Origin of the sequence: Rhodococcus sp. 14-2496-1d, from assembly GCF_002259365.1 — a bacterium.
Taxonomy (GTDB): domain Bacteria; phylum Actinomycetota; class Actinomycetes; order Mycobacteriales; family Mycobacteriaceae; genus Rhodococcoides.
Genome location: NZ_NPFV01000020.1, coordinates 1 through 52551, shown reverse-complemented (window position 1 = coordinate 52551; position 52551 = coordinate 1). Strand labels below are relative to the sequence as shown.

45 protein-coding genes are annotated in these 52551 nt (G+C 65.5%); 25 read left to right on the top strand and 20 right to left on the bottom strand.

Features of this window, described 5'->3' with window-relative positions; all coding sequences use genetic code 11:
• On the top strand, positions 1–226 hold a 226-nt coding region (locus tag CH296_RS16945), incomplete at its 5' end, for an HNH endonuclease signature motif containing protein (RefSeq protein WP_143546372.1).
• Positions 227–397: 171 nt separating this feature from the next.
• Here the strand turns inward: CH296_RS16945 and CH296_RS16940 are convergent.
• Complete coding sequence (locus CH296_RS16940) at positions 398–1447, bottom strand: iron-siderophore ABC transporter substrate-binding protein (RefSeq protein ID WP_094685283.1); 1050 nt, start codon at positions 1445–1447, stop codon at positions 398–400.
• Positions 1448–1550: 103 nt separating this feature from the next.
• Here CH296_RS16940 and CH296_RS16935 point away from each other — a divergent pair, with 103 nt between their 5' ends.
• Both CH296_RS16935 and CH296_RS16930 read left to right on the top strand, forming a co-directional pair.
• Positions 1551–2375 carry an SDR family oxidoreductase gene (locus CH296_RS16935; RefSeq protein ID WP_094647023.1) on the top strand — a complete coding sequence of 275 codons (825 nt, stop codon included), beginning with the start codon at positions 1551–1553 and terminating at the stop codon, positions 2373–2375.
• Positions 2372–2866 (top strand): SRPBCC family protein, encoded by a 495-nt coding sequence (locus CH296_RS16930; RefSeq protein ID WP_094631606.1) that lies wholly within the window; start codon positions 2372–2374, stop codon positions 2864–2866. The genes CH296_RS16935 and CH296_RS16930 overlap by 4 nt, the downstream gene beginning before the upstream one ends.
• Positions 2867–2869: 3 nt before the next feature.
• On the opposite strand, the gene CH296_RS16925 is transcribed toward CH296_RS16930, so the two are convergent.
• Complete coding sequence (locus CH296_RS16925; protein WP_094631622.1) at positions 2870–3379, bottom strand: DinB family protein; 510 nt, start codon at positions 3377–3379, stop codon at positions 2870–2872.
• Positions 3380–3478: 99 nt separating this feature from the next.
• Here CH296_RS16925 and CH296_RS16920 point away from each other — a divergent pair, with 99 nt between their 5' ends.
• Positions 3479–4513 carry an NADPH:quinone reductase gene (locus tag CH296_RS16920; RefSeq protein ID WP_179277750.1) on the top strand — a complete coding sequence of 345 codons (1035 nt, stop codon included), beginning with the start codon at positions 3479–3481 and terminating at the stop codon, positions 4511–4513.
• A 1-nt stretch (position 4514) separates the two neighbouring features.
• Here CH296_RS16920 and CH296_RS16915 read toward each other — a convergent pair whose 3' ends face one another.
• The gene (locus CH296_RS16915) at positions 4515–4988 is read right to left on the bottom strand and encodes a phosphoribosyltransferase (RefSeq protein ID WP_094685282.1); all 474 of its coding nucleotides are present in this window, start codon (positions 4986–4988) and stop codon (positions 4515–4517) included.
• A gap of 83 nt (positions 4989–5071) precedes the next feature.
• Here CH296_RS16915 and CH296_RS16910 point away from each other — a divergent pair, with 83 nt between their 5' ends.
• The 3 genes from CH296_RS16910 (at position 5072) to CH296_RS16900 (ending at position 7764) form a co-directional block, all read left to right on the top strand.
• Positions 5072–5740, top strand: coding sequence for a bifunctional 2-polyprenyl-6-hydroxyphenol methylase/3-demethylubiquinol 3-O-methyltransferase UbiG (locus CH296_RS16910; RefSeq protein WP_094685281.1), 669 nt, complete (start codon positions 5072–5074; stop codon positions 5738–5740).
• A 9-nt stretch (positions 5741–5749) separates the two neighbouring features.
• Positions 5750–6112 carry a VanZ family protein gene (locus CH296_RS16905; RefSeq protein WP_032396514.1) on the top strand — a complete coding sequence of 121 codons (363 nt, stop codon included), beginning with the start codon at positions 5750–5752 and terminating at the stop codon, positions 6110–6112.
• A 152-nt stretch (positions 6113–6264) separates the two neighbouring features.
• The gene (locus tag CH296_RS16900) at positions 6265–7764 is read left to right on the top strand and encodes a stealth family protein (RefSeq protein ID WP_179273070.1); all 1500 of its coding nucleotides are present in this window, start codon (positions 6265–6267) and stop codon (positions 7762–7764) included.
• On the opposite strand, the gene CH296_RS16895 is transcribed toward CH296_RS16900, so the two are convergent.
• A complete protein-coding gene (locus CH296_RS16895) occupies positions 7761–8672 on the bottom strand; it encodes a phosphodiesterase (protein WP_032396538.1) in 912 nt (303 codons plus the stop codon). The two genes, CH296_RS16900 and CH296_RS16895, sit on opposite strands and share 4 nt — an antisense overlap.
• A gap of 160 nt (positions 8673–8832) precedes the next feature.
• Between CH296_RS16895 and CH296_RS16890 the strand changes: the two genes are divergently transcribed.
• Positions 8833–9642 carry an alpha/beta hydrolase gene (locus tag CH296_RS16890; RefSeq protein WP_094682119.1) on the top strand — a complete coding sequence of 270 codons (810 nt, stop codon included), beginning with the start codon at positions 8833–8835 and terminating at the stop codon, positions 9640–9642.
• Positions 9643–9714: 72 nt separating this feature from the next.
• Here CH296_RS16890 and CH296_RS16885 read toward each other — a convergent pair whose 3' ends face one another.
• Positions 9715–10842, bottom strand: coding sequence for an acyl-CoA dehydrogenase family protein (locus tag CH296_RS16885; RefSeq protein WP_094659279.1), 1128 nt, complete (start codon positions 10840–10842; stop codon positions 9715–9717).
• 17 nt (positions 10843–10859) lie between these two features.
• Positions 10860–12035: an acyl-CoA dehydrogenase family protein gene (locus CH296_RS16880; RefSeq protein WP_032396511.1), complete on the bottom strand. Its 1176-nt coding sequence runs from the start codon at positions 12033–12035 to the stop codon at positions 10860–10862.
• 78 nt (positions 12036–12113) lie between these two features.
• Between CH296_RS16880 and CH296_RS16875 the strand changes: the two genes are divergently transcribed.
• The 4 genes from CH296_RS16875 to CH296_RS16860 are packed head-to-tail and all read left to right on the top strand — an operon-like array spanning position 12114 to position 15437.
• Positions 12114–12668 (top strand): histidine phosphatase family protein, encoded by a 555-nt coding sequence (locus CH296_RS16875; protein WP_032396510.1) that lies wholly within the window; start codon positions 12114–12116, stop codon positions 12666–12668.
• Between the two features lie 14 nt (positions 12669–12682).
• Positions 12683–13165: a RidA family protein gene (locus CH296_RS16870; protein ID WP_032396509.1), complete on the top strand. Its 483-nt coding sequence runs from the start codon at positions 12683–12685 to the stop codon at positions 13163–13165.
• A 38-nt stretch (positions 13166–13203) separates the two neighbouring features.
• On the top strand, positions 13204–14694 hold the full coding sequence (locus CH296_RS16865) for an ABC transporter permease subunit (RefSeq protein WP_094685287.1): 1491 nt from the start codon (positions 13204–13206) through the stop codon (positions 14692–14694).
• Positions 14691–15437, top strand: a complete 747-nt coding sequence (locus tag CH296_RS16860; protein WP_094629627.1) for an amino acid ABC transporter ATP-binding protein — start codon at positions 14691–14693, stop codon at positions 15435–15437. The genes CH296_RS16865 and CH296_RS16860 overlap by 4 nt, the downstream gene beginning before the upstream one ends.
• Here the strand turns inward: CH296_RS16860 and CH296_RS16855 are convergent.
• From CH296_RS16855 to CH296_RS16840, 4 genes are read right to left on the bottom strand one after another with little or no spacing between them, the layout of a single operon-like run.
• Positions 15434–17542 (bottom strand): xanthine dehydrogenase family protein molybdopterin-binding subunit, encoded by a 2109-nt coding sequence (locus CH296_RS16855; RefSeq protein WP_094685280.1) that lies wholly within the window; start codon positions 17540–17542, stop codon positions 15434–15436. The genes CH296_RS16860 and CH296_RS16855 overlap by 4 nt on opposite strands.
• On the bottom strand, positions 17539–18534 hold the full coding sequence (locus CH296_RS16850) for a xanthine dehydrogenase family protein subunit M (protein WP_094685279.1): 996 nt from the start codon (positions 18532–18534) through the stop codon (positions 17539–17541). Before CH296_RS16850 ends, CH296_RS16855 begins: the two co-directional genes overlap by 4 nt.
• Positions 18531–19031, bottom strand: a complete 501-nt coding sequence (locus CH296_RS16845) for a 2Fe-2S iron-sulfur cluster-binding protein (RefSeq protein ID WP_094685286.1) — start codon at positions 19029–19031, stop codon at positions 18531–18533. Before CH296_RS16845 ends, CH296_RS16850 begins: the two co-directional genes overlap by 4 nt.
• A 58-nt stretch (positions 19032–19089) precedes the next feature.
• A complete protein-coding gene (locus CH296_RS16840; protein WP_373557289.1) occupies positions 19090–20910 on the bottom strand; it encodes a DEAD/DEAH box helicase in 1821 nt (606 codons plus the stop codon).
• Between the two features lie 277 nt (positions 20911–21187).
• On the opposite strand from CH296_RS16840, the gene CH296_RS16835 reads away from it, so the two are divergent.
• Entirely contained in the window at positions 21188–22975 is a 1788-nt protein-coding gene (locus CH296_RS16835; RefSeq protein WP_032396505.1) for a long-chain fatty acid--CoA ligase, read from the top strand.
• Positions 22976–23032: 57 nt separating this feature from the next.
• On the opposite strand, the gene CH296_RS16830 is transcribed toward CH296_RS16835, so the two are convergent.
• Positions 23033–23650, bottom strand: a complete 618-nt coding sequence (locus tag CH296_RS16830; RefSeq protein ID WP_045199264.1) for an alpha/beta hydrolase — start codon at positions 23648–23650, stop codon at positions 23033–23035.
• 79 nt (positions 23651–23729) lie between these two features.
• Here CH296_RS16830 and CH296_RS16825 point away from each other — a divergent pair, with 79 nt between their 5' ends.
• Positions 23730–27179: a bifunctional RecB family nuclease/DEAD/DEAH box helicase gene (locus CH296_RS16825; protein ID WP_094685278.1), complete on the top strand. Its 3450-nt coding sequence runs from the start codon at positions 23730–23732 to the stop codon at positions 27177–27179.
• Here the strand turns inward: CH296_RS16825 and CH296_RS16820 are convergent.
• Positions 27149–28363 carry an alanine racemase gene (locus CH296_RS16820; RefSeq protein ID WP_094685277.1) on the bottom strand — a complete coding sequence of 405 codons (1215 nt, stop codon included), beginning with the start codon at positions 28361–28363 and terminating at the stop codon, positions 27149–27151. The genes CH296_RS16825 and CH296_RS16820 overlap by 31 nt on opposite strands.
• A 90-nt stretch (positions 28364–28453) precedes the next feature.
• Complete coding sequence (locus CH296_RS16815; protein ID WP_032396501.1) at positions 28454–29095, bottom strand: TetR/AcrR family transcriptional regulator; 642 nt, start codon at positions 29093–29095, stop codon at positions 28454–28456.
• 88 nt (positions 29096–29183) lie between these two features.
• Here CH296_RS16815 and CH296_RS16810 point away from each other — a divergent pair, with 88 nt between their 5' ends.
• Entirely contained in the window at positions 29184–30497 is a 1314-nt protein-coding gene (locus CH296_RS16810) for a D-arabinono-1,4-lactone oxidase (protein WP_094685276.1), read from the top strand.
• Positions 30498–30558: 61 nt separating this feature from the next.
• Positions 30559–32046, top strand: coding sequence for a molybdopterin-dependent oxidoreductase (locus CH296_RS16805; RefSeq protein ID WP_094682125.1), 1488 nt, complete (start codon positions 30559–30561; stop codon positions 32044–32046).
• A gap of 19 nt (positions 32047–32065) precedes the next feature.
• Here the strand turns inward: CH296_RS16805 and CH296_RS16800 are convergent, their stop codons facing one another.
• Together CH296_RS16800 and CH296_RS16795 are read right to left on the bottom strand one after the other, a co-directional pair.
• Positions 32066–33007, bottom strand: a complete 942-nt coding sequence (locus CH296_RS16800) for an adenosine deaminase (protein WP_094685275.1) — start codon at positions 33005–33007, stop codon at positions 32066–32068.
• Positions 33008–33017: 10 nt separating this feature from the next.
• Positions 33018–33809 (bottom strand): enoyl-CoA hydratase/isomerase family protein, encoded by a 792-nt coding sequence (locus CH296_RS16795; protein ID WP_045201077.1) that lies wholly within the window; start codon positions 33807–33809, stop codon positions 33018–33020.
• An 89-nt stretch (positions 33810–33898) separates the two neighbouring features.
• On the opposite strand from CH296_RS16795, the gene CH296_RS16790 reads away from it, so the two are divergent.
• Positions 33899–35044: an acyl-CoA dehydrogenase family protein gene (locus CH296_RS16790; RefSeq protein ID WP_032396497.1), complete on the top strand. Its 1146-nt coding sequence runs from the start codon at positions 33899–33901 to the stop codon at positions 35042–35044.
• A gap of 67 nt (positions 35045–35111) precedes the next feature.
• On the opposite strand, the gene CH296_RS16785 is transcribed toward CH296_RS16790, so the two are convergent.
• The 3 genes from CH296_RS16785 to CH296_RS16775 form a co-directional block, all read right to left on the bottom strand.
• A complete protein-coding gene (locus tag CH296_RS16785) occupies positions 35112–36566 on the bottom strand; it encodes a DHA2 family efflux MFS transporter permease subunit (protein ID WP_094629618.1) in 1455 nt (484 codons plus the stop codon).
• A gap of 9 nt (positions 36567–36575) precedes the next feature.
• On the bottom strand, positions 36576–37166 hold the full coding sequence (locus CH296_RS16780) for a PadR family transcriptional regulator (RefSeq protein ID WP_256980483.1): 591 nt from the start codon (positions 37164–37166) through the stop codon (positions 36576–36578).
• Between the two features lie 303 nt (positions 37167–37469).
• Positions 37470–37673 (bottom strand): cold-shock protein, encoded by a 204-nt coding sequence (locus CH296_RS16775; protein WP_008714360.1) that lies wholly within the window; start codon positions 37671–37673, stop codon positions 37470–37472.
• A 174-nt stretch (positions 37674–37847) separates the two neighbouring features.
• Here CH296_RS16775 and CH296_RS16770 point away from each other — a divergent pair, with 174 nt between their 5' ends.
• Positions 37848–38600: a GNAT family N-acetyltransferase gene (locus tag CH296_RS16770; RefSeq protein ID WP_179277749.1), complete on the top strand. Its 753-nt coding sequence runs from the start codon at positions 37848–37850 to the stop codon at positions 38598–38600.
• Between the two features lie 57 nt (positions 38601–38657).
• Positions 38658–39677: a glutathione S-transferase family protein gene (locus tag CH296_RS16765; protein WP_094685272.1), complete on the top strand. Its 1020-nt coding sequence runs from the start codon at positions 38658–38660 to the stop codon at positions 39675–39677.
• Here CH296_RS16765 and CH296_RS16760 read toward each other — a convergent pair.
• Positions 39659–40060, bottom strand: coding sequence for a VOC family protein (locus tag CH296_RS16760; RefSeq protein WP_176459377.1), 402 nt, complete (start codon positions 40058–40060; stop codon positions 39659–39661). The two genes, CH296_RS16765 and CH296_RS16760, sit on opposite strands and share 19 nt — an antisense overlap.
• Positions 40044–40892, bottom strand: coding sequence for an AraC family transcriptional regulator (locus CH296_RS16755; protein WP_179277748.1), 849 nt, complete (start codon positions 40890–40892; stop codon positions 40044–40046). The genes CH296_RS16760 and CH296_RS16755 overlap by 17 nt, the downstream gene beginning before the upstream one ends.
• A gap of 97 nt (positions 40893–40989) precedes the next feature.
• On the opposite strand from CH296_RS16755, the gene CH296_RS16750 reads away from it, so the two are divergent.
• From CH296_RS16750 to CH296_RS16725, 6 genes are all read left to right on the top strand, one after another.
• A complete protein-coding gene (locus CH296_RS16750; RefSeq protein ID WP_094629613.1) occupies positions 40990–41709 on the top strand; it encodes a hypothetical protein in 720 nt (239 codons plus the stop codon).
• A gap of 43 nt (positions 41710–41752) precedes the next feature.
• Positions 41753–42592, top strand: coding sequence for an LLM class F420-dependent oxidoreductase (locus CH296_RS16745; RefSeq protein WP_094685270.1), 840 nt, complete (start codon positions 41753–41755; stop codon positions 42590–42592).
• 122 nt (positions 42593–42714) lie between these two features.
• A complete protein-coding gene (locus CH296_RS16740) occupies positions 42715–43758 on the top strand; it encodes an ABC transporter ATP-binding protein (RefSeq protein WP_094685269.1) in 1044 nt (347 codons plus the stop codon).
• On the top strand, positions 43755–44525 hold the full coding sequence (locus CH296_RS16735; protein ID WP_045199247.1) for an ABC transporter permease: 771 nt from the start codon (positions 43755–43757) through the stop codon (positions 44523–44525). The genes CH296_RS16740 and CH296_RS16735 overlap by 4 nt, the downstream gene beginning before the upstream one ends.
• Before the next feature lie 182 nt (positions 44526–44707).
• Positions 44708–48442, top strand: a complete 3735-nt coding sequence (locus CH296_RS16730) for an ABC transporter ATP-binding protein (RefSeq protein WP_094685284.1) — start codon at positions 44708–44710, stop codon at positions 48440–48442.
• A gap of 110 nt (positions 48443–48552) precedes the next feature.
• Complete coding sequence (locus CH296_RS16725; RefSeq protein ID WP_094685268.1) at positions 48553–52356, top strand: multifunctional oxoglutarate decarboxylase/oxoglutarate dehydrogenase thiamine pyrophosphate-binding subunit/dihydrolipoyllysine-residue succinyltransferase subunit; 3804 nt, start codon at positions 48553–48555, stop codon at positions 52354–52356.
• Positions 52357–52551: the final 195 nt, after the last annotated feature.

Sequence of the window (52551 nt, the reverse complement as noted above, 5' to 3'; positions counted from 1 at the left end):
CGCCTGGACAGAGGCGCATCACATCCGGCACTGGGCCGATGGTGGCCCCACCGACATGAACAACCTCGTCCTCCTGTGCGGATTCCACCACCGACTCCTTCACCACTCCGACTGGGAAGTGTTCATCGGCACCGACAACCACCCGTGGTTCGTGCCACCGGCAACCGTCGACCCCTACCGACAACCCAGACCATCCCACGCCCGAGCAGGCCCCCACATCGCCTGACCCTGCCCACACCCCTCCACATACCAATCCAGCCCCGCACCGAGAACACGGCGCGGGGCTGGAAGAGACTGCTCGACAGGCTGATTCGGTCGAACCATGGATCAGACACCGCGGTCGTGTCACATCACCTCGAGCAGGTGTTGGGACAGGAACGACAGCGCGGTCTACTGGCTAGTTCGCGTCGAGCTTCGCGACAGCCTCGTCGATCATCGGCACGTATCGCTCGAGTGCCCACGGCACCGTCAACGGATTGATGATGGACGACCCGGTGACGAAGGACTGATCCGTCGGCGCAACGACCGACCCGCGGGAAACAGCCGGAATCTGCTTGTACGCAGGCTGATTCTCGGTGTCGGTACGGTTCTGCGGATCCGAGTAGAACGTGAAGATCAGGTCGGAATCGTTCAGCAGATTCGCATTCTCCAAGCCGATGACCGACGAGTCGGTGCCCTCGGTCTCGTCGAGCGTGTTCACCACCGGGTCCACCTGCAACCCGAGACCGCGCACCATCGCGACGCGCTGCTCGTCGGCGAGGAACACTCCGAGCGTCCCGGGGCCGGTGTTGTAGATGTACGAAAAGCTCACGTCCGAATACTCGGGGTGCTGGGCGGCGGCGTCGGCGAAGCGCGCCTTGATCTTGTCGACCTCCTCCGCTGCCTTCTGTTCCTCACCCATCGCCTTGCCGATCACGGTGATCTGATCTTCCCAGGTGATCGTCCACGGCTGCTCCTCGTAGGCGACCACCGGAGCGAAGGCACTGAGCTTGTCGAACTGATCCTGGGTGATGCCGGACCACGGAGCCAGAACGAGATCCGGCTCCAGGGCGGCAATGGCCTCGATGTTCAGTTCGGTTCCGCCGGTGAATTGTTCGGGAAGCTCGGCCCCCAATTCGGTGACCGCGTCGTGTACCCACGGCAGGTAACCGGTGTCGTCGGCACCCCACGAATACTCCTCGACGCCGACCGGGACGGTACCCAGCGCGATCGCCGTCTCCGCCGAACCCTGACCGAGAGTCACGATGCGCTCCGGCTTCTCGGTGATGACCGCCTGCCCCAGTGCCGAATCGATGGTGACGGCCGCGAAATCACCGCCTCCCGACTGCTCGGGCCCGGCAGTGTCGGAGGACGAGCACGCACCGACCACCAGGGCCGACACAGCGAGTGCAGACAGCAGGGACACACGGCGGGCAGTCCGACGACCGGCCGACGAAGCAGAGAACATGGTTACCCTTTCGACAAGCAAAGAAGCATTGAAGTAAGAGTAGGCTAACCTTCAATGAGGATTCAAATGCGCTGCGCAGCGCATATTCGCTACGGTGGGAGCCATGAGCCTTCCTCGTCCCGCCCCTGATCGGACAGCCGTCGTGACCGGAGCGTCCTCGGGAATCGGAGCCGCGATCGCCCGCGTGCTCGCATCCCGTGGCCATGGCGTCACCCTCGTCGCCCGGCGCGCCGACAAGCTCGAAGAGTTGGCACAGGAGATTCGGGCACGGGGAGTCCGAGCCGAAGTGCTCGCAGCGGACCTCTCCGACCGCACGGCGCGAGCCGAATTGATCGGCCGCATCACCGAACTCGGCCTGATCCCCGACATCTTGATCAACAACGCCGGCCTTTCCACACTCGGACCGGTCGCAGAATCCGATCCCGACGCCGAGATGCACATGATCGAGGTGGATGTCGTCGCTGTCGCAGACCTGTGCACCCGGTTCCTCCCCGGCATGATCGAACGAGGACGCGGCGCGCTGCTCAACGTGGCCTCGACCGCTGCGTTCCAGCCTCTGCCCGGACAGGCCGGATACGGTGCGTGCAAGGCGTTCGTACTCTCCTACACCCAGTCTCTGACCGGCGAACTGCGCGGAACCGGCGTGACCGCAACCGCACTGTGCCCCGGACCGGTCCAGACCGGGTTCGGCGAAGCCGCAGGCTTCGCCAAAGACGATGCAGAGAAGGCACTTCCGTCGATCATGTGGGTCTCTGCCGAGACAGTGGCCAGGACTGCCGTCGACGACATGACCAAGGGACGCATGGTGTCGATCCCCGGGCCCGCCAACCGCATCGGATCGATATTCGCGCAGATCACCCCGCGAACACTGTTGGTCCCGATGCTCACTCGTGTCCATCCCGGCCTGAAGAAGGGTGCATCGTCGTGAAGCGCGAACTCACCGTTTCCGACAGCATCGTCGTTAATGCCGACGCCGCTACGCTCTACGCCGCGATCAGCGACCCCACCGAGATGGGTCGGTGGAGCCCCGAGAACACCGGTGCCACCGTCCACGAACCCCGCGAGAGTGCCTACGTAGGAATGGTGTTCGACGGAACCAACAAGCGCGGCCGAGCGAAATGGGTCACTCGCTGCACCGTCACGGCGGCCGACCCGGGGAAGACCTTCGAGTTCCGCGTCCATGCCATCGGCAAGAGCGCTCCGAAGATCAAGGGCGCGAACGCAACCTGGCGTTACGACTTCGAGCCGGTCGAGGGCGGCACGAAAGTCACCGAGACCTGGACCGACGACCGGACGAAGTGGCCCGACGCGCTGGCCCTCGTGTTCGACAAGATCGTCACCAGCGGCAAGACGTTCCCGCAGTTCCAGCGTCGCAACATCCGTAAGACGCTGGAGAACCTGCAGAAGCTCTACGCCTGATTGCTATGCCTGCCGGGTGTAGAGGCCGAGAACGTACGAGGCCTGCCCGGCATGCTGCAGGTCGTCGGAGACCACCGACACCAGCCGCGCACCCAGGGTGACCGGCGGATCCCAGTTCTCGTCGACGATCCGATCGAGATCGTCGGTCGAAACGCTGCTTACGTAGGCAACGGTTTTCGAGTGCACGGCATCGTGGTATTCACGCAGCAACTCGGCGCTCGAGGTGACCTGAGCGACGTCGGCGGACGACTGGCCGTACCCGATGTCGGACTTGTCGAACGGCAGCCCGAAACGCTCGAACCACGAGTCCGACGTCCAGACCTGTTCGCTCCCGGCCACGTCCGCAATGTGGTCGTCCTGCACCCGCGTCAGGTGCCACAACAACCAGGCGATGCTGTTGGCATCGGCGTCCGGACGATACGTCAACGCAGCCGCGGGGATGTCGTCCAGGACGGAGTGGACGAGCTCCTTGATTCGACCGAACGCGTCGGTGAGCACTTCGTTGTGATTCATGAAAATTCGTTTCTCCTCTGACGGGACTGCTGACCACTCGTGCATACCCCGATGTGCTCGCAGGGAACATCGGTGCGGTCCGAGCGCGTTGGACCGAATATGACTGCTCCAGCAATTGTGTACACCCGCACCGGCGATTCGTCCGTCCTCGAGCTGAAGGATCGCGAGGTGTCCGAGCCCGCCGCAGGCGAAGTGCGTGTCCGCATCGTGGTCTCGGGCGTCAACCCGACGGACTGGAAGAACCGAACCGGCTCCGGACCGGGCGAGGAACTCGCGTTCGACGAGGTGGTACCCAACCAGGACGGTGCCGGAGTGATCGACGCCGTCGGACCCGAGGTCGACGGCGTGGCCGTCGGCGATCGCGTCTGGGTCTACCTCGCCCAGCATCAGCGTCCGACCGGAACAGCGCAGTCTTTCGCAGTCCTACCCGCCTCCCGGGCGGTTCCTCTACCCGACGGCGTCGGATTCGACGTGGGCGCGAGCCTCGGGGTGCCTGCGATGACGGCACACCGCGCACTGACCGTCTCCGAGGACGGACCCACCCGGCTGCACCCGGGCGCACTGGACGGTAAGTCGGTACTCGTTGCCGGTGGTGCCGGTGCCGTCGGCCATGCCGCTATCCAATTGGCCCGCTGGGCGGGCGCGACCGTGGTGACGACGGTCAGCGGACCGGAGAAGGGCGCACTGGCGACCGCCGCGGGCGCGCACCACGTGGTGAACTACAAGACCGGCGACGCCGCCGCCGAGATCCGCGAATTGATCCCCGCCGGAATCGATCTCGTCGTCGAGGTGGCTCCCGCCCAGAATGCCGCGCTCAACGCTGCCGTGGGAGCCAACCGCGCATCGGTTGCCGTCTACGCCAACAACGGCGGCGACACCGTGACCCTCGACGTCCGGCCGAACATGGTGCTCAACACCCGCTACCAGTTCGTACTCCTCTACACCGTGGGCGACGAGGCTTTGCGGAACGCCGAGGCGGACGTCAGCGCGGCGGCGGCAGCCGGTGTTCTCGAGGTGGGCGAAGCCACCGGCCTACCACTGCACCGCTTCCCGCTGAGCGAAACCGCTGCGGCTCACGACGCCGTCGAGAACGGAACCGTCGGCAAGGTGCTGATCGACGTCTCCAGCGACTGATTCAGGTGATGACCGGCAACGTTGACCATGGAAAATTGATCCGCTTGTCGGTTTCACGCCACGAATAGTCCGGCTGCACAATGGTTCTCGGCTTGGTGTAGATCACGGCCGACCGCACCTCGGGCGTGTGCGCCTTCAACAGGTCGATCACCAGCGCCAGCGTGCGGCCGGAATCGGCGACGTCGTCGACGACGAGCAACTTCTTACCGACGATCGCGTCGGTGTCCAGAAGGGGCTCGAGGACAACCGGATCGGGCAGGGTCTCCTCGATGTCGGAGTAGAACTCGACGTTGAGGGTGCCCGCTGCCTTGACGCCCATGGCGTAGGCAATCGCACCCGCAGGAATGAGACCGCCGCGAGCGATCGCGATGACGATGTCCGGGACGAACCCGTCGTCGACGATCTGCACGGTGAGTTCACGCGAGGCGTCCCCGAACGTCGCCCACGTCAGTACTTCACGTTCCTGTTCGGTCATGAACGATCACTCTACCCAGGCGGCGTTTTGCCAATCGAGCAAATTTGTTTGCGCCCACGTTCGTGAGCGGGCATTCTCGAACCATGGCCGACCACACGCACGCTCACACTCATGCCGCCGACCGGACCCCCGCAGAGCCGGACTTCGAGAACGGTGCCTTCGACGAAGCATTCTGGGACGACCTCTACAACCAGCGCACCACCATCTGGAGCGGACATCCCAATGCCGTGTTGGTACAGGAAGCGTCCGAGCTGACTCCGGGCCGCGCCCTGGACATCGGCTGCGGGGAAGGTGCCGACTCCCTGTGGTTGGCCGTTCAAGGCTGGCACGTGACCGGCGTCGACATCTCCGATGTCGCCCTCGGCCGCGCCCGCGCGGCACAACAGGCCCTCGAGCCGCACACACTCGCGGTGAACTGGCAGCAGCACGACGTTCTGGACTGGACTCCTCCGACAGAGGCATTCGATCTCGTGTCGGTGCACTTCCTCCAGGTGCCACCGGACGAGCTCGAATTGACCACCCGCAGGTTCGCCGCAGCGGTCTCGCCGAAGGGACGTCTGCTGATCGTCGGCCACAGTCCCAGCGACAGCCACGCCTCGCAGCATCCGGCCAAGCACAGACTCTTCGCACCGGAACCGGTCGTCGCTGCGGCAGGCGACGGGTTCGAGGTGATCCACGCCGAACACCGCACCCGCACGACGCCGGACGGCGACGAGCGAATCGACACGGTCGTGATGCTGCAACGTCGGTAGGCTCGGGCGGTGTTCACGCAGTCGACGTTACGAATTCCCCTGGTCGTCACCTTCGTCGTCGCGCTGATCGTGCTCTTCACCCCCGCATCCGGGGTTCCCTCGGGATTTCAGCACAGCGACAAGATCATCCACTTCGTACTGTTCGCTGCGCTGGCGTACACCTCACGCCTGGCCGGAATCGACTGGATCCGAACCGCACTGTGGGTACTGACGTTCGCGGCGATCTCGGAGGTCCTGCAGGCGATCCTGCCTCTGGGACGCTCCGGATCGCTCGCCGACGCCCTCGCCGACGCCGCCGGAGTTGCTGTGGGCCTGCTCGCAGCGAGTCGGGTTCTACCGCAGCGCGTCGAACGCGCCCCGGACCTGCACTAGACTGACCCTGCACCGGGGTCCCTCGGCCAGCGCGCGACTCCGGAAGGAACGTCATCACCTCGTCTTCTGCCCCGCACGATATCTACCTCGTTCCACCGGAGCACGAGACCAACGATGCCGTCACCCGAGAATCTGCCGCATCCGCAGCGCGACTGAGCGAACGATCCGACGTCGTCAGCCACGACGGCCGCTACGCATTGACCATCACCTCCACCACCCCGCACCAGGCGATGGTCGAGGATCTGCTGTTCGTGCGCGCCGTACTCGACGCCGCACACATCAAGTACCTGCTCGTTCGCGGCAACGACGAACGGCCCGTCATCGCCATCGAACTGGCCGCACGCGAAGCGTTGACCACGGCACTGGTGCACGCCTGCCGCGCCGAGCCGTTCTACTCCAAGACCGTCGACGCCCGCGGAAAAGCAGTGCTGGTGGCCGACGGGTCGCTGTCACCGTCCGCGAACGCACGCATCGTCCGCCTGTACCGGCCGCGCGTCGAGCCGTTCAGTGGGTTGTACTACGGCGCGTCGACGGCCGTGCAGATCGAACTGTGGTCGTTCTCCCCGTCCGAGATCGTGCTGCCGATCGAGAATTCGCTGACCAGGCGCAACATCCGGCCCGACGAGGCCGTCCGCGGTACCGTCGAACGCTTCGGCAGAACCTGGCCGACCATCGAGAACATGTTCGCCGACCATGCGTCGGACATCAATTTCGAGATCGACATCGTCTTCTCCTGGGTCGACGGCTCCTCGGCCGAATTCCAGGCCCAGCGGGCGCGGCGGATGGCGAATTACGTCGTCGGTGAGGGCGACGACTCGGCGGCCCGTTACCGGCAGATCGACGAATTGAAGTACGCCCTGCGGTCGGTGCACATGTACGCGCCGTGGATCAGGCGGATCTTCGTGGCCACCGACTCCCCGAGGCCGGCGTGGCTCGCCGATCATCCCAAGGTGACGTTCGTGCCGAGCGAGGCGTTCTTCGTCGACACCTCCGTGCTGCCGACCCACAATTCGCAGGCCGTCGAAAGCCAGCTGCACCACATACCCGGCTTGTCCGAGCACTTCCTGTACTCGAACGACGACATGTTCTTCGGCCGACCGGTCAGCCCGTCGATGTTCTTCTCCCCCGGCGGGATCAGCATGTTCATCGAGGCGACGACGCGAATCGGGTTGGGTTACAGCGACGCCGACCGCAGCGGGTTCGAGAATGCGGCACGGGTGAACCGTCGAATCCTGCAGGACAGATTCGGTATGACCACTACCCGGCATCTCGAACACGCGGCAACACCGTTGCGGCGCAGTGTGATGCAGGAAATGGAGAACGAGTTTCCGGACGAGTTCGCGTCCACCGCCGCGAGCGCGTTCCGCGCCAGCACCAACATCTCGGTGACGAACTCGCTGTACCACTACTACGCGCTGATGAGTGGACGCGCCGTGGTCCAGAAGGACGCCAAGGTTCGGTACATCGATACCACGACGGTCGCGGGCCTCGACGCCATGGAGAAGTTGCTCCCCAAACGGTCGGTGGACTTCTTCTGCCTCAACGACGGCAGCTTCCCGGAGGTCGACCTCGACCTGCGCACCCGGACGGTGACGCAGTTCCTGGACAAGTACTTCCCCATCGTCGCGCCGTGGGAACGAGAGCAGCGCTAGGCGTCGCTGAACGTCTTCCGCCTCGCACTGTCCGCGATGGTGACTCCCGCTGCGCTCAGCCTGCGTGCGGTCTCCTGAGCCGAGACCGGTTCTCCCACAGTGTCGTACGAGCCCGTCGGCACCACCGAATGCACAACGGTGTCCTCGTAGACGTGGACCAGGTTGTAGCCCTGGGCACCGTCGCGACCGCGCAATCCACCGGCGGGCACGTTCAGATCCTGGGTGTAACACGTGGCCGACGCCACCGAGACGGGAATACCCGCGAACGTGGCCGTCGTCGAATAGTGCAGGTGCCCAGCGAGAATGGATCGCACGTCGGTTCCGCGCAACACATCGGCCAGGCGCGGCTGATCGATCAGCTCGACCAGAACCGCGAGATCGAGCACGGTCGGCACCGGCGGATGATGCATCGCCAGGATCGTGCCGAACTCGGCGGGCGTGGCGAGAGTATCTGTCAGCCAAGCCAATTGCTCGTCGCCGAGCTCGCCGTGATGGCGACCGGGAACCGTCGTGTCGAGCGTGACGACACGCAGACCGTCGACGTCGTGGACGCGATCGATGGACTGCACGGTCGGTTCGGCGTCGAGAAGCTTCTGGCGGAACATCGCACGGTCGTCGTGATTGCCCATCGCCCAGACGATCTGCGCACCGAGTTCCTCGGCCACGGGCTCGACCAACGCCCGCAGCTTCTCGTAGGCACCGGCCTCGCCCTTGTCCGTCAGGTCTCCGGTGAACACCAACGCGTCGGGGCGCACACCCGAGTTGCGTACGTCGGCCATCACCTGTTCGAGCCGCAACTCACTGTCCACGCCGCCGTACAACCGACCGCCACCGTCGACGAGATGCGTGTCGCTGATGTGCAACAAGCAGTGATGGGGACGTGGGTACTCGGCCATCCGAGACTTCATCGAACTCTCGCTCACGATCATCACCTACGGTTTTGCGATCGCCCGGGTCGGACGAACGCCACTGCTGCAAGCCAAGCATACGAGCGTTCGCTGAGAGGAAGCTGGTCGGATCTCGGCGGTGAACACCGCACGAACTTCCGGCGTGTGACAGGTTGTGGGCATGACGAAACCGACGCTGACGACTCTTCTGGCAACTGCAGGACTGACGGTGGGAGCGATGGTCGGCATCGGCGTCGCTCCCGCTGCCGCGCAGGAGCTGCCGACCGTGGTGCTGGTGCACGGAGCCTTCGCAGACAACACCAGCTGGGACGGCGTCGCCGAGGATCTACGCGGCCGCGGCTACCCCGTGGTGACGGCGGACAACTCGCTGCGCGGGCCCGCGATCGACGCGGCCTCGGTCACCGACGTGGTCGAGAGCATCGACGGGCCGGTGATCCTGGTGGGCCATTCGTACGGCGGCACGGTGATCAGCAACGTGCACGCCGACAACGTGGAGGCTCTGGTCTACGTCGCCGCGTTCATGCCCGTCGAAGGCGAACCCGTCGCCCTCGAACTCGATCCCATCCGATTTCCGGTGACCGCGCTGGTACCGCCGGTGATCGGGCTGACGGTCGTCGACGACGCGTCGAACATCATCGGCCGCAACGTCGACTCGTACATCACTCCCGCCCTGTTCCGTCCGTTCTTCGCCCCGGATGTCAGCGAGGAGCAGGCCGCTCGCATGGCCGCACACCAGAAGACGATCGCCGCAGGCGCCCTGCTCGAGCCGAGCGGCCCACCGTCCTGGGCGCACACGCCGTCGTGGGCTCTGATCCCCCAGCAGGATCAGATCATCCCGACCTCCGCCGAGCGGTTCATGGCGCAGCGGGCGGGCGCTCAGGTGACCGAGGTACCGGGTTCGCACGCGATCCTGGTCTCGAACCCCACGGCCGTGGCCGACCTCGTCGCCGCGGCGGATGCGGGCAGCTGACACCTCCCGAAACGACCTCGGGCCCGGCCACCTTCGAAAGGTGGCCGGGCCCGAGGCGTCTTACGACGAGAGTCAGATCCCGATGAGATCGTGATCGGCGACCTTCGACGCCAGGATGCGCAGGTGCTCGTCGGCACCACCGAGAGTGTGCTCGATGGCCACCAGCCGACTGGTGTAGTGCCCGACCGGGTATTCGGCGGTGACGCCGATTCCGCCGTGCAACTGAATGGCCTCCTGGCCGATCTTGCGACCGGAGCGGGAGATCTGCAGCTTGGCGCGCGAGGCGATGGTCGGGTCGACGTTGCCGTCCGCCAACGACATCGTGGCGTACAGACTCATGCTGCGGGCCAGTTCGAGCAGCACGTACATGTCCGCCGCACGGAAGGTGAGTGCCTGGAACTTGGCCAGCGGAACCCCGAACTGCTTGCGCGCCTTCAGGTAATCGGTGGTCAGTCGCAGCGCCTCCTCCATGGCACCGATAGCCTCGGCGCACAGCGCAGCCTGAGCCCGCACCTCGGCGCCGGTGATGGCCGCTGCCGCGTTCTCGGCGGTACCGAGCGGTTCTGCTGCGACATCGACGAATTCGATCTGCGCGGCGCGCTGACCGTCGTGGGTCGCGTAGGACTTGCGCGTGAGGCCGGTCGCATCGGCATCGACGACGAACAGTCCCGTGCCACCGGTGGGCAGCGTTGCACTGACAACGATGACGTCTGCGCTACCACCGTGCGGAACCGGATTCTTGACGCCGTTGATCGCCCACGATCCACCGTCCTCGGTGGCGGTGGTGGCGACCTCGATGTTCGGCCAGCGGCTGCCGGACTCGTTGTGCGCGAACGCCAACATCGACGAACCCTCGGCCACCGGCGGCAGGAGCCGCGCGCGCTGCTCGGCGCTGCCGAGCTCGGAGATCAACCCGCCGGGGACGAGGACGGCGTCGAGAATCGGCTCGGGTGCGAGGCGTCGACCGACCTCGGTCATCACGGCCATGATCTCCACGGGACCGGCGTCCATCCCGCCGTCTTCCTCGCCGAACGTAAGACCCAGCAGCCCGACCTCGGCCAACTGCTTCCACACGTCGGTGCTCCAGCCCAGTTCACCGGCAACGATCTTGTTGCGCTTCTCGGTGTCGTAGGCCCGCGTGAGCACCTCACGAGTGGTGTCGCGCAGCAGCTTCTGCTCTTCGTTGAGTTCGAAATCCATGTCTTTCAGATGCTCCCTTACAGTCCGAGAATCGCAGAGGCGATGATGGTGCGCTGAACCTCGTTCGAGCCGCCGTAGATGGACACCTTGCGGTAGTTGAGGTACCCCGGTACCGAGCGCTGCGCCCAGCCCTCGCTCTCGATGTCCTCGCCCGCCTCGTAGGGCAGTGAGTCCGGCCCGGCGACGTCCATCAGCAGCTCGGTCGTCGCTTGCTGCAATTCCGATCCCCGCAGCTTGAGGATGGACGACGCCGGATTCGGCTTACCGTCGTCCGAGCTCGACACCAGGCGCAGCTGAGTCAGCTCCAGCGCGAGCAGTTCGTTCTCGACCTCGGCCATCTTGGCCGCGAACAGGGGGTCGTCGAGCAATGTGCCGCTGCCGACCTTCGTCTGCGCTGCGTGCTTCTTCGCCTGTCCCAGATGCACTTTGGTGTGTCCGGCCCGGGCGACGCCGGTGCGCTCGTTGCCGAGCAGGAACTTGGCGTAGCTCCAGCCCTGGTTCTCCTCGCCGACGAGGTTCTCCGCCGGAACGCGGACGTTGTCGAAGAAGACCTCGTTGACCTCGACACTGCCGTCGATCAGCTTGATGGGGCGCATCTCGATGCCGGGAGTGTTCAGATCGATGAGCAGGAACGAGATTCCTGCCTGCTTCTTCGGCGCGTCCGGGTTGGTGCGCACGAGCGCGAAGATCCAGTCGGCGTACTGGCCGAGCGTGGTCCACGTCTTCTGTCCGTTGACGATGTAGTCGTCACCGTCGCGGATCGCGGTGGTGCGCAACGACGCCAGGTCCGATCCGGCCTCGGGCTCGGAGAAGCCCTGGCACCACCAGATGTCGAGGTTCGCCGTCTTGGGCAGGAACTTCTCCTTGAGCTCCTGAGAGCCGAACGTCGCGATGACCGGGCCGACCATCGAGGCGTTGAACGCCAGCGGCTCGGGCACCGACGCCAACTGCATCTCGTCGAGCCAGATGTGGCGCTGCACAGCAGTCCAGTCGCGGCCACCGAACTCGGCCGGCCAATGCGGCACGGCCAAGCCGTTCTCGTTGAGGATTCGCATGGTCGTGACCACCTCGTCCTTGCTCAACTCCTGACCCGTCGCGCTCTTCTCGCGAATCTCGGCCGGGACCTTCGTGGTGAAGAACGTCCGCATCTCGTCACGGAACGCGGCCTCTTCTTCTGTGAGGGCAAGATTCATCGACAATCCTCCAAGCTCGTTCGCGTATCTTCGTATCGACCGTACTCCCTGGTAACTCTGGGATATTCTCCGCTCACTATGACTCTTCTGGCACTGGTTCGGCACGGTGAAACGAACTGGAATCTGCACGGGCGTCTGCAGGGCTCATCGGACATTCCTCTCAACGACACCGGCCGTGCCCAGGCCCGCGAGGCCGGCCACGAACTCGAGTACCGAACGTGGGACCACCTGGTCAGCTCCCCGCTGATCAGAGCAGCGGAAACCGCGGACATCATCGGCGCGCACCTGGGCCTGACCCGCACCGCTGAGTTCCCCGACCTGGCCGAACGGCATTTCGGTGACGCCGAAGGATTCACCGACTGGGACGCGTACTCGCACTGGCCGGACGGCCGATATCCGGGCCTGGAGCCACGCTCGAACCTGATCGTGCGTGGCGTGCGCGGCGTGGACGAGATCGCCTCGCGCTATCCGGACTCCGCGGTGATCGCCGTGGCGCACGGCGGCGTCATCCGGGCGATCTTCGACGCGATCCGGCGACGCCACTCCCCACGCATCCTCAACGCGGGCGTCTCGACCCTCGAACACGACGGTTCTCGCTGGACCGTTCGCACCATCAACGGCATCCCGGTCTGACAGAGTTTTCCTTCATGGAGATCGAACGTCGCATCACCGAACTGGGCTTCACCCTGCCCGGCGAACCGACCGCCCCACCCGGTTTCGAGTACTCGTTCGAGTGGGTTCGCGTGCGCGGCAACCGAGTCTTCGCCTCGGGCCATTCGCCGCTCGAGCAGGACGGTGCCCTGGCAGGCCCGTTCGGCGCGGTGCCATCGCAGGTGAGTCTCGACGCCGCCACCGATGCCGCGCGCGATGCGGCTCTCGCCGTGCTGGGCAGCCTCGCCCGTGCGATCGGCGACCTCGATCGAATCAGCGCGTGGCTGACCGTCACCGGATCGGTCAACGCCGACCACGGTTTCACTCAGACCACCACGGTCGTCAACGGCTTCTCCGATCTGGTTCTCGCCATCTTCGGTCCCGAGATCGGTGCCCATGCCCGAACCGCACTCGGGGTGGCCGCTTTGCCGATGAACAACACCGTCGTGGTGTCAGCGGAACTGGAGATCGACGGGTAGGTTTGCTCCACTCGTACATACGGCGAAAGCGGGCGCAGATGGTGCGCAGATCGATTCTTGCTCTGGTCGCGATTCTGATCGCCATCCTGGGGTTGTCCGGCTGCAGCTCGTCCTCGCAGTCGCTACTGGACCGGGTGAAGGACGAGGGCGTACTGGTCGTCGGTACCGAGGGCACCTACAGTCCGTTCAGCTATCAGGGCGACGACGGACAACTCACCGGTTACGACATCGACGTCATCAACGCGGTCGGTGCCGAACTGGGCGTACGCGTCGACTTCGTGCAGACCCCGTTCGACTCGATCTTCGCCGGCCTGCAGTCCCAACGGTTCGACCTCATCGCCAACCAGGTCTCGATCACTCCTGCGCGCCAGTCGGCCTACGACCTGTCCACGCCCTACACGGTGTCGGAAGGCCAGATCCTCACCGCCGCAGACGACTCCACCATCACCTCTCTCGCCGACCTGGCCGGCAAGACCACCGCCCAATCCTCGACGAGCAACTGGGCGGAGGTCGCGGCGAACGCAGGCGCGAACGTCGAAGCCGTCGAGGGATTCGTCCAGGCGGTAACACTCGTCAAGGACGGCCGCGTCGACGCCACCGTCAACGACTCCCTCGCCATCGCCGAGTACCTGCAGCAGACCGGCGACACCGGCGTGAAGATCGCAGGCGAGACCGGAGACACGACCCTGCAATCCTTCGTGGCCCGCAAGGACAGTGGGCTGATGGACGAGGTCGACACGGCCATCGACACACTGCGCGAGAACGGCACCATCGCCGAGATCTCGAACAAGTACTTCGGCAGCGACGTCGCCGCACCGACCGCGGACACCGTGGTTCCGGAGAGCGAGGACGCGGGAACCACGCCACCGTCGAAAATGCAGTTGGTGTTCGACAACCTGTGGCCGATGCTCAAAGCCACGGTGACCATGACGATTCCGCTGACCGCCATCAGCTTCGTCGTCGGACTCGTCATCGCCCTTGCCGTGGCGCTGGCACGCATCTCGTCGAACAAGCCGCTCGCCGCCGTCGCCCGGTTCTACGTCTCGATCATCCGCGGCACTCCCCTGCTGCTGCAGCTGTTCATCATCTTCTACGGGCTGCCGCAGTTCGGCATCGTGATCTCGCCGTTCCCGGCCGCGGTGGTCGCATTCTCGTTGAATGTCGGTGGCTACGCGGCCGAGGTCATCCGTGCCGCGATACTGAGCGTGCCCAAGGGCCAGTGGGAGGCGGCGCAGACCATCGGGATGGGCTACCGAACCACGTTGCAGCGCATCGTGCTTCCGCAGGCACTGCGCACCGCGGTGCCACCGTTGTCGAACACGCTGATCTCGCTCGTCAAGGACACCTCGCTCGCCTCGACCATCCTGGTGACGGAGCTGCTGCGCGTCGCGCAGCTCGCGGCGGCACCGACCTTCGACTTCTTCACCCTGTACTCCGTTGCGGCGCTGTACTACTGGGCGATCTGCATCGTTCTCTCGTTCTTCCAAGGCAAACTCGAAGTCCGACTCGACAGGTACGTGGCCAAATGACAGACCTGCTGGAAGTATCCGCACTGAAGAAATCGTTCGGGCCACTCGAGGTGTTGAAGGACATCTCGTTCGGCGTGCCGTCCGGCACCGTCACCGTCATCATCGGACCGTCCGGATCCGGCAAGACCACGGTGCTGCGCACACTGAACGCACTCGATCAGGCCGACGCAGGCATCATTCGTATCGGGGACGTGTCGGTGGATTTCTCCGAGCCCGTCGGAGCGCCGCAGCTCCGACATTTCCGCGCCCAGAGCGGCATGGTGTTCCAGAGCCACAACCTGTTTCCGCACAAGACGGTGCTGCAGAACATCATCGAGGGACCGGTGATCGTGCAGAAGCGCGCCAAGGACGACGCCATCCGCGACGCGCACGCCATCCTCGATCAGATCGGTCTCGACGCCAAGTCCGACCAGTACCCGTTCCAGCTCTCCGGAGGCCAGCAACAACGCGTCGGAATTGCGCGAGCTCTCGCCCTTCGACCCAAGCTGATGCTGTTCGACGAGCCCACCTCGGCCCTCGATCCCGAGCTCGTCGGCGAGGTTCTGGCCGTCATCAAAGGCCTTGCCGCGCAGGGCTGGACCATGGTGATCGTCACCCACGAGATTCGCTTCGCGCAGCAAGTCGCCGATCAGGTGCTGTTCATCGAGAACGGCGTCGTCCTCGAACGCGGCACCCCGGAGCAGGTGCTGGTGAACCCCACCGAGCCCCGCACCCGCCAGTTCCTGCAGCGGATATTGGCCTAGCGGCCAGTGGAGTGGTCAAGTGCCGCCTGGGGCACTTGACCACTCCACTGCGTCAGCACCTTGTCCAGGGTGATCGGCAGGTCGCGGACGCGAACGCCGGTGGCGTTGTAGACCGCGTTGCCGATGGCCGCCGAGGATCCGACTGCGCCGATCTCGCCGATTCCCTTGCCGCCCATCGGCGCGAGTTCGGTATCGACCTCCTCGATCCACACCGCCTCGAGGTCGGTGACGTCCGCACACGCCGGGATGTGATACTCGGCGAGATCGTGATTGGCGAACCCGCCGAACTCGTGATCGGTGATGCCGTTCTCCATCAGTGCCATTCCGAGTCCGAACGTCATGCCGCCGATGAGCTGAGACCTGGCCAGCCGCGGATTCATCACCGCGCCGATGCCGAACACCCCGAGCATCCGTCGCACCCGCACCTCGCCGGTGTCGATGTCGACCGCGACCTCCGCGAACTGAGCGCCGAACGCCATGCGCGCCAACTCCTTCTGGCCCTCGACGTCGTCGGTGGTGTCGGCATCGGCAGAGTTGCCCGGCTCGTACGAACCCTGTGCCTTCAGCGAGTGGCAGACCTTGGTGACGGCCCACCCCCAGGACGAGGTACCCGAGGACCCACCGGCTCCGGGAGCTTTCGGCAGAGCGCTGTCGCCGAGTTCGAGTACGACGGCATCTGCGTCCACCTCGAGGGCATCGGCGGCGATCTGGCGCAGCACGGTGCGCGCTCCGGTCCCGATGTCCGACGCAGCGACGGACACCGTGATCGTGCCGTCCTGCTCCACGCGCGCCGACGCGGTACTCGGTGAGATCAACACCGGGTAGCTGGCCGTCGCGACCCCCATGCCCACCAGGACGTTGCCTTCTCTGCGCTGTCCCGGCGTCGAGACGCGACGGTCCCAGCCGAACTTCTCGGCACCCTCGTGTAGGCATTGCACCACGCTGCGTGAGCTGAACGGGTTCCCACTCGCGGGGTCGACGTCGGGCTCGTTGCGAATGCGCAACTCGATCGGGTCGATTCCGGTGGCCTCGGCCAGTTCGTCGATGGCCGTTTCGACGGCGAACATGCCGGGCGCTTCGCCGGGAGCCCGCATCCACCGCGGCGTTCCGACGTCCAGCTGCGCGAGTCGGTGAGTGGTGCGACGGTTCGGGGACGCGTAGATGTGGCGAGTGGATTCCGACGTCTGCTCGCAGAACTCGAAGATCGTGCTGGTCTGCTGAAACGAGTCGTGCGTGATGGCCTGCAGGGTTCCTGTCGAATCAGCGCCCAGCCGGACGCGATTGAGCGTCGGGGTGCGATAGCCGACGACGTCGAAAAGAGCTTGCCTCGGCAACACCAACTTGACGGTGCGGCCGGTGGCTCGCGCGGCCATCGCCGCGAGGATCACGTTGGGCCGCGTACTGCCCTTGGCTCCGAAACCACCGCCGACGTTCTCCGCGATCACTCGAACGTTCTCAGGCTCGAGGTCGAAGGCCGTGGCGAGGTCGCCCTGAACACCCGACGGTGCCTGCGTCGAATCCCAGACCGTCAGCACGCCGTCGGACCACTGCGACGTGGTGGCGTGCGGCTCCATCGGACTGTTGTGCATCGGCGCGGTGGAGTACCAGTTGTCGATCAGCTGCTCGGCCGATGCGAGCGCCGCATCGGGATCGCCGACGGTGACGTCGGTGGGAAACCCCGCGTTGACCGATTCCGGCGCATACAGCGAACCGTGGTCTGCGGTCAGAGTGTTGTCGGGAGAACGCACGTCGGCGTAGCGCACGTGCACTCGGGCTGCGGCGGCGCGGGCATCCTGGAGGGTGTCTGCCACGACGACGGCCACGATCTGACCTCGATAGGCGACGGTGTTCGACTGCAGCACATGCAGTTCGGCGTCCTCGACATCACCCAGTTGCTCGGCGTTGTCGTGCCACAGGACTGCGTGAACCGTAGCGTCGGCGTCCAGTTCGACACGTTCGACCGTGCCGGCAGGAACGGTCGCGGGCACGTACCAGGCGTACAGCTGCCCGACGGCCGGCGGCTGCTCGGCGGCGTAACGGGCTCGACCTGTGACCTTCGCGATCGATTCGGTGCGCTGGATCGGTTGTCCGATCGATACGGTCATGACCGATCTCCCGACTCCATGAGTTCGACCAACGTGCGAGCGACCAGGTTGGTCACGAGCGGGACCTTGAATACGTTGTCACGCAACGGCTCTGCCGCATCGAGTTCCAGCGCGATCGCGCGCCGGAACGACGCCTCGTCGGCGGCCGCGCCGAGCAGCGCGTGCTCGGCCGTGCGGGCCCGCCACGGTTTGTGCGCGACACCGCCCAGCGCGATCGACACCCCGCGCACGATCCCGTCCTCGACGTCGAGAGTGGCGGCGACCGAGGCGATCGCGAAGGCATAGGACTGCCGGTCGCGCACCTTGCGGTAGGTCGAGACGGTGCCGGCCGCCGGTGCCGGAATCTCGACGACCGTGACGATTTCGTCTCGGGCGACGGTGTTGTCGCGCTCGGGCGCGTCACCGGGCAACCGGTAGAAGTCGTCGATGTCGACCACACGCTCACCGTCGACCCCCTGGACGACGATGCGTGCGTCGAGGGCGGTCAGCGCGACCGCCATGTCGGAGGGATGCGTCGCCACGCAGGCCTGCGAAGCTCCGAGAATGGCCAGGTTTCGGTGTTCACCCGTCCGGGCCGGGCAGCCCGAACCGGGTTCGCGTTTGTTGCACGGCTTCGATGCATCCATGAAGTACACACACCGGGTGCGCTGGAACAGGTTTCCGCCCGTGGTCGCCATGTTGCGCAACTGGCCCGACGCACCGGAGAGCACGGCCCGTGAGAGCACCGGATAACGCTGACGCACCACCGGATGCACCGCGAGATCACTGTTGGTCACACCCGAACCGACACGAAGCGATCCGTCGTCGGATACGTCTATGTCGTGCAACGGAAGTCGCGTGACGTCGATCAGCGTCGTCGGACCCACGACACCGAGCTTCATCAGGTCGACGAGGTTGGTTCCCCCGCCGAGCACCATCGCGTTCTCGTTCTCGGCGAGGCGAGCCACAGCGTCGTCGACCGCGGTGGCTGCGTCGTACTCGAAGGTCTTCACGATGCGTCCCGTACGGCCGAGACGATATTGCAGTAGGCACCACAACGACAGAGGTTGCCGCTCATACGTTCTCGCACTTCATCGGAGTCGAGTTCGATGTCGGCGGCCTCGATGTCCTCGGTGACCGCGCTGGGCCAACCCTGCTTCGCCTCTTCGATCACCGCGACCGCCGAGCAGATCTGCCCGGACGTGCAGTACCCGCACTGGAACGCGTCACGATCGACGAAGGCCTGTTGCACCGGGTGCAGCGTGTCGCCGTCGGACAACCCCTCGACCGTGGTGATCTCGCGATCCTGCTGCGCGACAGCGAACGTCAGGCAGCTGTTGATCCGGCGACCCTCGACCAGAACGGTGCAGGCACCGCACTGCCCGTGATCGCACCCCTTCTTGGCCCCGATGAGATCGAGGTTCTCTCGTAGTGCGTCGAGCAGGGTGGTTCGGGTGTCGCAGTCGATCTCGCGATCGGTGCCGTTGACACGGAGAGTGACGTGGGTCATGCGCGGCTGGATACCCGCGGCCTCGGCCACCAAACGCTCGACCTCGAGGTCGTGCGCGCTAGCGCCTGCCCTTGAACTTTCCTCCGCCGCGGGGCCCGCCGCTGCGTCCGGGAGGGCCGGAATCGGGTTGCAGCTGAATCAGCACGCCACTGATACGGGTGCGGCGCAACGCCTCGACCGTCTCGTCGGCGAGGTCGGCCGGAAGCTCCACCAACGAGTGGTCGGGCCGAATACTGATGTGCCCGAAGTCGCTTCGACGCAGCCCGCCCTCGTTGGCGATGGCACCGACGATGGCACCGGGAGCGACATGATGACGCTTGCCGACGCTGATGCGGTACGTCGCCATCTCCTGGCCCGTCTTGCGGTGATGCGAGCTGGCGGCATCCTCGTCGAACGTGCGCGGCGGCCGCGGCTCACGCGGCTCACGGGGTGCCCGCGGCGGGGCAGGCGGCTCCGGCTTCAACAGGAACGCTTCGCCGTCGCGCGACTGGATCGCCAGCGCGGCGGCGATGTCGACCAACGGCACATCGTGCTCGCGCTCGTAGTCCTCGATGAGCCGGCGGAACAAGGCCAGATTCTCGTTGCCGAGGCTGTCGGTGATGGAGTCCTTGAACTTCGTCACGCGCTGCGCATTGACGTCGTCGACGCTGGGGAGCTGCATCTCGGTGATCGGCTGACGCGTCGCGCGCTCGATGGCCTTGAGCAGATGCCGCTCGCGTGGGGCGACGAACAGCAGAGCCTGACCGGCCCGGCCCGCGCGACCGGTGCGACCGATGCGGTGCACGTAGGACTCGGTGTCGTGCGGGATGTCGTAGTTGATGACGTGCGAGATGCGGTCGACGTCGAGACCGCGGGCCGCGACATCGGTGGCCACCAGGATGTCGACCTGGCCGTTCTTGAGTTGGCCGATGGTGCGCTCACGCTGGGCCTGCACGATGTCGCCGTTGATCGCCGCGGCCGAGAAGCCCCGTGCGCGCAGCTTCTCGGCGAGCTCCTCGGTGGCCTGCTTGGTGCGGACGAACATGATCATGGCCTCGAACTCTTCGACCTCGAAGATTCGAGTGAGCGCTTCGAGCTTGCGCTGGTGCGCCACCTGGACGTAGCGCTGGGTGATGTTCGGTGCCGTCGACGTCTTGGTCTTGACGGTGATCTCCACCGGGTCGTGCAGATACTGCTTGGAGATCTTGCGAATCGCGGCAGGCATGGTGGCCGAGAACAACGCGACCTGCTTGTACTCCGGGGTATCGGAGAGGATGCGCTCGACGTCCTCCTGGAAGCCCATCTTGAGCATCTCGTCGGCCTCGTCGAGTACCAGGTACTCAAGGCCGGACAGGTCGAGGGTGCCCTTCTCGAGGTGGTCGATGACGCGACCGGGGGTACCGACGATGATCTGCGCGCCCTTACGCAGGCCGGAGAGCTGGATGCCGTACGCCTGACCGCCGTAGATCGGCAGGATGTGCAGACCCGGAATGTGCGTGGCGTACTTGCCGAACGCCTCGGCGACCTGGAGAGCGAGCTCCCGGGTCGGGGCCAGCACCAGGGCCTGCGGTACTCGACGCGAGACGTCGAGCCGCGACAGGATCGGCACTGCGAACGCGGCGGTCTTGCCGGTTCCGGTCTGCGCGAGGCCGACGACATCGTTGCCGGCCATCAGCGGCGGAATGGTGGCCGCCTGGATGGGCGACGGCGTCTCGTACCCCACGTCACGCAAGGCCTTCAGGACCCGCTCGTCGATGCCGAGATCGGCAAAAGTGATGTCGTCACCCGTCGCCGAGGACGACTCGCTCGCGCTGACCGGAGCGGAGGCGGACTCCTGAGGGGGCGAATTCGTCTCGTCCGACGTCACGGCGGCATCCTGTTCAGTTTCTGAAGTGCTCATATGTTGCACGAGTTTAGTACCTGCTCGGGCACCGCGACCCCTTCTACGCTGATCAGGTGACGAAACCGGTCACGACGGCATGCGGTGCGAGCGGCCTCACACTGGCAACCCGACGCCCGAACCCGACTGCAGGCAGTTAAGTTGTACCCCGAGTCACACTCAACTCCCTCGGACTCGCGGCAAAGTCGACAAACCGGACACCCCGGATGGTGCGCCACGGCCTCGAATGTGATGAAATGCACAACTACCACGCTATTTTTCCGTAAGGGGTCCAGCAGTGCGCGAATATTCTGTGCCGGCGTCGTTCACCATTCCTGACGACGCATCCATGGCCGACACCGTCTACAGGTACGAGAAGGAATCGCCGAACTTCGTACCCTTCCAGCGACTGGAGAACGGCAACTGGACCGACGTCACCGCAGCTCGGTTCGCGAAAGAGGTCGCCGCAGCGGCCAAGGGACTGATCGCGTCCGGAATCGAACTCGGCGACCGAGTCGCCATCCTCAGCGCGACGCGTTACGAGTGGGTCGTCCTCGACTACGCCATCTGGTCGGCAGGCGGCTGCACCGTCGCGATCTACGAGACATCCTCCGCCGATCAGGCGCAATGGATCCTCGAGGACTCCGCCACCAAGCTGCTCGTCGTCGAGACCGCAGCGCACGCCTCGAACCTCAAAGAGGTCACCGAGGGTGCCAAGGATCTGCGTGAGGTTCTCCAGATCGACGCCGGAGCCATCGAAGAACTGACCACCCGTGGTGCCGGGGTCAGCGACGAGGATCTGCACGCGCGACGCCATCAGGTCAGCGCAGCATCGCCCGCCACCCTGATCTACACCTCGGGCACCACCGGTCGCCCCAAGGGCGTCCAGCTCACACACGCCAACTTCTACGCCGAGGTTCAGGCCACCCAGATCGCGCTGCACGACTCGATGAAGGAGGGCAATCGCACACTGATGTTCCTCCCGATGGCGCACGTGTTCGCCCGCGCCGTGTCGTTCGGCTCGTTCGAGTCCAAGGTGACCGTCGGGCACACCTCGGACGTGACGACGCTGGTGGATCAGTTCGCGGTGTTCAAGCCGGACTTCATCCTGTCGGTGCCGCGCGTGTTCGAGAAGGTCTACAACTCCGCCAAGCAGAAGGCGCACGACGGCGGCAAGGGTTCCATCTTCGACAAGGCCGCCGCGACGGCCATCGAGTGGAGCGAGGCCCAGGAGAAGGGCGGAGCCGGGCTCGTCCTGAATCTCAAGCACACGGTGTTCGACAAGCTCGTGTACTCCAAGCTGCGCGCCGCACTCGGCGGCAACTGCACCCGCGCGGTGTCCGGCGGCGGACCTCTCGGTGCCCGCCTCGGCCACTTCTTCCGCGGTGCAGGAGTTCCGGTCTACGAGGGCTACGGACTGACCGAGACAAGCGCGGCGATCACCGTCAACACCACCAAGGATCAGCGCGTCGGCACCGTCGGCAAGCCCATCGACGGCCACTCGGTGAAGGTCGCCGAGGACGGCGAACTGCTGCTCAAGGGACCGGTCGTGTTCAGCGGCTACTGGCACAACGAGAAGGCGACGGCAGAGGCCATCGTCGACGGCTGGTTCCACACCGGCGACCTCGGCACCATCGACCAGGAAGGCTACGTCTCGATCACCGGCCGCAAGAAGGAGATCATCGTGACCGCGGGCGGCAAGAACGTCGCCCCCGCAGTGCTCGAGGACGCCCTCCGCGCGAACGCGATCATCAGCCAGTGCCTCGTCGTCGGCGACGCGAAGCCGTTCATCGGTGCGCTCATCACCCTCGACCCCGAGGCATTGCCGGGCTGGCTCGAGCGACACGGCCTCTCGGCCGACATCCCGTTCTCGGAGCTGTCGAAGAACGCCGACCTCGTCGCCGAGATCGACAAGGCCGTCGCCGAGGCCAACAAGAAGGTCTCCAACCCCGAGCAGATCAAGAAGTACACGATCCTCGAGAACGATTTCACCGTCGAAACCGGTGAGCTCACCCCCACGATGAAGCTCAAGCGCAACATCATCCACGCCGAGCGCGGCAGCGACATCGAGGCGATCTACTCGTAGATCGACCATCCGACGACGAGGGCCCGGTGCGATGCGCACCGGGCCCTCGTCGTCGGATCAGGACATGTGATCGTCGAGGAACTCCGCCACCACCGAGGTCACCTGCAGATGGATCTTCTCGTGCAGCAGGTCGTGGCCCCCGTCCTCGAATTCACGCAGTGACGAGTCGGGAACACTGCCGATCCACTCGCGCACCGCATCGATCGGAGCCAGGCGATCGTCGACTCCGTGTACCGCGAGGATCGGAATCACGTTGTCGGCGAGATCGTTGGCCGAGCCGGTCACGGACTTGGGGGTGCCGCACAGCACCGCGCACCGAACCGCCTCGGGATGCGCTCCGAGGGCCGCGATGGCCGTGGCCGCGCCGAGGGAATGACCCATCAGGGCGAACGACAACTCGGGGTGCTCGGCTTCGGCGATGTCGAGCAACTGCAGCGCATTCTGCGCGAGGCCGGGAATCTGAGCGGCGTCGGTCAACTCACCTTCGGTGAGGCCGTGGCCCACGTGATCGACCGCCCACACGTCGACCCCGCGTCCGTTGAGGACCCGAGCGAAGCGGTGATAGTGGCCGCTGTTCTGGCCGAGACCGTGCAGAAAAACGAGACCGAAACGAGCATCGGGAACAGTCCAGTTTCGGTAATGGACAGCACCGGTGGCTCCGTCGAAAAAAGGCATTCGATCATTTTGCCTCCTTGCGACGGCATCCGCGCGCAACGTGACCGGTGCCGCTCCCGGCGGTGACTAGGGTGGGCGCGTGTTCCTCATCGGCGATCGCGTCATCTACAGCGCCAGCGACCTCGCCGCGGCAGCGTCGTGCGAATTCGGACTGCTGCGCCGACTCGACGGGTTGAGCGGACTGATCCCGCGGGCAACGGCCACCCCCGATCCGATGCTCGACCGCACCTCCGCACTGGGATTCGAGCACGAGCGCCGACAGCTCGAGACATTCCAGCGGCGGTTCCCCGGCGGTGTCCTGACGATGGATCGACCGGGGCGTACCGACCAGGAACTTGCCGACGCCGCGTGGGCAACCTTCACCGCTCTGACTGCGCGCACACCGGTGGTGTACCAGGCGACCTTCTTCGACGGACGATTCCTCGGTTTCTGCGACTTTCTGGTGGCCGAGGGCGATCGGTACGCGGTGTACGACACGAAGCTCTCTCGGCACGCCAAGGTTCCGGCACTGCTGCAGTTGGCGGCCTACGCGGACGCGCTGCGGTCCGGCGGGATCACTCCGAGCGACGAGGTGCACCTGATGCTCGGCGACGGCAGCGACTCCGTCCACTCGCTCGCCGAGATCCTTCCGGTCTACCGGCAGTCCAGGGAACACCTGCAACAGATCCTCGACGAGCACCACGCCGAGGGCACCGTCGTCGACTGGTTCGACCCGCGCTACTCCGGCTGCGGGCAGTGCGAGGCCTGCACGATCGAGGTGGAAGAGCACCGCGACCTGGTTCTCGTCGCCGGGATGCGCGCGAGTACCCGGGAGAGACTGCTCGACGCGGGAATCGCCACGGTGGACGAGCTGGCTGCGTCGACCGGGACCGTGCAGGGCATGTCGTCGCGCACACTGACCAACCTGCGAGCTCAAGCCGAGCTCCAGGTGCGCCAGGAGCACAGCGGCGACGCCGAGTTCGAGATCTTCGACGCCGACGCCCTCGGTGTGATTCCCGAGCCCGATCCGGGCGACATCTTCTTCGACTTCGAGGGCGATCCCCTGTGGGCAGAGGCAGGCAGTTCCGAGTGGGGACTCGAGTACCTGTTCGGTGTCCACACCGCCGACGGCGACTTCCTGCCGTTCTGGGCGCACGATCGCGCGCAGGAACGACGCGCCCTGATCGACTTCCTCGACTACGTGACCACCCGACGCGCGGCTCACCCGAACATGCACGTCTACCACTACGCGCCGTACGAGAAGACCGCGCTGCTGCGCCTCGCCGGACGCTACGGCGTCGGTGAGGACGCGGTCGACGGCCTACTGCGGGACGATGTTCTGGTCGACCTCTATCCGATCGTGCGATCTGCGGTACGCATCGGAGCCAGGTCCTACAGCATCAAGAAGCTCGAACCCCTGTACATGCCCGCCGCCCGCGACGGAGACGTCACCGACGCGGCCGCGTCGATCGTCGAATACGCGAACTGGTGCGATCTGCGAGATCAGGGCAAGGACGCCGAGGCCGCGGCACTGCTCTCCGAGATCGCCGAGTACAACCGCACCGACTGCGAATCGACACAGCGACTGCGGGATTGGTTGCTGGCGCGCGCGTCGGATGCCGGGGTGCACCCGCGGACGACGCAACACCTCGAGCTCGAAGACGCTGCCGTGGACACCGCCAGCCCGCTCGAGCTCGAACTCGCCGAGTACGCCGGTCTGCCGTGGGAGCGCACCTCGACGCAACAGGCCGTCGCACTGTTCGCCGGTTCCATCGGGTATCACCGACGCGAACGAAAGCCGTTCTGGTGGGCGCACTTCGACCGCCTGACACACCCGTTGGACGAGTGGGCCGACGCCGCCGACGTGCTGAAGGTCGAGCGCGCCGAACTGGTGCACGACTGGATGAAAACCGCACCGAATCAACGCGTCCTGCGACGGCAGCTCAAGCTACTGGGGCACCTGAGCAACGGAGTCCTGTCGAGCTCGAAGGTCAAGCTGCTCTACGACGACCCGGCGCCGGAGGGGCTGCCGAAGCAGCAGCCGACCCATCGCGCGACCACGACGGTCGAGATCGTGCAGGCAGGCTACGAGGGCACCCTCGACATGGTGGTGGTGCAGGAGAACCTCCGCAAGGGAGTGGACGAGTACCCCGACTTCCCCATCGCCACCGCACCCGAGCCGCCTCCGGCGACCAAGTATCTGGAGCAGGCGATCGTTGCCGCCGCCGCCGAGGTCGGTGCGGCACTGCCGCACCTTCCGCGCACGGCCGTCGCCGATCTGCTGACCCTGTCCCCACCCCGAACCCGCTCCGGCACAGGCCTTCCCGAGGTCCGCGCCGGGGATTACGTGACGGCGGTCACGGCGGCCCTGCTCGATCTCGATCACTCCTACGTTGCCGTGCAGGGGCCACCCGGGACCGGGAAGACGTACACCGCTGCCCGGGTGATCGCCGAATTGGTCGACGTCCATCGCTGGCGCATCGGCGTGGTGGGCCAGTCGCATCACGTGGTCAACAATGTGCTGGACACCATCGTGGCGGCCGGAGTCGACCCGGGCCGGGTGGGCAAGAAGGCACCGACAGCCCACACCGTCGTCGACCCGGCGGAGTACTCCCGATTCGTCACCGACGCCGAGGACGGCTGCGTGATCGGCGGTACCGCCTGGGACTTCTCCAACCCCGGCCGCATCCCGCCCGAATCGCTCGACCTCCTGGTCATCGACGAGGCCGGGCAGTTCTCGCTGGCCAACACCATCGCCGTCTCGGTGTCTGCACGTAATCTGCTGCTGCTCGGCGACCCGGCGCAACTGCCACAGGTCAGCCAGGGCACCCACCCCGAACCCGTCGACGAGTCGGCTCTGGGTTGGATCACCAGCGGTCACCCGACGCTGCCCGTCGACCGCGGTTACTTCCTGGCCACGACATGGCGGATGCATCCCGATCTGTGCGCCCCGGTGTCGGCGCTGTCCTACGAGGGCAAACTGGAGTCCAACAGTACTGTGACACAGGCTCGTTCACTGTCAGGGCTGGAACCTGGACTGCACACCGTGTACCTCGACCACCACGGCAATTCCACCGATTCGGTGGAGGAAGCCGACGAGATCGTCACCCGTGTGCAGACTCTGCTCGGCCGGCAATGGCGCGACCCGCAGTCCTTCGAGGGTGCGCGGCCCATGCACCAGGGCGACTTCCTGGTCGTCGCGGCCTACAACGCGCAGGTAGCCGTCATCATCGAGAGACTCGCGGCCGCCGGACTCGACGAGGTCGCGGTGGGCACCGTCGACAAGTTCCAGGGACGCCAGGCACCGGTGGTGCTGATCTCGATGGCCGCGTCGGCGATCGAGGACGTTCCGCGAGGCATGGGATTCCTGTTGTCCCGCAACAGACTCAACGTCGCGGTCTCGCGGGGCCAATGGGCCGCGATACTGATCCGGTCGCGGGCACTGACCCGGTACCTGCCGTCGACCCCGGCCGGACTGGTCACTCTCGGAACGTTCATGGGCCTGTGCGAGAACGGGATTCAGCCGAACGCCATACCCTCACCACGATAAGTGGGGACTACCTCGACAGACCCGTCGGCGTGCACCAGATGCAGGGTGTCGAACCGCTCGCACAGCTCGCCCGCCTTGGCATGGCGGAACCAGACGCGATCACCGATCCGGATCTCCCCTGCTCCGCTCACGGGAGTCTGCACCTCGCCGGCACCCTCGCTGCGCAGCAACCTCAGACCGGACGTCACTACTCCCCTGGCCCTTCTCGACCACGCGACCGGCCGCGGCGACCTCGACGCCGACGCCGGACCCGACGCGATGTAGCCACCACCGAACAGCGTCGCGATCTGCGGAGTCGGCTTGCGCACCGCGGGCAGTGCGAAGAACAGCGAGGGCTCGGCCGAGAACGCGCGATACCGATCGAAGAGCGTCGGCGCGAACAAGCCCGACCCGGCGGTCACCTCGGTGACGACCGGATCGGCCGCCGAGAAGTCGATCGACCCGGTACCGCCACTGTTGACGATCTCGATCCGACCGACTGCCGCAGTCACGGCCTCGACGACCGCCGTTCTGCGCGTGGAGATCTCACGGGAAGAGAGCGACTTCATCCATTCCACCGCACGATTGGAATCGGGCACACCGGCGATCTGCGCCTCGTAGAACATCAGACCGACCACCCGGAACCCGCGCGCCTGCGCCGCCCGCGCGAAGGCGGCGACCTGCTCGGGTTCGCGCAGCGGCGAACGTCGGACACCGATGTGCAGCGGTCCGATCCGCAGCGAGGCATCGACGTCGATACAGATCCGCGGCTTGAGAAGATCGCTGTCGGTGGCGTCGCGCACGATGTCGAGCTGTGCGACGTCGTCGACCATCAGCGAGATGCGTCCCGACAGCACACGATCATTGACGACCTCGGCGAGGGCGGTGCGATCGACCGACGGGTACCCCATCAGGATGTCTTCCACACCGTTGCGTGCCAACCAGATCGCCTCACGCAGGGAGTAGGCCATGACCCCGTTCACACCGTCGGCTGCGAGCACCCGATCCAGCACCGCCCGGCACCTGACCGACTTGCTCGCGATCCTGATCGGCACCGAATCCGCCCGCGCTCGCAGGGCCGCCGCATTGGCATCGAGGGCAGCCGAATCGACTGCAGCCAAAGGTGATTCGATCCCCTCGGTGGCAGCGGCGATACGGGACAGTGGTGTCGTGTCGGTGGTTGCGACACCGGCGATCGAGCTCATGCGGCGTATTCCTTCGTCGTCGTTGCCAGGCCTACACAGTCAAACACTCCGCAGCCCAGAAGTCCCAGCGAGCATCGACCACGCCGAGTCTCAGCAGTCCACGGCCTTGCCCGCGATCAGCCCCGACAGGTCGTCGATCTGCGCCAGCACCTCGAGATCGTCACCGTCGACCAACCACCGCAGCACCAGCCCGTCGAGGGTGGCCATTCCGAAACGCGCGATCGACGCCACCGGCTCCAGCCATCGCGTCCCGGTGTGAGCGGAACACTTCTCGAAGAACAACCGGGCCTCGGAGTCTCGGATTCGATACTGCCCGGTGGCGATCTCGGCGGCCGTTGCGGACCCGAGCGCGCGATGACGCAACAGATAGGTCTTGATCTCGTAGGCGAGCAACTGCCGATCCGGCGACTTCTCGATCAGCAACCACACCGCGCTCAGACCGCCGTGCACCAGCTCTCGCAGACCGCGGACGCCCGGGAGTTCGCGCGTACCCACGGCACTGTCCAACGCGGCGTGCAGAATCTCGGTGACGTCGACGATGAGGTGCTCGCCCATCGCGATCACCAGATCCTGCTTGGTCTCGAAGTGGTACTGCACGATGCCCTTGGTGACCTCGGCATGCTCCGACAGAGCACGTACGGTCAGGGACTCGATTCCCACGCGCTCGGCGACCTCGATCGCAGACTGCACCAGTTGTGCGCGTCGCACATCAGCGGGCAGCCTCGATTGCATGACCCGATCCTAGGGCGCGGCCGAGTTCTGTGCCTCGGATTGATCCAGGCACGCCTCCGCGCGGTACGAGCAATGCAATAGTGATCGAATGAACGCGGGGTCGTGGCAGAACTGGGCAGGCAATCAACACGCGTTCCCGTCGGACCGCGCCGAGCCCACGTCGGTGGACGAGTTGCGCGTCGTGCTGGCCGGTGCCGTCGAACGATCTCGCACGGTGCGATGCGTCGGGGCTGGTCACTCCTTCACTCCGATCGCGGTGACCGACGGCGTCCAGATCGGCCTCGATTCGCTGCGCGGCATCGAATCCGTGGTGCACGACGACGACGGGTCGGCCCGGGTGACAGTGCTCGCAGGCACCCGGCTGCGCGAGCTGACCGCGCGGTTGTGGGATCTCGGGCTGGCCATGACCAACCTCGGCGACATCGACGAACAATCCATCGCGGGAGCCATCTCCACGGGTACCCACGGAACGGGAGGACGCTTCGGCGGCATCGCCACCCAGGTGTGCGCGGTGGAACTGATGACCGCGGGCGGCGAACTCGTGCAGTGCTCTCGTGAGGAGAACGCGGAACTTTTCGACGCGGCCCGCGTCGGGCTCGGTGCGCTCGGCGTCATCACCCGAGTCACGCTCGAGTGCGTTCCGGCCTTCGCCCTGCGGGCCGTCGAGGAGCCGTCGACGTTGCGGGCAACGCTCGCCGAACTCGACGCCACCGTCGCCGCCGTCGACCACTTCGAGTTCTACTGGTTTCCGCACACCGACCGCGTGCTGACCAAACGCAACACCCGCCTGCCCGGTGACGTCGTGCTGAAGCCGTTGGGAAAGGTGCGCTCCTACATCGACGACGAATTGCTGTCCAACACGGTCTTCGAAGGCCTCAACCGGGTGGTGACCCGCGTACCGGCACTGATTCCTCGGGTCAATGCGGTCTCGGCTCGGGCACTGTCGGCTCGCGAGTACATCGACCGCTCGTACCGGGTGTTCGCGTCGTCGCGGACCGTCAAGTTCGTCGAGATGGAATATGCGGTACCCGCATCCGAGATCGGTTGGGTCCTGCGCGAGGTGGATCGATGGCTCGAACGGTCGTCGGTGTCCATCGCGTTCCCGGTCGAAGTGCGCTTCGCCGCGGGCGACGACATCTGGCTCTCCACCGCATCCGGACGCCCCACGGCCTACGTCGCCGTCCACCAGTACCACCGCCGCGATCACCGCGAGTACTTCGACGCCGTCGAAGCCATCTGCCGCAGCGTCGGTGGCAGGCCGCACTGGGGCAAACTGCACTCCCTCAGCGGCGACGAGCTGCGCGATTGCTACGAACACTTCGACGATTTCCTGCGTGTTCGCGATTCGATGGACCCGAAGAAGTTGTTCGGCAGCGAGTACCTCGAGCGTCTGCTGTCGTGAGCGGTAATTCGTAGCAGGCTACGAAGTACCGCTCACCACGAATTCGCTTACATTGGAGCGAGTGAGTACAGGAAAACGCGCGCTGTCCGGCATCGTCGCCGCCGGAGTCGTCCTCGGTGTCGGCGAATTGATCGCCGTGCCCATCGGACCCAACTCGTCACCACTGACCGCCGTCGGGTCCTCGGCCGTCGACAACAGTCCGGCCGCGATCCGTGAATGGGCCATCGACACGTTCGGCACCTCCGACAAGCTCGCCCTGTTCGTCGGCATGGCCGTGGTGATCGGCGCGATCGCCGCGGCGGCGGGAATCGCCCGCAAGCCGATCGGTGCCGTGGTGTTCGCCGCACTGGGCGTTGTGGGCGTACTCGCGGCAGTGACTCGACCCGACGCCACCGCGCTCTACGCAGTCCCGACCATCGGCGGCGTCATCGTGGGCATCGTCGTGCTGCACGCCCTCATCGGTGCCGCCGCCCCTGCGACCGAAGGCATGAACCGACGTAGTTTCCTGACCCTCGCCGCCGGTGCCGCGGTACTCGGCGTCGTTGCCGGGACAGCCGGCCGGATGCTGACCTCCGCCCGCGCCGTCACCGCGGATCGACTCGGCTTCATGCTGCCCACGCCCACTCCGCAACCACCGATCCCGGCCGGGGCGGACCTGAAGATCGACGGCCTCGCGTCGTACATCACCCCGAACGACGACTTCTACCGCATCGACACCGCGCTGGTCGTGCCGCGGGTGGCGTCGGATACGTGGTCGTTGCGGATCCACGGCATGGTGGACCGCGAGATCGAGCTGACGTTCGCCGACCTGGCGCAGCGTCAGGCCGTGGAGAAGACGGTCACCCTGACCTGTGTCTCCAACATCGTCGGCGGCGACCTCGTGGGCAACGCGACGTGGATCGGCTACCCGCTCAAGGACATTCTCGAAGAAGCAGGCATCTCCCCCGACGCCGACATGGCACTGTCGTCGAGCAGTGACGCCTTCACCGCGGGCACTCCCCTCGAAGTGCTGCTCGACGGCCGCGACGCGCTGCTGGCCGTCGGAATGAACGGCGCACCGCTGCCCGTCGAACACGGCTACCCGGCGAGGCTCGTCGTACCCGGTCTGTACGGCTACGTCTCGGCGACCAAGTGGGTCACCGACATCGAGATCACCCGCTTCGACCGCGCGACGGCATACTGGACCGACCGCGGTTGGGGCGCGCTCGGGCCGATCAAGACCGCCTCCCGGATCGACACCCCGCGATCGGGCAGTTCCGTGCCCACGGGGAAGACGGTCATCGCCGGCGTCGCCTGGGATCAGCACACCGGTATCGACGCCGTCGAAGTGCAAGTGGACGAGGGCAACTGGGTGCCGGCCACGTTGTCCGAGGAGTACTCCAAGGACACCTGGCGGCAATGGACCGTCGAGCTGGACCTGCCCTCGGGCCAACACGCGATCCGAGCCCGCGCCACCAACTCCGCGGGCGAGCTGCAGACCAACCAGACCGCCGACACCGTTCCCGATGGTGCCACCGGCTACCCGCGGATCTCGGTGACGGCGACCTGATCCGGACAGTCGCGCTGATCTAGACAGTCGCGAAGCTCGCGCGAATCGAGTTCTCGGCCAGCTGCTTTCGCTCGGCCGTGGTGAGACCCATTCCCGCTTCGAGGGCTGCGAAGTTGTCGTCGACGTAGCCGCCGAAGTAGGCGGGGTCGTCGGAGTTGATCGACACCGACAGGCCGCGCTCGAGCATCTGCCGCAACGGCAGCTGGTCGACGGTGTCGATCACCTTGAGCCGAACGTTGGAGAGCGGGCAGACGGTGAGCGGAATCTGTTCCTCGACAAGACGATCGACCAGTGCTTCGTCTTCGAGGCATCGCACTCCGTGGTCGATGCGCTCGACCTTCAGCAGATCCAGTGCCTGCCAGATGTAATCCGGCGGCCCTTCTTCGCCCGCATGCGCGACGACGTGCAGTCCCTCGGCGCGCGCCTTGGCGAACACGTCGACGAACAGTGACGGCGGATAGCCCACCTCGGCGGAATCGAGACCGAGCCCGATGATGGGGGCCTGCATCGCCAACAGATCGTCGAGTAGCTGGTTGGCGTGCAGCACCGGCTTGTCCCGCAGGATCGACGCAATCAGCCCACTGGTGACGCCGAACTCGCGCTCGCTGGAGGCGCACGCGTCCGCCAATCCGTCGACGACGGCCTCGAGGGGGACGCCGCGCTCGGTGTGCGCCTGCGGATCGAAGAAGATCTCCGCGTGTGTCACCCCGGCCTGCGCCGTGCGGCGAAAGTAGGCCCGAGCGAGATCGGCAAAATCCTCGGCAGTGCGCAACACGGCCATGTTGGCGTAGTACAGATCCAGGAACGACTGCAGGTCGGTGAACTCGTACTTCGCCCGCAGTTCGTCGATGTCGCTGTACTGCAACGACAATCCGTTACGCTCCGCCAGATCGAATATCAACGGAGGTTCGAGTGACCCCTCGATGTGCAGGTGCAGTTCGGCCAGCTGATCAGTACTCACTCACCCGATGCTACTTGCCCGTGTACGTCGCCTTACCCGGACCGACCTCGAGGAAGCTCTTCACCGCACCCCGCAGATCCTCTGTTTCGAACAGGGCACCGGAGACCTCCGAGGTGACCTCGTCCGCATGGGCCACACCGCCCGAACGCCACGCTGCCACAATCTGTTTCGTCGCCGCATGGGCGACCGTGGGGCCGTCCGCCAGTCGATGCGTCAGCGCGAGCGCCGCGGCATCGACGTCGTCGTGAACCTGATTGACCACGCCCCACTCCTTCAGCGTCTGCGCGTCGTACAGGTCACCGGTCATGACGAGCTCACGAGCCCGACCCGAACCGGCCCGCTCGGCGAGGCGCTGCGGGCCACCCATCGACGGCGTCAACCCGACGACGGTCTCGACCAGACCGAACTTGGCCTTGGGACCGGCGAGAATGATGTCGCAGGCCAGCGAGATCTCGAACGCGGCGGTGAGCGTCAAACCGTGCGCGGCGTAGATCACCGGGCAGGGCAGCGCCTCGAGCGGATGAGCAATCTGTGCGAACAGACCCCGCCACAGATCGGCACCCTGTGCGGCGGACAGGCCCTCGAACACATGGACGTCGACACCTGCGGAGTTGACCTTGCCCTCGGCGCGAAGCAGCACCGCACGAGGGGGCCGCGCGACGAGGTCGGCAACGTTCGCTGCCACCGCGTCGAACATGGCCTGATCGAACAGATTGAGCGGGCCGTGGTCGAAGGTGAGGACGGCGACCTCGGCGCCTGCCGCGGTGGTGGATCGAACGAGCGAAGTGGGTGCGTCAGCCATGGTTCGCATAGTGCCACACCGGTCTCGGACGGTTGTTACCAACGAGTATTGTGCGCAGGTAACTCACCGTTACCGAGAGGAACAGATAGATGAAGCGCAGCCTGTTCGAGGCCGATCACGAGGACTTCCGTGCGTCGGTGCGCGAGTTCGTCACCCGCACCATCACACCGGTCGAGGAAAAGCTCGTCGAACAGCGATACATCGACCGCGAGATCTGGCTCGAAGCAGGTCGCAACGGATTCCTGGGCCTCGAAGTGCCCGAGGAATACGGCGGCAGCGGAGCCGAGGACTACCGATTCAACGCCGTCCTCGCCGAGGAACTCGCCCGCTCGAGTGCCGCGGTGGCGTCGTGCTTCGGAATTCACGTGGACATCGTCGCTCCCTACCTGGTCAAGCTCACCACCGAGGAGCAGAAGAAGCGCTGGCTGCCCGGCTTCTGCAGCGGCGAGATCCTCACCGCGATCGCGATGACCGAGCCGTCCGGCGGCTCGGATCTCGCTGCGCTCAAGACCACCGCCGTCAAGGACGGCGACGACTTCATCATCAACGGTTCGAAGACCTTCATCACCAACGGCAACTCCGCGGACCTCGTCATCGTCGCCACCCGCACCACGCCGGAGAAGAAGGCCAAGGGCATCACGCTCTTCGCCGTCGAGAACGGCACCGAAGGATTCTCCCGTGGCCGCAAGCTCGACAAGGTCGGTCAGCCCGAGTCCGATACGGCCGAGCTGTTCTTCGAGAACGTTCGGGTCCCGAGCTCGAACATGATCGGCGAGTTCGACGGCGGCTTCATCCACATGATGCAGCTGCTCCCCCAGGAACGCATCAGCTGCTCGGTCGCCAACCTCGGACACGTGCGCCCGATCCTCGAGGAGACGCTGCAGTACGCCAAGGACCGCAAGGCCTTCGGCCAGCAGATAGGTTCGCTCCAGTGGAACAAGTTCCTGCTCGCCGAGCTCGTCACCAAACTGGATGTGGCACAGGCCTATATCGACAACTGCATCGCCGCGCACGGCATCGGTGAGCTGACGGCGATCGACGCCGCCAAGGCGAAGTGGTGGAGCTCGCAGGTACAGAACGAGATTCTCGACCACTGCGTCCAGTTGCACGGTGGCTACGGCTTCATGAACGAGTACCGCGCCGCCCGCGCATGGAAAGACGCTCGCGTGACGAAGATCTGGGCCGGATCGAACGAAATCATGAAGGAACTGATCGGCCGCGATCTGGGCCTGTAGTGCGCTTCGCGCAGTGGTGCGGATAAGTGCCGCATGGGGGACCCAAACGCACCACTGCCGCAAGCACTTACTTGAACGCAGGCCGAGCGTAGAAGCAGACCGCGATCATGCCGACGATCAACACCGCGGCGGGCAGGATCAGAGACTGGGCCATGGCGGTCGTGAAACCGTCACGCAGCATCTCGGGCACTCGGCCGGCGAATTCGTTTGCCCCCGAGGCAGATCCACCGGTGGGCAGTTCGGCGGCCAGGCGAGACTGGATGAGCGCGCCGATGCCCGCACTACCGAGCACGGAGCCGATCATGCGGGTGGTGTTGTAGATGCCCGAGCCTGCGCCGGCCTGACTCATCGGAAGATTACGAGTTGCCGTGGCCGCCAGCGGAGACCAGATCAACGCGTTGGCCACACCCATTGCGGCGACGGGGAGCAGCAGCTTCCAGATCGCCGTGGTGGGTGTCATCTCGTACGCGAACCACAGCAGTGATGCGGCCAGGATGAACAATCCCGAACCGGCGATGTAGCGCGGATGTGTCCTGTCGACGAGCTTGCCGACGTTGGGTGCCAGAATGCCGGTCAGCAGTGCCATCGGCACGAACAGCAGTGCCGATCGGGTCGGGGTGAGCCCGGTGACGCTCTGTGCGTAGAACATGATCGGCAACATCATGCCGGACATCGCGAAACCCATTGCGGCGATGCCGATATTGGAGAGCGAGAAGTTGCGATCACGGAAGAGCGCCAACGGGACCAGCGGTTCGCTCTTGTTCACCGACTGCCAGTAGACGAACCCGGCGAAGACGAGTAATCCGACACCGATCAGGATCCAGATACCTGTCCCCCAGTCGTACTTCTGCCCTTCCTGAATACCGAAGACGATACAGAACAGTCCGACGGCACTGAGTGCGACACCGAGCAGATCGAACTTGTGATCGTTGGTGGGCAACACCGGAACGAACTTGAGCGCCAACGCAATTGCAACTACACCCACCGGCAGATTGATGAAGAAGATCCACTCCCAGCCGAGTGAGTCGACCAGGACGCCGCCGAGGATCGGACCGACGAGTGTCGCCACCCCCGCGACGGCACCCCACGCTCCCATGGCCGTTCCGCGCTTCTCGGCGGGGAACACCCGGGTGATCACGGCCATCGTCTGCGGGGTGATCATCGCGGCGCCGAGACCCTGCACGGCACGCGCAGCGATGAGCATCTCGATGGATCCGGACAGCCCGCACCACGCCGACGCGAGGGTGAACACGACCAGACCGGCGATGTATAGGTTTCTGGGACCGAACTTGTCACCGAGTCGTCCGGTGACGAGCAACGGCACGGCGTAGGCCAGCAGATACGCGCTGGTGACCCAGATGACGTTGTTGATGTCGGTGTTCAGGCCCGCGAGGATGGCCGGCTGAGCGACTGCCACGATGGTGGTGTCGACCAGAATCATGAAGAAGCCGAGGCACAGTGCCCACAGGGCGGGCCAGGGTTCGATCGCCTTCTGCGGCGGAGCGGTCTCGACGGCGTTCATACTGTTCTCCTAGTCCCGATCCGTCAGGGTCGTGTGGTGTGCGGAAATCTCGTGCGGCCACGGCAACGCGCCGCTGTCGACGCGATCGATGTAGCTCGTCAACCAATTCACTTCGGCGGACAACATGTGGTACGTGTAATCGATTCCGGCCCAGTAGATTTCGGACACCTTACGTTCTGCTGCCAGGCGCTGGTAACCGGACAGTTCCTCGATCTCGAGCGACAGGTCTTCGATTCGTGCACGGAGCAGGGCGATCGCCTGGGACGCCGGTAGGTTGTGCATCTCGGACAGACCGAGGGTGAACTGCGGATACTCACGCACCGGGGTGCGGAGGATCTCGGTGAGCCTGTCGAGGAGAACGCGTCGGCCGGCGGGCGTGATCTCGTAGGTGGTGCGCTCGGGTCGGTTGCCGCCGCGGTCCGTTCCGACCTCGGCGACCAGTTCCTGCCCGTGGAGTCGCGCAACGGCGTGGTACAGCGACCCCGGTCGAACCTTGACGATTCGATCTTCCTTACGCTCCAACAGCAGTTGGTACATCTCGTAGGGATGCATGGCACTTTCCGAGAGCAGTGCCAGGACCGATACGCCCAGCGGGTTCACTGCCGCCCCTCGCATCGCACTCCCTCCCGATACCCCAGTCGAATTATTCCAACTGGAATATAAGCTCGCGGGAAGGCCGACTGCAACCAGGACAATGCTCCGACCTGGGGATCAATCGGACATACGGCACATGATGTCCTGGAAATGCAGAAGGGACATCGACCGAGGTCGATGTCCCTTTCGACAGACGAAGGCCGGATACTCGGAATCTCTTCCGTGTATCCGGCCTTGTCACCGAATTTCTGGTGGGATTTACTTCGAGAAGCTCACTCCACCAGGAGAAGTCGGGTTACGAAGCTTGAATCAGATGGCGCGGACGCCGGTAGCCTGGGGGCCCTTCTGACCCTGGCCCACCTCGAACTCCACGCGCTGGCCCTCGTCGAGCGACTTGAAGCCGCTACCCTGAATCTCCGAGTAATGAACGAAAACGTCCGGTCCGCCACCATCCTGCTCGATGAAGCCGAAGCCCTTTTCGCCGTTGAACCACTTCACACTGCCCTGCGTCATTCTGTAAACCTTCTGTAAGCGAGCTAGATCTTCACGTCGAAGCTCTAATCTCAAATCCGAGTCTGCCATCTATCGGCGCTGAGCGAAACACCGGGGGCGAAAAAGTTCGAAAGATTGCTTTGGGACGGTGAAACCGAAATGGAGCCCTGCGGCCCTGTGGCTAATGTTTCGAGCGTGAATTCCCCTCTGCCCGACGCGGGTCCGTTCGATCGCCACCGACTCGACATCGTCCGGTTGGCGTGGTGTCGACAGCTGCAGATGGACGATCGAGCCCTCGACACCGACTCCGACCGCGTCGAACATGTCGGTGCCACCGAGGACATCACCGTCCTGCGACTGGCCGAGACCACCCTGATCTCCGGTCCGTCCTGGGCGGTGGACGCCTCGCGCACACTCACCGGCCATGCCGGTACCGACCGCACCTGGATCTCGGCGCTGTTGGGTGACCGATCCGAGCGCTATGACATCGGTACACACACCGTGGCCTACGGGTCGGACATCGGCCACACCATCGACGTACACGACCCGCTGATCTCCCACGAAGCGGAGCATGCGCGCAACCTGGCTGCGCACTGCAGTGAAGCCGACGTCGCCGAGGCGTTCGACGAGCCGGTCTCACGGCACTGGTTCACTCTGCTCGGCGACGACAGGCCTGCGGACTCGGCGCACTCCCTCGCGTCGGCCGGCTACTCGGAGCAGCAGCTGATCCTGGCCGACATGCGTGTCCTGACGGACCCGAACCATCGCCGACGAGGCCACGCACAGGTGGTCGGCAGGCTGGCGACCAACGACGCCATCGACGACGGCCTGATTCCGCAATGGCGATCGAGACCGGAGAACGCCAGTGCTCGACGCCTCGCCGCGCGGCTGGGCTACGTGGAGATCGGCGTCCGTCACACCGCGGTGCTTCGCGGCGATCACGGTTGAGGTACCTCCGGACTGGGTAGCGTCGTCGGGGACCGATCGATGCGAGGAGTGAACACAATGGCAGACGATGCCGCCTACGTGGAACCGGGCAAGGAATTCACGCGCGACACCAATTACATTCCGACGCGAATCACCGCGGACGGCCGAGACGGCTATCCGGTGGAACCGGGTCGGTATCGACTGATCGCCGCACGCGCCTGCCCGTGGGCGCATCGATCCATCATCGTGCGTCGCCTCCTCGGGCTGGAAGACGTGCTGTCCCTTGGCATTCCGGGGCCGACCCACGACCCGCGCAGCTGGAACTTCCAGGAAGAGCCAGGCGGCGTCGACTCCGTTCTGCAGATCCCGAGGTTGCAGGACGCCTACTTCGCTCGCTTCCCGGACTACGAGCGCGGCATCACCGTCCCCGCCATCGTCGACGTTCCCACCGGCGAGGTCGTCACCAACGACTACCCGCAGATCACCCTCGACCTGTCGACCGAATGGACGCAGTACCACCGCCACGGTGCCCCCGATCTGTACCCGGAAGCGCTGCGCGCCGAGATCGACGAGGTCGCCGATCTGGTGTTCCGAGACGTCAACAACGGCGTCTACCGCTGCGGATTCGCCGGCTCGCAGGAGGCGTACGAAAAGGCCTACGACCGCTTGTTCGCGCGACTCGACTGGCTCGTCGAACGCCTGTCCACCCAGCGCTACCTCGTCGGCGAGCACATCACCGAAGCCGACGTGCGCCTGTTCACCACCCTCGTACGCTTCGATCCCGTCTACCACGGCCACTTCAAGTGCAATCGCAGCAAGCTCAGCGAAATGCCGGTGCTGTGGAGCTACGCACGCGATCTGTTCCAGACGCCCGGATTCGGCGACACGGTCGACTTCGACCACATCAAGCGGCACTACTACGAGGTGCACACCGACATCAACCCGACGGGGATCGTGCCCAAGGGCCCGGACCTGGCAGGGTGGCTCGAACCCCACGGCCGCGAATCCCTGGGAGGATCACCGTTCGGCGACGGAACCGCTCCCCCGCCGCCCAAGCCTGACGAGCTCGTTCCGGCCGATCACTGGGTCCCCGCGTAGGTTCCGAACGACCAGTGGACGCCTTCGGCGTCGCGACACGTGAAGCCGCGACTCCCGTAGTCCTCGTCCCGCAAGGGCTGCGTAATCGTGACGCCGGCCGCCACGACACGTGCATGGATCTCGTCGGGGCGATCGGTGACGACGTAGGCACAACCGACGCCGGCCGGCAGACCGGTGAGCGCACCGTCGGCACGGACACTGCCGAGCATGACGCCCCCGCCTTCCGGCCAGCGCAGTTCTGCATGATCGACACGGTCACCTTCGCCGTGGACGGCGGCTTCGGTGAACCCGACAACATCGACGAGGAAGCGAATGGCGGTACGAGCATCGTCGTAACGCAGGCACGGCCACACGGTAGTTCGCGTTTCAGTCATGACTGTCATCGTGCCCGCGCTCGATGACGTGGTCTTGTACGAATGCGAACACTTCTCTCTCGCGCCACACCGAAGGTGCCATACCTGCCATCGCGCGCCAGTCGCGGTTCATGTGCGATTGGTCGTAGTACCCGCAGTCGGCGGCGACGACCGCCATACTCTGCACGATCGGCCGGCGTAGTAGCTGATGGGAGCGATGAAACCTGGCGATTCTGGCGGCCCCTTTCGGCGACACGCCATACTCCGCAGTGAATTTCGAGATCAAGTGTCTTGTGCTCCAGCCGATTTCGCGTGCGACGTCGGCAACCCGCGAGGCGGGTTCGCCCGTGAGCGTATCCCACGCCCAGCCCAACCGCGGATCGATCTCTTGGCCGATCAACCTACGCACCAGGATCTCATCGACGACATCGAAGCGTGCGGACCACGTCGCCGCGGCGCAGACCCGCTCACGCATCTCGACAGCGTCGGACCCCAGCAGGTCGTCCAGCCGTACGATCCAGTCACCCAAGTCGGCGGACGGAACACCGAGCAACGTCCGAGATCCCTGCGGGGTGAGCGAGAGCTGAATCCCGTACTGATTGCCGTCGTGCACGATCGTCACCGGCGTCGAGGAGATCCCACCGACGAGGGTTTCGAACGAGCCGTCACCGCGATGCGGCACACCGCGAACTACCACCTCGGGCTCGATTGCCACGATCAGAGTCAGATACGGACTGGGCATCCCGACGTGCTCCCCGGGGGCGTGTCCCCGCAGGCAATACCCGTCGTACGGACGCACCGACGAACGCAGCCGCGCAGAAGGCAACCAGCGCAAACCCTCGGAGACTGCGCCCACCGTCATACGGCTCAGCGTAGAACAGCGCGAAGCGGGGTAACAGAAGTCGATATCTACAGTGGTCTCCGGGTGGGCACCACCGCGGACGGCGAGAAGAGGACCCATGGCAGGTAAGAAGGACGACGCACAGGTCGAGGTCGGGGGTGGAGGCAAGCTCGAACGCGCGCTGGTCAACATCCTCGACAACGCCAGCCGCCTCCAGGGACCCGCCGTCGACAAGTACGTCGCGCACGTGCGTCGAGCACACCCGTACGACACCCCCGCGCAGATCATCGAACGGCTGGAGAAGCGGTTTCTGCTCGCGGTAACCGGCAGCGGTTCCGCGGTGGGCGGTGCCGCGGCGATCCCCGGCGTCGGAACCGTCGCCTCGCTCGCAGCGGTGGGTGCCGAAACTGCCTTCTTCATCGAGTCCTCCGCACTGCTGACACTGTCGGTGGCCGCCGTACACGGCATCCCCGTCGAGAACCACCAGCAACGACGCGCCCTGGTGCTCTCGGTTGCGCTGGGCGAGTCGGGTATGCAGATCGTGCAACGGACGGTCGGCAAGACGGCGAAGAACTGGGGGCCGCTGATCACCTCCCGCATCCCGGGCGGCTCGATGACCAGCATGAACAAGTCGCTGGTGAAGAAGTTCATCACCAAATACCTGGCCAAGCGCAGCGCGCTTCTGGTCGGCAAGATGCTTCCCGCAGGCATCGGTGCGGCGATCGGCGGCGCAGGCAACCGCGCAGTCGGCAAAGGTGTCATCAAGAATGCCCGCGATGCCTTCGGCCCGCCGCCTGCTCGGTTCCCGGAGAATAGGATCATCGAACCGGACGAGTGACCGGCAGCGGAATCTTCGTGACTCTGCCGCGTTGACTTCGAACATGACTTCCACACCTGAACTCGGCAAGTACGGCGTCTGGCGACTGCACTCGGCGTTCACACCCGAACTGTCCCGGGCGATCGAATCCGTCGGCTACGGGACGATCTGGCTCGGCGGCTCGCCGCCCGCGGACCTGACCACCAGCGAGGAGATCCTCGACGCCACCGAGACGGTCGTCGTCGCCACCGGCATCGTCAACATCTGGTCGGACGCAGCGGCCGACGTCGCCGCGTCGTATCACCGGTTGGAGAGCAAGCACCCGGGCCGATTCGTCCTCGGAATCGGCGCAGGCCATCCGGAGGCGACGCAGGAGTACACCAAGCCGTACGACGCTCTTGTCGCCTACCTCGATGCTCTCGACGAGGCCGGAGTCCCGGTGGAGCGACGCGTCCTCGCTGCGCTCGGACCGAAGGTGCTCGCGCTTGCGGCCGACCGCACCGCAGGTGCGCATCCGTACCTGACCACCCCCGAGCACACCCGTGAAGCACGCCAGGCGCTCGGACCGAACAAGATTCTGGCACCCGAACACAAGGTGGTCCTCGAGTCGGATCCGGAGCAGGCACGCTCGATCGGCCGACCACCGGTCAACAACCCGTACCTGCACCTGCGCAACTACACCAACAATCTGAACCGACTCGGCTACTCCGACGAGGAGATCAGCGACGGCGGCAGCGACCGACTGATCGACGCGTTGGTGGCGCACGGTACCGCCGACGCGATCGCAGCACGGTTGAACGAGCACATCGATGCAGGTGCTTCGCACGTGACACTGCACTCGCTGCCCGACATGGCCGATCCGCTCGAGACCTACCGAGAGATCGCCGCCGCGCTGCATCGCTGACGCGGGACGGCTCGCGCACGTGTGGCCGCACCGGATGTCGGTCGCACCCCGTAGCCTCGGGTACCGGTTGCCGCGCGCAGCCGGTACTCGAGGTGAACTACGGCCAGGGGGATTGCGCACAGATGTCCAGCTATCCGGGAGCGGCGCTCGAAGCGCAAGCACTGACCAAGCAATTCGGCACAGTTCGCGCGGTCTCGGACCTGAGCTTCGTCGTTCCGCGCGGAACGGTCACCGGATTCCTCGGCCCCAACGGATCGGGCAAGACGACGACGCTGCGCATGCTCCTCGGACTCGTCGCTCCCACCTCGGGTGTCGGCCTCGTCAACGGCATGCCGTTCCGCGCGGCGACCCACCCCGCCCGCACGGTGGGTGCCGTCCTCGACTCGCTGAGCCTGCACCCCAAGCGCAGCGCCGCACACCACCTGAAGATCTACACCGCTGCGATCGGCATACCCGACAGCCGCGCGCTCGACGTCCTGCACCTCGTGGGGCTCGGTGACGTCGCCGACCGCGCCGCAGGCGGTTTCTCGCTCGGCATGCGTCAGCGCCTGACGTTGGCGACAGCTCTGCTGGGGGATCCAGAAATCCTCGTGCTCGACGAACCCGCGAACGGTCTCGACCCCGAAGGAATCGCCTGGCTGCGCGACTTCCTCAAGGCATTCGCCGCGTCGGGTCGCACCGTGCTCGTATCGAGCCACATCCTGCGCGAGATCGAGCAGACCGTCGACAATCTGGTGATCGTCAGCGCCGGCGCACTCGTGTACCAGGGTTCCATCGCGCAACTGCGATCGACGCGTCCGAGCCGCGTACTGGTGGCCGCATCGGACCCCGCAGCTTTGGCATTGGCGTTGGCTTCGAATGGGTTCAACGACAGCCAACTGCTTCCCGACGGACGCATCGGCGTCGCCGGTCCCGACGCGGCGACGATCGCCCGCATCGCGGCCGCCGCCCAAGTGACGATCTTCGGGACCACCGGCGAACACGTCGACCTCGAGCAGGTGTTCCTGTCGATGACCACGGGTCAGTACAACGCCGCACCCGTTCAGCAGAGTCCCCACGGTTACGGCCCGCCGGGTCCTGCGCAGGGTTACGGCCCACCGCCGGGGTACGGCGCTCCGCCGCAGAACTACGGTCCGCCACAGAACTGGAACGGGGGTCAGCGATGAACGCACTGCTGACGTCGGAGATCCGTAAGGTCACCACACTGAAATTCTGGTGGGCGCTGGCGATCGCCCCGATAGTCGTCGGAGTGTTCGCGTCCGTCATCACGTCGGTGATCGCGAATCAGCTGGGTGAATTCGAGGAGGACCTGGACATCTCGGGTGGCGTCGCCTCGATCGGCCTGTACGTCGCCGCCGGTGCCGCGATTCTGTTCGCCGGGATATTCGGTGCCGTCAACGCCGGAACCGAATTTCGCCACAAGACCATCACCACCAGCTTCCTGACCGCTCGCGGCCGCGACGGGGTGATTGCCGCCAAACTCGTCGTCACTGCGTTGTTCGGCCTCGGATACGGCCTGGTGGTGCTGCTGGCCAGCTTGATCTGCCTGCTGATATTCAACGAGCGGACAGTGCTGCTGGACGGCGCGTTCGTCGGCGTGGTGTTGTCGTGCCTCCTCGCAGTCGTGCTGTGGTCGATGATCGGTGCCGGCCTGGGTCTGCTGCTCAAATCTCCGACGTGGGCCGCGATCGTGCTCGTCGCCTGGCTGCCGTTCGGCGAGGGTCTGCTCTCGCTGATCCTGTTCGGACTCGGGCTCGGATCGGTCGCGGTAGCGCTGCCGTCGAACCTGACTCTGCCGACCATGGCGGCGACTCAACTCGACGACGCCGGCGACCTGGCGTCGTGGCCGTGGGCACCGCTCGGACTCGCGGTGTGGGCCGCGATCCTCACCGGCGTCGGCTGGTTCCTGGCCCGCACCCGCGACATCGACTGACGTCGCTTCGTTCGCGGGCCGACCCTGTCGGTACTCGGGTCTACCGTGGTGAGGCGATGGCACACAGTAATGCGGTGAAAGACCGTGCAGCGGCACCCGGACGCAGCTCGTCGAGACTCGACAGTGCAGAACCCGCGTCGAGGCCCCGGCGTGGGTGGATCAGACGTCTGATCGCGCAGTGCATGCTGCATCGACGCACCGCACTCGGAGCACTGGGCGTGACGATGATCGCCGCGGTCATCGACATCTCGTTCCCGCTCCTCACCAGGGTCGCCATCGACGACGCGACGGCCGGCAGAGGCGAGAAGATCGCCGCCGTCGCCGCCGCCATCGCACTGTTGGGCCTGGTGCGTTTCGCGTGCCAATTTGGTCGACGCATGCTCGCCGGCCGGCTCTCGATCGACGTCCAGCACGATCTGCGCCTCGACCTGCTCGCGTCACTGCAGCGGCTCGACGGGCGCAAGCAGGACGAGATCCGTACCGGGCAGGTCGTCTCGAGATCGATCACCGACCTCCAACTGGTGCAGGGGCTGCTGGCCATGGTGCCGTTGTCGGCGGGAGCCGTCCTGCAGTTCGTGCTGGCGCTGGCGGTGATGGCGTATCTGTCGCCGCTGCTCACCGTTGTCGCGGTACTCATCGTTCCTGCGGTCGGCATCGTGGTCTACCGGATTCGGCCCACTCTCTTCGCGGCCACCTGGTCGGCGCAGCAACGCGCCGCCGATCTGGCACAACACGTCGAGGAGACGGTCACCGGCGTTCGGGTGGTCAAGGGCTTCGGGCAGGAAGCCCGCGCGGTCGATCGCATCGAGACACTGGGTCGCAGGTTGTTCGCCGAGCGCATGCGGTCGGCGAAGATCAACTCACGGTTCGCACCGTCGATGGCCACCATTCCTCAACTCGGTCTGGTCGGAGTCATTGCCCTCGGCGGCTATCTGGCCCTGGAGGGCCACATCACGATCGGCACCTTCCTGGCCTTCGCCACCTATGTCGCGACTCTGTCCGCCGTGACCCGCACCGTCTCGTCGGTGGTGATCATGGCCCAACTCTCCCGCGCGGCCGTCGAGCGCGTCTACGAGGTGGTCGACACCGAGCCGTCCGACCCGGAACCGGCCGAACCCGTCGCGTTGCCCGACGGCCCGCTCGGAGTCCGTATCTCCGAGGTGACCTTCGGATTCGAGCCCGAACGCGACGTGCTCACCGGCCTGGACCTGACCATCTCGCCCGGTGAGACGGTGGCCGTCGTCGGTCACGCGGGCTCGGGAAAGACCGCACTCGCACTCCTGCTCCCCCGCTTCTACCGCCCGACTCGGGGGCAGATTGCGCTGACGTCCGACGGAACGTCGATCGATATCGACGACCTCGACTCGACGTCGCTCCGCGAGGCGGTCTCGCTGGTGTTCGACGAGCCGTTCCTCTTCTCCGACACCATCGCCGCCAACATCGCCCTCGGCAGGCCCGACGCCACCGCGGAGGACATCAGGCATGCGGCGCGGCTCGCGCAGGCCTCGACGTTCGTCGAGGCGCTTCCCGAGGGATACGACAGCCTCGTCGGCGAACGCGGCCTCACTCTCTCGGGCGGTCAGCGCCAACGCATCGCACTGGCCCGCGCTCTTCTGGTCGAACCGCGAATTCTCATCCTCGACGACGCCACCTCCGCCGTGGACGCCGAGACCGAGGCCGCCGTCTTCGACGCGTTGCGCGGCGTCCGTACTCGCGCGACTCTCGTTCTCGCACATCGCCGTTCGACCCTGACACTGGCCGATCGCGTCGCCGTCCTCGACAACGGCCGCATCATCGACACCGGAACGGTCGACGAACTGGATCGGCGCTGTCCGTTGTTCCGGGCCCTCCTCGCGGGAGGGGACGGCGACGCGAACGACGACACCGACCGGGAACCGACAGCGGAACCGTCCGCCGACACGCTCTGGCCCGAGTCCGCGGCGGAGGCGACCGTCGAGCCCGGCGCGGTGTCAACGCCCGCGCCCGGAGGCGGAGGTGGTCACGGAACTGCGATGGCGGGGGCCTTCGGCTCACTCGCGCCGACTCCGGCGATCTCCCGGGCGGTCGCGGCGCTGCCGCCCGCGACGGAGGATCCGGCTGCATCGGGAGTCGAACTTCGACGACCCGACCCGGAGTTCCGGCTGTCGAGACTGCTGAGCCCGGTGCGGTTGTTGCTGGCAGCGGTGGTGGTGCTCCTCGCGCTGGACTCACTGGCCTCGATCGCGTTCCCTTCGCTCGTTCGCTACGCGGTGGACAGCGGAGTGGCCGGCGGAGACTCGAACACCCTGTGGATCGCCACCTCGATCGGTGTCGTGTTGGCTGCGGCGAGTTGGTTCGTCGTCTGCTGGACGACGGTCATCACGGCGCGAGCAGGCGAGCGAGTGCTCTTCGGACTCCGGGTGCGCAGCTACGCGCACATCCAACGGCTCGGCCTGGACTACTACGAACGCGAACTGTCGGGTCGCATCATGACGCGAATGACCACCGACGTCGATGCGCTGTCTTCCTTCATCCAGACCGGAGCCTCGACCGCAGTGGTCAGCGTGCTGACCGTCGTCGGCATCGCCGCCGCACTGCTCGTCACCGACCCGGCACTGGGACTGGTGGCGCTGGCGGTGGTGCCGCCCCTCGCCGTGGCCACCGTGATCTTCCGGCGCATCTCGTCGGCGGCGTACTCGACATCTCGCGAGCGCATCTCGATCGTCAACGCCGACTTCCAGGAGAACGTCACGGGACTGCGCGCCGCGCAGGCGTACCGACGCGAGGAGTACGCCGCATCCCGGTTCGCCGAACGCTCCGACCGCTACCGGGTGAGTCGGATGCGGTCGCAGACCGCGATCTCGGTGTTCTTCCCCCTCATCACGTTGCTCTCCGACATCGCCCTCGCCGTCGTCGTGTTCGTCGGCGCGCATCAGATCGCCACCGGCACCACCACTGCGGGCACTCTCGTGGCGTTCGTGCTCTATCTCGGGCTGCTCTTCGGTCCGATCCAGCAGCTATCGCAGGTGTTCGACGGTTACCAGCAAGCACGTGTCGGTGTCGGCCGCATCGGTGATCTCCTCCGCACCACGAGTTCGATTGAAACGTCCACCAAATCGGACACCACCGCACTCCCCGGCGGACGCCTGCACGCCGAGATAGAACTCGTCGACGTCGGATTTCGGTATGCCGGAGCACAGTCCGACGCCCTGAGTGAGGTAAATCTCACCATCCCCGCCGGCACCACCGTCGCGTTGGTCGGGCGCACCGGCGCGGGCAAATCCACGGTCGTCAAACTGCTGGCCCGCTTCTACGATCCCACCTCCGGATCGGTGCGCGTCGGCGGCCACGATCTACGCGACTATCGCCTCTCGGACTACCGGCACCGACTCGGCGTCGTACCGCAGGAAGCGCACCTGTTCACCGGGACCGTCGCGTCGAACATCGCCTACGGCAGGCCCGACGCCACCCGTGCCGACATCGAGAACGCGGCCCGATCCGTGGGAGCTCTGAGCACCATCGCCGCACTTCGCGGCGGTATGCACCAACCCGTCGGCGAGCGCGGTCAAGGGCTGTCCGCGGGTCAACGGCAGCTGATCGCACTGGCAAGGGCCGAGCTGGTCGACCCCGACCTTCTCCTGCTCGACGAGGCCACCGCCACGCTCGATCCCGCGACCGAACGCACCGTGCTCGCAGCCAGCAGTGCCGTCGCACGCACCCGCACCGCGGTGGTCGTCGCACACCGCTTGGCAACCGCCGCGCGAGCGGATCTCATCGTGGTGGTCGACGGCGGCCGTATCGTGGAAGTGGGTCGACATTCGGAGCTGCGCACGCAGGGCGGGTTCTACGCGCAGTTGTGGACTGCAGCCGAAACGAACCGAGGGAATAATTCGATAGTCCAAGGTGTCATCGACAACGAGGCCGATGGTTACCGGTGAGTACATATCACAGCTACGTCCCGGACGCACGTGAGCTGGACCAAAGGTCTAGCCTGGACACGTACGCGCGCTGAACGGGAACGAAGACAGAAACGAGGCGAACTACTGCCGTGAGCAGCAGCTCTACTACCCAATTCGGACAAAACCAATGGCTGGTCGACGAGATGTACCAGCGATTCAAGAAGGACCCGTCATCCGTCGACGCGAGCTGGCACGAGTTTCTGACCGGTTACGACCCCGATGCAGCGACCGACGAGACCGCCGGATCCAACGGTGCTGCCGGTAACGGCGCATCCTCGAACGGCAGCTCGACCAAGTCCGCGCCTCCCGCAGCGCCCGCGCCACCAGCCAAGACGGCCGCTTCTGCTTCCGACAAGACCGACGCGCCGAAGGCCGCAGCACCCAAGGCAGCTCCGAAAACCGCCGCTCCCAAGGCCGAGGCCTCGAAGCCTGCCGCCGCCAAGCCTGCCGAGAAGAAGGCAGCACCGGCGAAGTCCGCTCCCGCAAAGCCCGCCGCAGCCGAGTTCGGCGAGGAGTCGAGCAAGGTTCTGCGCGGCGCTGCTGCAGCGGTGGCGAAGAACATGTCCGCCTCGTTGCAGATTCCGACCGCGACCAGCGTCCGTGCGATCCCGGCCAAGCTCATGGTCGACAACCGTCTCGTGATCAACAACCATCTCGCTCGCACCCGCGGCGGCAAGATCTCGTTCACGCACCTGCTCGGCTACGCCATCGTGCAGGCCGTCAAGGCGTTCCCGAACATGAACCGCCACTTCGCCGAGGTCGACGGCAAGCCGAACGCAGTCACTCCGGCAGCGATCAACCTCGGTCTCGCGATCGACCTGCCCGGCAAGGACGGCAACCGTTCCCTCGTCGTCGCCGCCATCAAGAACACGCAGGACTTCACGTTCACGCAGTTCTACAACGCGTACGAGGACATCGTGCGTCGTGCTCGCGATGGCAAGCTCACCGGTGAGGACTTCCAGGGCGTCACCATCTCGCTGACCAACCCCGGCGGAATCGGAACCGTGCACTCGGTGCCGCGTCTGATGAACGGCCAGGGAGCGATCATCGGCGCAGGTGCGATGGAGTACCCGGCAGAGTTCCAGGGAGCCAGCGACGAGCGTCTCGCCGAGTTCGGCGTCGGCAAGCTCATGACGCTGACCTCGACGTACGACCACCGCATCATTCAGGGTGCGGAGTCGGGCGATTTCCTCAAGACGATCCACAACCTGCTGATCAGCGACGAGTTCTACGACGAGCTGTTCCACTCGCTGAAGATCCCCTACGAGCCCATTCGCTGGCGCAAGGATCTGCCCGAGGGCACGGTCGACAAGAACACCCGCGTGCTCGAGCTCATCGCTGCGTACCGCAACCGCGGTCACCTGATGGCCGACACCGATCCGTTGCAGTTCACCAAGGACAAGTTCCGGATGCACCCGGACCTCGACGTGATCAGCCACGACCTCACGCTGTGGGACCTCGACCGCGAGTTCAAGGTCGGCGGATTCCACGGCAAGGACAAGATGAAGCTGCGGGACGTGCTCAGCGTTCTGCGCGACTCGTACTGCCGCCACGTCGGCGTCGAGTACACCCATATCCTCGAGACCGAGCAGGTCTCCTGGCTGCAGGAACGCGTCGAAGCCAAGCACGTCAAACCGACTGTGGCGCAACAGAAGTACATCCTGAGCAAGCTCAACGCCGCCGAGGCGTTCGAGACGTTCCTGCAGACCAAGTACGTCGGGCAGAAGCGGTTCTCGCTCGAAGGTGCCGAGTCGGTCATCCCGATGATGGACTCCGTCATCGACCAGAGCGCCGAATACGCCCTCGACGAGGTCGTCATCGGTATGCCGCACCGCGGCCGACTGAACGTGCTCGCCAACATCGTCGGCAAGCCCTACTCGAAGATCTTCACCGAGTTCGAGGGCAACATGAACCCGGCCGCTGCGCACGGCTCCGGCGACGTGAAGTACCACCTCGGTGCCGAGGGCACGTACATCCAGATGTTCGGTGACAACGACATCAAGGTCTCGCTCACCGCTAACCCGTCGCACCTCGAAGCCGTCGACCCGGTTCTCGAAGGCCTCGTTCGCGCCAAGCAGGACCTGCTGGACAAGGGCACCGGCCAGGGCGGCTACTCCGTTCTGCCGCTGATGCTGCACGGAGACGCCGCATTCGCAGGCCAGGGCGTCGTTGCCGAGACATTGAACCTGTCCGATCTGCGGGGCTACCGCACCGGCGGCACCGTCCACATCGTCGTCAACAACCAGGTCGGCTTCACCACCTCGCCGGAGTTCTCGCGTTCGTCCGAGTACTGCACCGATGTGGCGAAGATGATCGCCGCGCCGATCTTCCACGTCAACGGCGACGATCCCGAGGCCTGTGCCTGGGTCGCTCAGCTGGCAGTGGACTTCCGTCAGAAGTTCCACAAGGACGTCGTCATCGACATGATCTGCTACCGCCGTCGCGGTCACAACGAGGGCGACGACCCCTCGATGACGCAGCCGGCGATGTACGACGTGATCGACACCAAGCGCAGCGTCCGCAAGAGCTACACCGAATCGCTCATCGGTCGTGGAGACATCTCGCTCAAGGAAGCCGAGGACGCACTCCGCGACTACCAGGGCCAGCTCGAACGCGTCTTCAACGAGGTACGCGAACTCGAGAAGTACACCCCTGAGCCCAGTGAGTCGGTCGAGCTCGATCAGCAGCTGCCCGCCAAGCTCACCACCGCGGTCGACAAGGCCGTGCTGCACCGTATCGGTGACGCGCACCTCGCCGTTCCCGACGGCTTCAACGTGCACCCGCGCGTCAAGCCGGTTCTCGAGAAGCGCCGGGAAATGGCGTACGAGGGCAAGGTCGACTGGGCCTTCGGCGAGCTGCTGGCACTCGGATCGCTGGTGGACGAGGGACGCAACATCCGCTTCTCCGGCCAGGACACCCGCCGCGGCACGTTCACCCAGCGCCACTCGGTGATCATCGATCGTAAGACCGGTGCCGAGTACACGCCGCTGCAGAACATCGGCAGCGACAACCCCGGCAAGTTCATGGTCTACGACTCCGCGCTCAGCGAGTTCGCGGCCGTCGGCTTCGAGTACGGCTACTCCGTGGGCAACCCGGACGCACTGGTGATGTGGGAAGCGCAGTTCGGCGACTTCGTCAACGGCGCACAGTCCATCATCGACGAGTTCATCTCGTCCGGTGAAGCCAAGTGGGGTCAGCTCTCCGACGTCGTGCTGCTGCTGCCGCACGGCCACGAAGGTCAGGGACCCGACCACACGTCCGGACGCATCGAGCGCTTCCTGACACTGTGCGCCGAGGGCTCGATGACCGTCGCACTCCCCTCGACCCCCGCGAACTACTTCCATCTGCTGCGCAGGCACGCGCGTGACGGCATCCGTCGCCCGCTGATCGTCTTCACCCCGAAGTCGATGCTGCGCAACAAGGCAGCGGTGAGCAACATCGAGGACTTCACCGACGGCAAGTTCCACTCGGTGTTCGACGAGCCCACCTACGACACCGGCACCGGTGACCGCAGCGCGGTCAAGCGGGTGCTGATGGTCAGCGGCAAGCTCTACTACGAGCTCCTCGCTCGTAAGCAGAAGGACAACCGCGACGACGTCGCGATCGTTCGCGTCGAGCAGCTCTACCCCGTGCCGGTTCGCCGCATCAGGGAAGCACTCGAAAGCTACCCGAACGCAACGGAATTCCGTTGGGTTCAGGAAGAGCCAGCGAACCAGGGTGCCTGGCCGTTCTTCGGTCTCGCACTGCCCGAGCTCATGCCCGAGAAGCTGGTCGGCATCAAGCGCATCTCCCGTCGCGCCATGTCCGCACCGTCGTCGGGATCGAGCAAGGTGCACGCCGTCGAGCAACTCGAAATCATCGACGAGGCCTTCAAGGCAGTCGGCGAAGACTAGAAACACTCGCGACAGCGGCCCACTCCCTCGGGGGTGGGCCGCTGTCGTCGTTTCTGGGCTCCCCCGTTCCGCGTCAATGGACCACTACATACGTCTGCGCAGTACGACGGTCCATTCACGCGACCCCCGGACACGAGTGAATGGACCCCTGCATACGTCTGAGGAGTGCAAGGGTCCATTGACGCGTGCGGGGGC

What these genes read in the sequence shown, in the direction of transcription:
- CH296_RS16895 (WP_032396538.1), bottom strand. Translation starts at nt 8,672, where the DNA reads ATGAAGTCTCGGATGGCCGAGTACCCACGTCCCCATCACTGCTTGTTG.
- CH296_RS16935 (WP_094647023.1), top strand. Translation starts at nt 1,551, where the DNA reads ATGAGCCTTCCTCGTCCCGCCCCTGATCGGACAGCCGTCGTGACCGGA.
- CH296_RS16860 (WP_094629627.1), top strand. Translation starts at nt 14,691, where the DNA reads ATGACAGACCTGCTGGAAGTATCCGCACTGAAGAAATCGTTCGGGCCA.
- CH296_RS16855 (WP_094685280.1), bottom strand. Translation starts at nt 17,542, where the DNA reads ATGACCGTATCGATCGGACAACCGATCCAGCGCACCGAATCGATCGCG.
- CH296_RS16875 (WP_032396510.1), top strand. Translation starts at nt 12,114, where the DNA reads ATGACTCTTCTGGCACTGGTTCGGCACGGTGAAACGAACTGGAATCTG.
- CH296_RS16755 (WP_179277748.1), bottom strand. Translation starts at nt 40,892, where the DNA reads ATGACGGTGGGCGCAGTCTCCGAGGGTTTGCGCTGGTTGCCTTCTGCG.
- CH296_RS16840 (WP_373557289.1), bottom strand. Translation starts at nt 20,910, where the DNA reads ATGAGCACTTCAGAAACTGAACAGGATGCCGCCGTGACGTCGGACGAG.
- CH296_RS16785 (WP_094629618.1), bottom strand. Translation starts at nt 36,566, where the DNA reads ATGAACGCCGTCGAGACCGCTCCGCCGCAGAAGGCGATCGAACCCTGG.
- CH296_RS16865 (WP_094685287.1), top strand. Translation starts at nt 13,204, where the DNA reads ATGGTGCGCAGATCGATTCTTGCTCTGGTCGCGATTCTGATCGCCATC.
- CH296_RS16910 (WP_094685281.1), top strand. Translation starts at nt 5,072, where the DNA reads ATGGCCGACCACACGCACGCTCACACTCATGCCGCCGACCGGACCCCC.
- CH296_RS16795 (WP_045201077.1), bottom strand. Translation starts at nt 33,809, where the DNA reads ATGGCTGACGCACCCACTTCGCTCGTTCGATCCACCACCGCGGCAGGC.
- CH296_RS16940 (WP_094685283.1), bottom strand. Translation starts at nt 1,447, where the DNA reads ATGTTCTCTGCTTCGTCGGCCGGTCGTCGGACTGCCCGCCGTGTGTCC.
- CH296_RS16730 (WP_094685284.1), top strand. Translation starts at nt 44,708, where the DNA reads ATGCTGCATCGACGCACCGCACTCGGAGCACTGGGCGTGACGATGATC.
- CH296_RS16815 (WP_032396501.1), bottom strand. Translation starts at nt 29,095, where the DNA reads ATGCAATCGAGGCTGCCCGCTGATGTGCGACGCGCACAACTGGTGCAG.
- CH296_RS16790 (WP_032396497.1), top strand. Translation starts at nt 33,899, where the DNA reads ATGAAGCGCAGCCTGTTCGAGGCCGATCACGAGGACTTCCGTGCGTCG.
- CH296_RS16820 (WP_094685277.1), bottom strand. Translation starts at nt 28,363, where the DNA reads ATGAGCTCGATCGCCGGTGTCGCAACCACCGACACGACACCACTGTCC.
- CH296_RS16890 (WP_094682119.1), top strand. Translation starts at nt 8,833, where the DNA reads ATGACGAAACCGACGCTGACGACTCTTCTGGCAACTGCAGGACTGACG.
- CH296_RS16750 (WP_094629613.1), top strand. Translation starts at nt 40,990, where the DNA reads ATGGCAGGTAAGAAGGACGACGCACAGGTCGAGGTCGGGGGTGGAGGC.
- CH296_RS16735 (WP_045199247.1), top strand. Translation starts at nt 43,755, where the DNA reads ATGAACGCACTGCTGACGTCGGAGATCCGTAAGGTCACCACACTGAAA.
- CH296_RS16870 (WP_032396509.1), top strand. Translation starts at nt 12,683, where the DNA reads ATGGAGATCGAACGTCGCATCACCGAACTGGGCTTCACCCTGCCCGGC.
- CH296_RS16830 (WP_045199264.1), bottom strand. Translation starts at nt 23,650, where the DNA reads ATGCCTTTTTTCGACGGAGCCACCGGTGCTGTCCATTACCGAAACTGG.
- CH296_RS16765 (WP_094685272.1), top strand. Translation starts at nt 38,658, where the DNA reads ATGGCAGACGATGCCGCCTACGTGGAACCGGGCAAGGAATTCACGCGC.
- CH296_RS16810 (WP_094685276.1), top strand. Translation starts at nt 29,184, where the DNA reads ATGAACGCGGGGTCGTGGCAGAACTGGGCAGGCAATCAACACGCGTTC.
- CH296_RS16885 (WP_094659279.1), bottom strand. Translation starts at nt 10,842, where the DNA reads ATGGATTTCGAACTCAACGAAGAGCAGAAGCTGCTGCGCGACACCACT.
- CH296_RS16845 (WP_094685286.1), bottom strand. Translation starts at nt 19,031, where the DNA reads ATGACCCACGTCACTCTCCGTGTCAACGGCACCGATCGCGAGATCGAC.
- CH296_RS16880 (WP_032396511.1), bottom strand. Translation starts at nt 12,035, where the DNA reads ATGAATCTTGCCCTCACAGAAGAAGAGGCCGCGTTCCGTGACGAGATG.
- CH296_RS16920 (WP_179277750.1), top strand. Translation starts at nt 3,479, where the DNA reads ATGACTGCTCCAGCAATTGTGTACACCCGCACCGGCGATTCGTCCGTC.
- CH296_RS16925 (WP_094631622.1), bottom strand. Translation starts at nt 3,379, where the DNA reads ATGAATCACAACGAAGTGCTCACCGACGCGTTCGGTCGAATCAAGGAG.
- CH296_RS16740 (WP_094685269.1), top strand. Translation starts at nt 42,715, where the DNA reads ATGTCCAGCTATCCGGGAGCGGCGCTCGAAGCGCAAGCACTGACCAAG.
- CH296_RS16775 (WP_008714360.1), bottom strand. Translation starts at nt 37,673, where the DNA reads ATGACGCAGGGCAGTGTGAAGTGGTTCAACGGCGAAAAGGGCTTCGGC.
- CH296_RS16760 (WP_176459377.1), bottom strand. Translation starts at nt 40,060, where the DNA reads ATGACAGTCATGACTGAAACGCGAACTACCGTGTGGCCGTGCCTGCGT.
- CH296_RS16745 (WP_094685270.1), top strand. Translation starts at nt 41,753, where the DNA reads ATGACTTCCACACCTGAACTCGGCAAGTACGGCGTCTGGCGACTGCAC.
- CH296_RS16915 (WP_094685282.1), bottom strand. Translation starts at nt 4,988, where the DNA reads ATGACCGAACAGGAACGTGAAGTACTGACGTGGGCGACGTTCGGGGAC.